The 57,671-nt window shown below is 48.8% G+C and carries 55 protein-coding genes (2 of these 55 running past the window's edge); 28 read left to right on the plus strand and 27 right to left on the minus strand.

From position 1 onward, the window contains the following. A protein-coding gene (locus tag ACFSUS_RS03065; RefSeq protein ID WP_381518887.1) for a DUF2267 domain-containing protein crosses the window boundary here: on the plus strand, positions 1–253 show its 3' portion. Its footprint begins 161 nt before the window's first position; 253 of the gene's 414 nt are visible here — the last part of the coding sequence; its start codon lies beyond the left edge, outside the window; the stop codon is at positions 251–253. 150 nt (positions 254–403) lie between these two features. Here the strand turns inward: ACFSUS_RS03065 and ACFSUS_RS03070 are convergent, their stop codons facing one another. The 10 genes from ACFSUS_RS03070 to ACFSUS_RS03115 form a co-directional block, all read right to left on the minus strand. Beyond that, entirely contained in the window at positions 404–880 is a 477-nt protein-coding gene (locus ACFSUS_RS03070; RefSeq protein WP_381518890.1) for a hypothetical protein, read from the minus strand. A gap of 225 nt (positions 881–1,105) precedes the next feature. Further along, complete coding sequence (locus ACFSUS_RS03075) at positions 1,106–1,996, minus strand: sugar phosphate isomerase/epimerase family protein (protein ID WP_381518894.1); 891 nt, start codon at positions 1,994–1,996, stop codon at positions 1,106–1,108. 275 nt (positions 1,997–2,271) lie between these two features. Further along, on the minus strand, positions 2,272–3,984 hold the full coding sequence (locus ACFSUS_RS03080; RefSeq protein WP_381518896.1) for a GMC oxidoreductase: 1,713 nt from the start codon (positions 3,982–3,984) through the stop codon (positions 2,272–2,274). 73 nt (positions 3,985–4,057) lie between these two features. Next, positions 4,058–4,573, minus strand: a complete 516-nt coding sequence (locus ACFSUS_RS03085; RefSeq protein ID WP_381519158.1) for a gluconate 2-dehydrogenase subunit 3 family protein — start codon at positions 4,571–4,573, stop codon at positions 4,058–4,060. A gap of 228 nt (positions 4,574–4,801) precedes the next feature. Further along, positions 4,802–5,104, minus strand: a complete 303-nt coding sequence (locus ACFSUS_RS03090) for a hypothetical protein (RefSeq protein ID WP_381518899.1) — start codon at positions 5,102–5,104, stop codon at positions 4,802–4,804. 557 nt (positions 5,105–5,661) lie between these two features. Then, positions 5,662–6,525: a manganese catalase family protein gene (locus ACFSUS_RS03095; RefSeq protein WP_381518902.1), complete on the minus strand. Its 864-nt coding sequence runs from the start codon at positions 6,523–6,525 to the stop codon at positions 5,662–5,664. Positions 6,526–6,699: 174 nt separating this feature from the next. Further along, positions 6,700–8,289, minus strand: a complete 1,590-nt coding sequence (locus ACFSUS_RS03100; protein ID WP_381518905.1) for a sensor histidine kinase — start codon at positions 8,287–8,289, stop codon at positions 6,700–6,702. 227 nt (positions 8,290–8,516) lie between these two features. Next, entirely contained in the window at positions 8,517–9,308 is a 792-nt protein-coding gene (locus ACFSUS_RS03105) for a LytR/AlgR family response regulator transcription factor (RefSeq protein ID WP_381518907.1), read from the minus strand. 268 nt (positions 9,309–9,576) lie between these two features. Continuing rightward, complete coding sequence (locus tag ACFSUS_RS03110; RefSeq protein WP_381518910.1) at positions 9,577–10,650, minus strand: sensor histidine kinase; 1,074 nt, start codon at positions 10,648–10,650, stop codon at positions 9,577–9,579. A gap of 42 nt (positions 10,651–10,692) precedes the next feature. After that, positions 10,693–11,778, minus strand: a complete 1,086-nt coding sequence (locus ACFSUS_RS03115) for a sensor histidine kinase (protein ID WP_381518913.1) — start codon at positions 11,776–11,778, stop codon at positions 10,693–10,695. Positions 11,779–12,170: 392 nt separating this feature from the next. Between ACFSUS_RS03115 and ACFSUS_RS03120 the strand changes: the two genes are divergently transcribed. From ACFSUS_RS03120 to ACFSUS_RS03130, 3 genes are all read left to right on the plus strand, one after another. Then, positions 12,171–12,572: a T9SS type A sorting domain-containing protein gene (locus ACFSUS_RS03120; protein WP_381518916.1), complete on the plus strand. Its 402-nt coding sequence runs from the start codon at positions 12,171–12,173 to the stop codon at positions 12,570–12,572. Positions 12,573–13,077: 505 nt separating this feature from the next. Next, positions 13,078–13,875 (plus strand): phytanoyl-CoA dioxygenase family protein, encoded by a 798-nt coding sequence (locus tag ACFSUS_RS03125; protein ID WP_381518919.1) that lies wholly within the window; start codon positions 13,078–13,080, stop codon positions 13,873–13,875. A gap of 313 nt (positions 13,876–14,188) precedes the next feature. Continuing rightward, positions 14,189–14,518: a cupin domain-containing protein gene (locus ACFSUS_RS03130; protein WP_381518922.1), complete on the plus strand. Its 330-nt coding sequence runs from the start codon at positions 14,189–14,191 to the stop codon at positions 14,516–14,518. A gap of 115 nt (positions 14,519–14,633) precedes the next feature. Here ACFSUS_RS03130 and ACFSUS_RS03135 read toward each other — a convergent pair whose 3' ends face one another. Then, positions 14,634–16,013, minus strand: a complete 1,380-nt coding sequence (locus ACFSUS_RS03135) for a Gfo/Idh/MocA family protein (RefSeq protein WP_381518925.1) — start codon at positions 16,011–16,013, stop codon at positions 14,634–14,636. Between the two features lie 321 nt (positions 16,014–16,334). Here ACFSUS_RS03135 and ACFSUS_RS03140 point away from each other — a divergent pair, with 321 nt between their 5' ends. The 3 genes from ACFSUS_RS03140 to ACFSUS_RS03150 all read left to right on the plus strand — a co-directional run bounded on the left by ACFSUS_RS03140 (position 16,335) and on the right by ACFSUS_RS03150 (position 19,929). Then, positions 16,335–17,198 (plus strand): sugar phosphate isomerase/epimerase family protein, encoded by an 864-nt coding sequence (locus ACFSUS_RS03140; protein ID WP_381518927.1) that lies wholly within the window; start codon positions 16,335–16,337, stop codon positions 17,196–17,198. Positions 17,199–17,252: 54 nt separating this feature from the next. Further along, positions 17,253–18,596 (plus strand): Gfo/Idh/MocA family protein, encoded by a 1,344-nt coding sequence (locus ACFSUS_RS03145; protein ID WP_381518930.1) that lies wholly within the window; start codon positions 17,253–17,255, stop codon positions 18,594–18,596. Positions 18,597–18,789: 193 nt separating this feature from the next. Beyond that, a complete protein-coding gene (locus tag ACFSUS_RS03150) occupies positions 18,790–19,929 on the plus strand; it encodes an aldose epimerase family protein (RefSeq protein ID WP_381518933.1) in 1,140 nt (379 codons plus the stop codon). Between the two features lie 130 nt (positions 19,930–20,059). On the opposite strand, the gene bshB1 is transcribed toward ACFSUS_RS03150, so the two are convergent. Further along, a complete protein-coding gene (gene bshB1 / locus ACFSUS_RS03155; protein WP_381518935.1) occupies positions 20,060–20,779 on the minus strand; it encodes a bacillithiol biosynthesis deacetylase BshB1 in 720 nt (239 codons plus the stop codon). 339 nt (positions 20,780–21,118) lie between these two features. Here bshB1 and ACFSUS_RS03160 point away from each other — a divergent pair, with 339 nt between their 5' ends. Beyond that, positions 21,119–22,126: a nitrilase-related carbon-nitrogen hydrolase gene (locus tag ACFSUS_RS03160; protein ID WP_381518938.1), complete on the plus strand. Its 1,008-nt coding sequence runs from the start codon at positions 21,119–21,121 to the stop codon at positions 22,124–22,126. A 28-nt stretch (positions 22,127–22,154) separates the two neighbouring features. Here the strand turns inward: ACFSUS_RS03160 and ACFSUS_RS03165 are convergent, their stop codons facing one another. Beyond that, entirely contained in the window at positions 22,155–22,376 is a 222-nt protein-coding gene (locus ACFSUS_RS03165; protein ID WP_381518941.1) for a carboxypeptidase-like regulatory domain-containing protein, read from the minus strand. 945 nt (positions 22,377–23,321) lie between these two features. Between ACFSUS_RS03165 and ACFSUS_RS03170 the strand changes: the two genes are divergently transcribed. Beyond that, a complete protein-coding gene (locus ACFSUS_RS03170; protein WP_381519160.1) occupies positions 23,322–24,002 on the plus strand; it encodes a response regulator in 681 nt (226 codons plus the stop codon). Between the two features lie 85 nt (positions 24,003–24,087). Next, positions 24,088–25,494 carry a sensor histidine kinase gene (locus ACFSUS_RS03175; RefSeq protein WP_381518944.1) on the plus strand — a complete coding sequence of 469 codons (1,407 nt, stop codon included), beginning with the start codon at positions 24,088–24,090 and terminating at the stop codon, positions 25,492–25,494. Between the two features lie 40 nt (positions 25,495–25,534). Here the strand turns inward: ACFSUS_RS03175 and ACFSUS_RS03180 are convergent, their stop codons facing one another. From ACFSUS_RS03180 to ACFSUS_RS03230, 11 genes are all read right to left on the minus strand, one after another. After that, on the minus strand, positions 25,535–26,224 hold the full coding sequence (locus tag ACFSUS_RS03180; protein ID WP_381518947.1) for a hypothetical protein: 690 nt from the start codon (positions 26,222–26,224) through the stop codon (positions 25,535–25,537). A 7-nt stretch (positions 26,225–26,231) separates the two neighbouring features. Further along, positions 26,232–26,612: a GntR family transcriptional regulator gene (locus ACFSUS_RS03185; RefSeq protein WP_381518950.1), complete on the minus strand. Its 381-nt coding sequence runs from the start codon at positions 26,610–26,612 to the stop codon at positions 26,232–26,234. Between the two features lie 2 nt (positions 26,613–26,614). Next, the gene (locus ACFSUS_RS03190) at positions 26,615–27,439 is read right to left on the minus strand and encodes a hypothetical protein (RefSeq protein WP_381518953.1); all 825 of its coding nucleotides are present in this window, start codon (positions 27,437–27,439) and stop codon (positions 26,615–26,617) included. Next, positions 27,436–28,308: an ABC transporter ATP-binding protein gene (locus ACFSUS_RS03195; protein ID WP_381518955.1), complete on the minus strand. Its 873-nt coding sequence runs from the start codon at positions 28,306–28,308 to the stop codon at positions 27,436–27,438. Before ACFSUS_RS03195 ends, ACFSUS_RS03190 begins: the two co-directional genes overlap by 4 nt. A 163-nt stretch (positions 28,309–28,471) precedes the next feature. Then, positions 28,472–28,705, minus strand: a complete 234-nt coding sequence (locus ACFSUS_RS03200; protein WP_381518958.1) for a hypothetical protein — start codon at positions 28,703–28,705, stop codon at positions 28,472–28,474. A 115-nt stretch (positions 28,706–28,820) separates the two neighbouring features. Beyond that, positions 28,821–29,057 carry a hypothetical protein gene (locus ACFSUS_RS03205; RefSeq protein WP_381518960.1) on the minus strand — a complete coding sequence of 79 codons (237 nt, stop codon included), beginning with the start codon at positions 29,055–29,057 and terminating at the stop codon, positions 28,821–28,823. Between the two features lie 126 nt (positions 29,058–29,183). After that, positions 29,184–29,483 carry a hypothetical protein gene (locus ACFSUS_RS03210; protein WP_381518963.1) on the minus strand — a complete coding sequence of 100 codons (300 nt, stop codon included), beginning with the start codon at positions 29,481–29,483 and terminating at the stop codon, positions 29,184–29,186. A gap of 51 nt (positions 29,484–29,534) precedes the next feature. After that, positions 29,535–29,921, minus strand: coding sequence for a hypothetical protein (locus ACFSUS_RS03215; protein WP_381518964.1), 387 nt, complete (start codon positions 29,919–29,921; stop codon positions 29,535–29,537). Positions 29,922–30,021: 100 nt separating this feature from the next. Continuing rightward, positions 30,022–31,617 carry a peptide chain release factor 3 gene (locus ACFSUS_RS03220; protein WP_381518967.1) on the minus strand — a complete coding sequence of 532 codons (1,596 nt, stop codon included), beginning with the start codon at positions 31,615–31,617 and terminating at the stop codon, positions 30,022–30,024. Between the two features lie 126 nt (positions 31,618–31,743). Then, positions 31,744–32,121: a DUF423 domain-containing protein gene (locus ACFSUS_RS03225; protein WP_381518969.1), complete on the minus strand. Its 378-nt coding sequence runs from the start codon at positions 32,119–32,121 to the stop codon at positions 31,744–31,746. Positions 32,122–32,236: 115 nt separating this feature from the next. Further along, complete coding sequence (locus ACFSUS_RS03230) at positions 32,237–32,896, minus strand: YggS family pyridoxal phosphate-dependent enzyme (protein ID WP_381518972.1); 660 nt, start codon at positions 32,894–32,896, stop codon at positions 32,237–32,239. Between the two features lie 183 nt (positions 32,897–33,079). Here ACFSUS_RS03230 and ACFSUS_RS03235 point away from each other — a divergent pair, with 183 nt between their 5' ends. The 4 genes from ACFSUS_RS03235 (at position 33,080) to rplI (ending at position 35,327) form a co-directional block, all read left to right on the plus strand. Further along, a complete protein-coding gene (locus tag ACFSUS_RS03235) occupies positions 33,080–34,021 on the plus strand; it encodes a hypothetical protein (protein WP_381518974.1) in 942 nt (313 codons plus the stop codon). A 124-nt stretch (positions 34,022–34,145) separates the two neighbouring features. Beyond that, positions 34,146–34,520 carry a 30S ribosomal protein S6 gene (rpsF, locus tag ACFSUS_RS03240; RefSeq protein ID WP_381518976.1) on the plus strand — a complete coding sequence of 125 codons (375 nt, stop codon included), beginning with the start codon at positions 34,146–34,148 and terminating at the stop codon, positions 34,518–34,520. 2 nt (positions 34,521–34,522) lie between these two features. Further along, on the plus strand, positions 34,523–34,774 hold the full coding sequence (gene rpsR, locus ACFSUS_RS03245) for a 30S ribosomal protein S18 (RefSeq protein WP_012925715.1): 252 nt from the start codon (positions 34,523–34,525) through the stop codon (positions 34,772–34,774). A gap of 109 nt (positions 34,775–34,883) precedes the next feature. After that, positions 34,884–35,327 (plus strand): 50S ribosomal protein L9, encoded by a 444-nt coding sequence (rplI, locus tag ACFSUS_RS03250; RefSeq protein WP_381518981.1) that lies wholly within the window; start codon positions 34,884–34,886, stop codon positions 35,325–35,327. A 54-nt stretch (positions 35,328–35,381) separates the two neighbouring features. On the opposite strand, the gene ACFSUS_RS03255 is transcribed toward rplI, so the two are convergent. Further along, the gene (locus ACFSUS_RS03255; RefSeq protein WP_381518984.1) at positions 35,382–35,753 is read right to left on the minus strand and encodes a hypothetical protein; all 372 of its coding nucleotides are present in this window, start codon (positions 35,751–35,753) and stop codon (positions 35,382–35,384) included. 275 nt (positions 35,754–36,028) lie between these two features. On the opposite strand from ACFSUS_RS03255, the gene ACFSUS_RS03260 reads away from it, so the two are divergent. The 5 genes from ACFSUS_RS03260 to ACFSUS_RS03280 all read left to right on the plus strand — a co-directional run bounded on the left by ACFSUS_RS03260 (position 36,029) and on the right by ACFSUS_RS03280 (position 40,775). After that, positions 36,029–37,042 (plus strand): GSCFA domain-containing protein, encoded by a 1,014-nt coding sequence (locus ACFSUS_RS03260; protein WP_381518986.1) that lies wholly within the window; start codon positions 36,029–36,031, stop codon positions 37,040–37,042. Between the two features lie 45 nt (positions 37,043–37,087). Continuing rightward, positions 37,088–38,191: an Mrp/NBP35 family ATP-binding protein gene (locus ACFSUS_RS03265; RefSeq protein WP_381518989.1), complete on the plus strand. Its 1,104-nt coding sequence runs from the start codon at positions 37,088–37,090 to the stop codon at positions 38,189–38,191. 47 nt (positions 38,192–38,238) lie between these two features. Further along, the gene (locus tag ACFSUS_RS03270) at positions 38,239–38,505 is read left to right on the plus strand and encodes a NifU family protein (protein ID WP_381518992.1); all 267 of its coding nucleotides are present in this window, start codon (positions 38,239–38,241) and stop codon (positions 38,503–38,505) included. An 11-nt stretch (positions 38,506–38,516) separates the two neighbouring features. Further along, complete coding sequence (locus tag ACFSUS_RS03275; RefSeq protein ID WP_381518995.1) at positions 38,517–38,735, plus strand: DUF433 domain-containing protein; 219 nt, start codon at positions 38,517–38,519, stop codon at positions 38,733–38,735. Between the two features lie 390 nt (positions 38,736–39,125). Continuing rightward, positions 39,126–40,775, plus strand: a complete 1,650-nt coding sequence (locus tag ACFSUS_RS03280) for a D-alanine--D-alanine ligase family protein (protein WP_381518998.1) — start codon at positions 39,126–39,128, stop codon at positions 40,773–40,775. 86 nt (positions 40,776–40,861) lie between these two features. Here the strand turns inward: ACFSUS_RS03280 and ACFSUS_RS03285 are convergent, their stop codons facing one another. Continuing rightward, positions 40,862–41,104 (minus strand): helix-turn-helix domain-containing protein, encoded by a 243-nt coding sequence (locus ACFSUS_RS03285; RefSeq protein ID WP_381519000.1) that lies wholly within the window; start codon positions 41,102–41,104, stop codon positions 40,862–40,864. Between the two features lie 3 nt (positions 41,105–41,107). After that, positions 41,108–42,193, minus strand: a complete 1,086-nt coding sequence (locus ACFSUS_RS03290; protein ID WP_381519003.1) for a DUF2975 domain-containing protein — start codon at positions 42,191–42,193, stop codon at positions 41,108–41,110. Between the two features lie 187 nt (positions 42,194–42,380). Between ACFSUS_RS03290 and ACFSUS_RS03295 the strand changes: the two genes are divergently transcribed. The 9 genes from ACFSUS_RS03295 to ppk1 form a co-directional block, all read left to right on the plus strand. Continuing rightward, positions 42,381–44,138, plus strand: coding sequence for a phospho-sugar mutase (locus ACFSUS_RS03295; RefSeq protein ID WP_381519006.1), 1,758 nt, complete (start codon positions 42,381–42,383; stop codon positions 44,136–44,138). Between the two features lie 187 nt (positions 44,139–44,325). After that, on the plus strand, positions 44,326–47,481 hold the full coding sequence (locus tag ACFSUS_RS03300; protein WP_381519009.1) for a SusC/RagA family TonB-linked outer membrane protein: 3,156 nt from the start codon (positions 44,326–44,328) through the stop codon (positions 47,479–47,481). A gap of 84 nt (positions 47,482–47,565) precedes the next feature. Then, entirely contained in the window at positions 47,566–49,161 is a 1,596-nt protein-coding gene (locus ACFSUS_RS03305; RefSeq protein ID WP_381519012.1) for a RagB/SusD family nutrient uptake outer membrane protein, read from the plus strand. A gap of 98 nt (positions 49,162–49,259) precedes the next feature. Then, positions 49,260–50,555, plus strand: a complete 1,296-nt coding sequence (locus tag ACFSUS_RS03310) for a Gfo/Idh/MocA family protein (RefSeq protein WP_381519014.1) — start codon at positions 49,260–49,262, stop codon at positions 50,553–50,555. 37 nt (positions 50,556–50,592) lie between these two features. Then, positions 50,593–51,015: a tRNA (adenosine(37)-N6)-threonylcarbamoyltransferase complex ATPase subunit type 1 TsaE gene (gene tsaE, locus ACFSUS_RS03315; RefSeq protein ID WP_381519017.1), complete on the plus strand. Its 423-nt coding sequence runs from the start codon at positions 50,593–50,595 to the stop codon at positions 51,013–51,015. Positions 51,016–51,103: 88 nt separating this feature from the next. Next, positions 51,104–52,315, plus strand: coding sequence for an alanine dehydrogenase (locus tag ACFSUS_RS03320; protein ID WP_381519020.1), 1,212 nt, complete (start codon positions 51,104–51,106; stop codon positions 52,313–52,315). 92 nt (positions 52,316–52,407) lie between these two features. Further along, entirely contained in the window at positions 52,408–52,812 is a 405-nt protein-coding gene (locus ACFSUS_RS03325) for a hypothetical protein (protein ID WP_381519023.1), read from the plus strand. Between the two features lie 478 nt (positions 52,813–53,290). After that, positions 53,291–55,291: a DNA topoisomerase (ATP-hydrolyzing) subunit B gene (gyrB, locus tag ACFSUS_RS03330; RefSeq protein WP_381519025.1), complete on the plus strand. Its 2,001-nt coding sequence runs from the start codon at positions 53,291–53,293 to the stop codon at positions 55,289–55,291. Positions 55,292–55,459: 168 nt separating this feature from the next. Further along, positions 55,460–57,671 carry the 5' portion of a polyphosphate kinase 1 gene (gene ppk1, locus ACFSUS_RS03335; RefSeq protein WP_381519028.1) on the plus strand. It continues 41 nt past the right edge of the window, so 2,212 of the gene's 2,253 nt are visible here — the first part of the coding sequence; its start codon is at positions 55,460–55,462; the stop codon falls past the right edge of the window.

Genomic DNA, 57,671 nt, shown 5'->3' on the forward strand with positions numbered 1-57,671 from the left:
CGACATCATTCGCGAACTCAGCCCTGAGGAGCGCGACCAGGGCGAACGCTTTAAACTAACGGAGTTCTACGAGCGCGTGGCCGACAAGCTGGGTGTCGACGAAGAAACCGGACAACGCTATACGCACCAGTTTATGCAGGTGTTTGGCCCGATGGTTACGGCAGGCGAATTACACAAACTGAAAGTGACGCTCTCGGAAGACTACGCACCGCTGTTCGAGAATGTCCCAACGGCACAAAACGCCCCACGATGATACACGAAGGCTCAGCAAGCTTGGTTGAATGGGTTTGCTGAGCTTCTTATCTAGCTTTCCTTAACCCTGACACGGTCATTACTACTGTAGAGCATAGTCTCCAGACTATGGCAAACGAGGGGTCATTCTAGCAAATTGTATCAATCTGTTTCACTTTACAGGAGCGATACGTTGCACTATTGACAGCATGACTACAATAACCAATCCTCCTGCAACAAGCTTATAAATAGCTTCTACCCAATTGTACCGTTCCTGATAAGAAAGCTGAATACGAGGCTGTTTAGCTATTATATTCCTCCACCAATTAACTTCTTTCTGCGAAGAACCTTCCACCGTTAAGTGGGGACCGTCCGTGTTTGAAAACACATCCGCTCTATATCGTTTGTATCGTTTCAGACCAGTTGAGTTGAGGGTAATCTCAGCCGTGTACTCTTCTGATAAAGCCAGCCTGTCCCTAACAACTACAATTTTAGCTACTTCATCGCGATTGACTGCTCCATTTAGAGCCTCAGAGGACACGAACGTATGAGTCATGTAGTAAGATGGAAGGGCAATCATACCTACCATCAAGAGGGCGACTAACCACCCTCGATACGCCCGGATAAAAGTTAACAAAGCAATAGCCATGAATAGTCCTATGTTATACAATCATGTGTTGCTGAGCAAAGCGTTTTCGCCATAAGCACAGTTCGCCTTTTTAGCCAAAAAGTTCACTACACTAACCGCCTGATTTACTATTTGTTTACCTACCTGCTTCCCACTTTTTGTTGAGCATAGTCTCCAGACTATGGCAAACGCAAACAAGGGCTCTGGTGGAGCCCTTGTTTAAAAAATTAGGAAAGACGGTTAATACTACACTTTCAGTTTCTCAATGTTCTTGTAGCTGATGGCGATAGCTTCCAAAGGGGGGCGCTTGCAAACGTCCTGCTCCACGAAGTAATGCGTCATGCCGGCCGTTTTTTTGGCGTCGAAGATCCGCTGGAAGTCAATGGAGCCGGTACCGACCTCGGCAAACTCGCGTTCGGGGGTTTTGGCAATGTCTTTCACGTGCCAGAGCGGGAATCGACCTGGGTGTTTTTTGAATAACTCTACCGGGTCCTGGCCAGCAATAGTTGCCCAATACAAATCCAGTTCTAATTGAACCAGCTTTGGGTCGGTGCCCTTGGTCAGTATGTCATACGGAATCTGCCCTTCCAGTTCCTTAAACTCAAAATCGTGGTTGTGGTAAGCGAATTGAATGCCAGCCGCTTTGCACACCTCCGCCGACTTATTGAAGAGGTCAGCAAACTGCTTATAATCGTCTAGTTTAGTCCGCTCGGGCGGGAACAGGTACGCGCAGACCATGTATTTCTGGCCAATAGATGCGGCATCGTCAACGGCACGCTTCCAATCGTTTTTCAGGGTGCCTTTGCCCGTGACCACTACGTTACCGGTGGTATAGTGCCCACTGGGAGTTGTGAGACCCAGATTTTTCAGAAGTGCAGCGTAGTCTTTAGGTGTTTTACCGAAAAACTTACCATCAGAGTATCCGAATGATTCAACTTCTTTGTATCCGATGTCAGCTACTTTTTTCAGCGTACCATCCGGATCTTTCGCCATCGCTTCCCGTAAGGTGTACAATTGCAGGCCTACTTTTTTGGGCGTTTGAGCAAACGTATCAAACGATGGTAAAAAAGCCGCCGACGTAGCGAGTGCACCGAGTTTGAGAAACTGCTGGCGGGTCATTTTTTCTGCGTGATTCATGAGCGTATATAGCGGGTTTATGGGCCTATAAGGTGTTGCCCATGCCTATAACGTATAAAGGTAACTATACCCGCTTTTCCTACTGATAAACGGAATTAAAAAACCTTTTCGAGACCAAGCTATTCTTTAAAAAGTAGCCCGACTTGTAGCCTGGACGGCCACGTCCGGGTAGCGAGCGTCAGCAATAACACCCGGATGTGGCCGTCCAGGCTATTCTCAAAAAATAAGGCCATCCGCTCTGTGGATGGCCTTGTCTTTTAGTCAAAAATTATAGTTTACACTAGTCCTTTCTTCATTGCTTTTACAGCGTAGTCAACCGAGCGGGCGCTCATCGCCATGTACGTCAGCGATGGGTTCTGCGTAGAGGTCGATGTCATGCAGGCACCGTCGGTCACAAAAACATTCTTGACTGCGTGCATCTGATTCCACTTGTTAAGTATCGACGTCTTAGGATCCTTACCCATGCGCGCACCGCCCATTTCGTGAATGTCCAGACCGGGATTACGTTTATCATCACGAACGCGAATGTTCTTAAATCCAGCTGCGGTAAACATTTCCGTCATCTGCTCCTGATAGTCCTTGATCATCTTCTCGTCGTTATCGTCGTAAGCGATCGAGATTTTCAGTTGCGGAATACCGAACGGATCTTTCTGCGATTTATCCAGCGCTACGTAGTTGGTTTCTTTTGGTATGGTTTCGCCCATCATATGCGAACCAACGTACCAGCCACCTAACTCCGGATTTAATAGGTTGTTTTTCAGGTCAGCGCCAATGGCGTCCTGATTCGAACGCGAGATCCGGCCCGCCGAGAAACCGGCGGCATAACCACGCAGGAAGTCGGTTTCCTGTTTGTAGACGTTGCGGAAACGTGGAATGTACGGGCTGTTTGGCCGACGGCCATCCGTAGTCGAATCCAGATTACCATCGTATTGCGCTGAAATACCGGCCCGGTAGTTATGGAAAGCGACGTACTTTCCCAACACGCCACTGTCATTACCTAATCCGTTAGGGAAACGATTTGACGTTGAGTTCAGCAGCACCAGATTCGAGTTCAGCGCGGCTGCATTCAGGAAGATGATGCGCGCGTAATACTCTTTCATCTGCTTGGTTTCGGTATCGACAATGCGAACGCCTGTTGCCCGACCCTTTGTTTCGTCGTAAATGATTGAATGTACGACCGAGTTTGGGCGTAGGGTCATTTTGCCCGTTTTAGCGGCCCAGGGCAGTGTCGACGCATTACTGCTGAAATAGCCACCGAATGGACAGCCCCGCTCGCAGATGGTACGGTGCTGACACTGCGCCCGGCCTTGCGCCGTATGAATAGGCTGAGGCTTGGTGATATGAGCGGCCCGGCCCATAATCACGTGCCGGTCTTTATAACGGCTCGCTACTTCTTTCTGGAAATGCTTCTCTACGCAGTTCCACTCGTGCGGAGGTAAAAATTCGCCATCGGGTAAGGTCGCCAAACCGTCTTTGTTTCCTGTAATCCCGGCAAACTTCTCTACGTGGCTATACCAGGGAGCCAGATCGGCGTAGCGAATGGGCCAGTCAACGGCGAAACCGTCGCGGGCGGGACCTTCAAAGTCGAAATCGCTCCACCGCTGGGTTTGGCGGGCCCACATCAGCGATTTCCCGCCCACCTGATACCCACGAATCCAGTCGAACGGCTTTTCCTGCACGTAAGGGTGCTCGGCGTCCTTCACAAAAAACTGCTGCGACCCTTCGTAGAAAGCGTAGCATTTACTGATAATAGGATTAGCTTCACGAACCTCGCGGGTTAGCTGACCGCGGTGTTCGAACTCCCAGGGATTCATGTTGGTCGTTGGGTAATCCGTAACATGCCGAACATCGCGGCCACGTTCAAGAACCAGGGTCCGTAACCCTTTACCGGTCAGTTCTTTGGCGGCCCAGCCTCCACTAATGCCCGAACCAATGACAATGGCGTCGTAGGTATTGGCAGCCTGAGCGTCTATATTAAAATTTGCCATGAGTTAATGAGTCATTGATGGTCATTGGTTGTCGTTAATAGTAAAAAACAACGTAATGACTATTGAATGACAATTATTTGGTTTGGGAAACGGCTTTTGCTGGAACAGGAACGCAGCCATAATAATGGCCAGGAATCATCTGGTAATGCGTCAGGTTAGTCATGACGTACTCCGAGTTCAAATAGCCCCGGATGGTCAGTCCTTTCACGAGTCCGTAGAAGTCTTTCTGAGTTGGATCAGCTGACTGCGAAAGCTGGGTGAGTAAAGCTGTGCGCTGAGCAACATCACCTTCGCCGAAGGGTTTACCGAACGTTTTTTTAGCCAGTTCATCGGTGGCGTCAAGGCCTTTGCGGAAGGTTTCCTGAGCAGGTTTGTCGAGGCAGTCCGTAACGATTTTTTGAATAAACTGATGCACATTCAACGCTTTTGCACCGGGCGTATCGGTGGCCGGAATGATTGTTTCAGCGATGATAGCCAGCAGGTCGTCCTGGCTCGACGACAGAAATTGTTGGGTTGAACGGACAGTTTCACTCGTCCAACCGTTGGCCCAGGCGGGTAGGCTAATAAGCCCGCCAACGACTCCGGCCATCGTTTTTAACGCACTACGTCTTTCCACAGGGGTGCTTTCTTGGGTTCGGTTTGTTCTATCAAAGGTACAAACAGAACACGATTCTTTATTAGAATCGTTTCAGCCCGGGCGTTAAGTTTACCGATGCACAAACTCATCCTTCAACTTTTAAACAACAAAACCTAGCCGTCTCTTAGCGGATAAGAGACGACTCGGTTCAAGCGTTCTTCAGTTAAATTAGTCCCGTATTTAGTTGCGGGTTGTGTCTTTCTTTGCCTCTCCTACCGGAATGCCTACGCCAAACGCCCTGGGATCGCTCGGGGGTGTGGTTCTGCCTTTCCGCTTTCGCTGGTTAGACCCAGGAGTTACTACCTCATTGGGACGTGTTGACGATTGCATCAGTGTTCCTGGCGATGAAATGGGCGAATCGACACCAGGAATCAGGATCTGCTCCTGTACGGGGGGCTTTTGCTGCCGCAGTGTTGAATCACTCTGACCGAAACAAATTGATGTATAAAAGCAGCCAAATACGATAATTGAGAACAGGCGCATAAGTTGAGTTCGTTTATTTGACCTAAACTGACAGATTCACCAACGATTTTTGCAGTCGGTACATACCTCAACTCTTTGTAACCAGCAAAGTTTACCAGACCTTTTTTGTAGAGGCCAGAAACATTTCAGGCGCTGACAACGCTTGTTTTACGACTCTACATTCTAAGCAAATTCTAAGGCTATATTCAGGTTAGCCTAAGCATTGGTCAATAGTTTTGACACATGCCATACTTCATTAGTAAACTTAAACACCGCGAACCAGGCTCCCAGCGTCACTCGTCTCGACGTGCTGACTATTTACTGCTGCTCATGGTCGGGCTGTTTCTGCTGGCCCTCGCAATCAGCCTGTTGACGAATTTTCCAGCCCTTATATGGTGAAAGCAGTCAGCAAATAATGTGCGTAGTACTTATCCTTTAGAGTACAGGGGCAAGCATTTCTCGACCTACCAGCGCCTTGTGCATATTCCAGGACCTGTGTTTAGATCAAGCTACGAAACGAAGAAGCTCTGCACCGTTTCTTAATGGTGCAGAGCCTCCTGTTACTGCAATTTGTTGCCTCACGCCTTCGAGTTGGCTTCGACAATCTGTTCGGTTTGTGCGTAAGCCGACGGCATTGGCGGTCCTAGTTGTGGCTCGGGACCCATAGGTTGAGCCTTCATCTCCCGGAATTGCGACTTACCATCTATTGACTTACCATGGGTCCAACGGCGGTTTTGCCCTACTGATGGTGAGCTAGGATCAATGTTCGTGTTGACGAACACATAGTTAACATCCTGATTTTCCTTTTCCTGCGGAAAGCTGTTCGGGATGGGGTGCACATTGCGCAAGTCGCCATGCCCCAGTTCTTCTAACACGGCTAACCACTGATTTTGGTGCATGGTATCCCGCGCAATCAGGAACGATAGCATGTCTTTCATGCCTGGGTCATCGGTAAGCTCATACAAACGGGTAGCCAATACCCGTCCAGACGATTCTGCATTCACGTTTGAATACATATCGGCGGCTGTATTTCCCGTGCTAACCACCCACGAACCATTGAAAGGCACACCATTGGCATCGGCTGCTAAAGCTCCCATACCACCTGACAAATAATGACGAGGGTCCATCCCACCCATAATAGCCGCTACGATGGGGTCTTTACCGACAATCGTGTCCACTAAATCTCCCGACGCTCCTTCCAGATTGAGCGCAACAGCGGTAGCCAGCATTTCAATATGCGCCATCTCTTCGGTACCCGTATCTAACAGCATGTCTCGGTAGCGTACTGGTCCGCGGGAATTCCAGGCCTGGAAGAGGTATTGTAGACAAACACGAATCTCTCCTTCGATCCCGCCAATGGCCTGCTGAAGTAATCGGGCAAATTGCGGATTTGGCTTTTCAACGCGCACTTTGTACTGGAGTTTTTTGTCGTGATAAAACATGATCGCTAAGCGTTTATGAGTGATAACTGCCTGAGCAACCCGCAAAATTTTTGTTTGTTAGCCGAAGAAGTACATTTCTCCACAAAATCTATATACTAATTATCCAACGTTCCCATCACTGACTTTATCGGCAAAATGTCTGATAAATTGTCTATGATAACGGCTACACCTGAACTAGGCAGGCAGGTAGATGGTAAAGGTAGCCCCGTGCCCCGGCTGGCTGGTGGCCGTAATGGCTCCCCCATGATTGGCCACCACCTTCTCACAGATAGCCAGACCAATTCCCGTGCCGGCATACTCATTTTTGCCATGCAAGCGCTGAAACACCTGGAAGATGCGGTCGGCGTACTTGTCATCGAAACCAATGCCATTGTCAATTACCTTAATCTGGTGATAAGCAACAGACACTCGGCCGGGCTTGACCCCAGAGGGCAACTGGTCAGAAGCTAGCAAGCGGGCTTCAACCACAATGACGGGCGCTATGCCAACACGGTGGAACTTCAGGGCGTTGCTCAGTAAGTTCTGAAAGAGTTGACTGAGTTGCGACACATCGCCCGAAACAGTGGGTAGCAGGCCGACCTGGATCTGGGCTCCTAGTTCCTCAACCCGTAGCTCCAGGGTGCTCAGTACACTCTCTACAACGGTTTGTAGCGAGACCGGGCCACAGGCATCGCGCTGGGTAGAAATCCGCGAGAAGTCTAACAGGTCTTTAATTAAGGTTGACATTCGTTTGGCCGCCGACTGCATCCGTTCAATGTAAATCAGTTCTTCGCCTGGTGCGCCAGCATTGCGGATCTTCAACAGATCGCCGAACTGCTGGATCTTGCGCAGGGGTTCCTGCAAATCATGGCTAGCTACGTAGGCAAACTGCTGAAGATTTTCGTTGGAGCGGCTCAACTCATCAATCTTGTTTTCGAGCTGGCGTTGCAACTGCCTCAACTGGGTGAAGTCAGTGAAGTGGATCACCACCTCACCATCAAATTTGAACGTGCTCATTCGATTATACAGATCTAGACCGTCTTTGTCGTAGTGGATGTCAAAGGTGAGCGGCTGGCCTGTTTTGAAAGTTTCTACTGAATTGGTAAAGCTTACCGTTTCAAAATAGCCCGGAAAAACCTTGCTCACCCGCTTACCCTGCAATTGTTGCGGAGTTGCGTGGGCGTAGTCGGCATACGCTTGGTTGGTAAGACTGTAGCAAAAATCAATGATCTCACCGTTGATAATAACCGGTTTGAGCACCTGCATGGGTTCCTTAAACCAGTTAATGATGGTTTGCAGATACCGGTTAGCTTCGGCAACCTCTACCAGTTGAACCTCGGCGGTGATGTCCTCCACGGTGTGAATGATATAAGCGAGTTCACCATTGGGGTTTATAACTGGCTTATTAGCCAGTCGGCAAATACGCCCCTCCATCACTCCCCTTCGGGTGCTGGGCCACTCGAAGGGCTGGTCACCCAGTAAGTGGGCTTGTTTGGTTCGTAATACCTGATTCAGCGATTGCTCAAGCTGGGTAGACATTACCTGATTGCGGCCTTTCTCAAAAAATACCTCGAACACTCCATACCCCACCAAGGCCTCCCGTTGCAGGTTAAGGGCTGCCAGGTACTCGTCTGAGACGGCCGCAATGGTAAACGTTGGAGCATCGAGCAACAGCACTAGGTGATTGCCGGGGATTGCATTAATGAGTAGGGAGCTGAAGGGTAAACCATCCATACCGGATGCCGGTGAACGCTCCATCCGAGACTTTCCTGTCATGGGGTTCATGGATCATTAATCTATTTGGTACAGCCACAAACAGAATGACAGCCACACTACTATCGGCTGTAAGAAGTTGCCAAATTAGTGATTTAGCCGAAATTTGGGGTAGATTCTTAGGGTAATAAGTCGCTTAATTTGGTTTAAACGACAGAACAATCAACCGAAGGACAGGGCTCAATAGGTGATTAACTTTGTGAAAATAATATAGGCCAGAGCAACTAACCGCTCAACCATTACTTACCCATCCACTTTTTGAATTCAGTAGCCCGCTCACGGCTCACTAATACGTCATCATCGGGAGCGGGTTTGAGGGTTAATTTGAGCTTGTTATTGAAATACGGATGAATTTGCTGTACTGAGTTTATATCCACGATAAACTGGCGATTAGCCCGGAAGAATTGCGTGGGGGCCAGCATGGTTTCAAGCTCATCGAGCGTGTAATCGATTGAAAACTTTTGATTCGTATTCGTACGAAACAAACTCACCCCGTCTTCTGAATAAAAATAAGCAATATCGCTTACCTCAATAGGCATCCATTGCGAGAGGTGCTTGACCAGAAACCGTTTGCGATACTCAGTGGGTTGAATATGCTGACGAAGTTGCTGCACCAGGGCATCAATGGCTACGTTGCTGGGCGCTCCCGCATTGGGCTGGCTCTGTAACCGTTTGTATTTGGTTAGGCTAGCCTCCAGTTCGTGGCGTTTGATGGGCTTAAGCAGGTAGTCAATGCTATTCACCTTGAATGCCTTCAGGGCGTACTCATCGTAAGAGGTCGTAAAAATAACGGGCACCGAAACGGGTATTTGCTCAAAGATTTCAAAGCTTTGTCCATCGGCCAGCTCAATGTCCATCAGAATCAGATCGGGGTGAGCTGGGTGGCCGGGGCCGTTGTTTTCAAGGTAACTTACCGAAGCCCGAACGCTGGCGGCTGTGCCCACCACCTGAAGCGTGGGATCGACCTCACCTAACAACTTGGTAAGTTTACGGACAGCCAACTCCTCATCTTCAATGATCAGTACATTCATGACACAAGCTTGTTAAGGTCTCTTTGGTTAAGTTATGGCGCTAAGCTACGTTGTTCAATGCTCCCCTGTCAACCAGTAAAATAACCGAATCGACAAACAAGGTTATGAAATGACTGGAACCGGGGATGAAACGGATGCGGTTGTTCCTGCTCTCGGCCAGTTATCGTTAAAAGTGACGAACCGGCATTTGTGGGAGCTGAACCAACGAATAGTCCCGTATCAGCCGAATACCAACGAGTCTTTATAAGCTTATTTTTAACACGTCTACTCAGCTGTTAACCGGCCAGCTGCAGGCTCCTAACGTGGGTTGGCTCATCAGCAACGGTAACGTAACGGTGAATCGGCCGGCGGCATCTTCAATGTCAATTGTCCCCTGCCCCAGCAACTCATATTTGGTAGCAATGTTGGACAGCCCTACCCCATTTGACAACACGCGCGTTTGTCGACGTTGCACGTTATTGCTCACCCGCAACTGGTTTTGGCTGTCGGTCTGGATAATGATACACAAGGGCTGATCGGCTGCTACAATGTTGTGTTTGATAGCGTTTTCGACCAGCAACTGCAAGGTGAGCGGGGGAATCAGCGCATTGAGATGCTTATCGGCTACGTCAATTTTCAGGGTCAATGCGCTGCCGTAGCGAGTGCGTTGCAAGTGGTAATACGACTCAATGAAGCGTAGTTCAGCCTGGATGGATGTGAGCTCGTGGGTGTTCGTTTGCAACAGATACCGATACACACTCGATAGCTCCTCAATAAACCGCTCCGCCCGCTCCGGGTCGTCGTCGATCAACGATGAGAGGGAGTTTAGGCTATTGAACAGGAAATGAGGGTTTACCTGCTGCTTTAAGCCTTCTAACTGGCTTTGCAGGTTGGCCCGGCGGAATCGTTCTGTTTCGCTTAACGTCTGCGACCAGCGCTCAAATGTATAAACACTCTCGTGCACTACGTTAACGATGGCATTACCTGCTATGCCAATCAACAGAGCCGTGTAGAGTCGTGATGCGTTAAAGGTGTACCCTGGAAAGCCTACCCACTTGTACCCGTAAAAAAACGTAATAATGGCTACAGACGACATGCAGATGTGCACTAACAAAGCGAGCGACATCCGCATCCAGGTTTGCCGAACAGCCGGAAAACGACGACGAAAGTATAGGGCAGGAATACTGTGCAAAAAGTAAATGGGAGTCCACAATACCATGGCGCTCAAGGTAGCCAACACAAACGTATCGAGCCGCTTGAAATACTGGGCCCCAAAGAGCATGTAGTTAAAAAACAGATAATAAAGCGGCAGAATGCCCAAGGCAATGGCATTGTCTCGCCGGGTGTATTGCGTCCCGCTCAATATATATATGTTTGACAAACAGCCCATTAAACTCGCAACCCATTAGGGTAAAGCTACCAAATTTTCGGTGTTTCGTAGCAACTTAAGCTTCACTTCGAACAAGTGCCCATCGTCGGTAATCTGGGGCAAGGATAACCCTAGAGAATCGTACAAAGCCGTCAGGTGATTGAGGCCACCTGACAAGCTCTGAATATGACGCGTTTTCCGCTGGATTGAATTCGTTACTGTTAGATGGTTACTATCGGCCCGGATGGTGATGCAGAGCGGCACCCCTACGCTGATCACGTTATGACGAATGGCATTTTCAACCAGCGTTTGTAAGGTAAGCGGTGGTAACCACCGCTCAGCACCTTCTTCATCTGTTATCAACTCCCAGTTGAGGGCTGCGCCATACCGCGTTTTCAAGAGAAAGAAAAAAGACTTAATGAAGTTTATTTCGGTGCTTAGCGGCACCAGCCGATTTTGGTTCGTTTGCAGCAGATATCTGTAAACCGTAGCGAGCTCATCCAGAAATTCGCCCGCTTTTTCTTTGTCCTCCCAAATCAAAGCCGATAATGAATTGAGGCTATTAAACAGGAAATGAGGGTTTACCTGGTTCTTAAGGCTATCGAACTGGCTTTGTAGGTTAGCTTTCTGCACCGCTTCAGCTTCAGCCACGGCTACCCGATACAGTTGCAGATAGTACGTTATCTCGTAATACCCCCCAACGATGATAACAAACGTGAGCGCCATGCACACATGAATTACGTAAACCCTGGGAAATTCGGGTGGTGTCATCAGGTCCATGAAGTCGAGCTGGCTTAGGCCCCAGGTTTCACCAATCTGTGTAATTACAGTAAGCAGCGAATAGCCGCCGAATGTCATCAGAATGCGATTTTTAGTCTGCGATTTCAGAGTATAGCGCATTCGCACGTGCATCACCCACCAGAACAGCAGATACCAGGCCGCCGTGGTAGTAATGAGCCCCCACCCGAAGGTCATGGCAAAAAGCCGCCAATCGTAACCATACTCTTCCAGATAGAACAGCACAAACGGCAGCACCGCCAGCGGTATGCCGACAATGCGTATCCATTTATCGTTGGGGTGAGCCAACGTTTGTACTGGTGTATCGAGTCCGTTTGCGGCCACAGCTGGTCGTAATAGGTTTTTAAATTGGCTCTACAAGGTTACAAAGGTTCGGCTACATGAACAATGGCAGAAGAAATGACCCGGCGTATCCAACGGTTAAAATGCGCTAAAAAACGGTTGAACCGCAAAAATTCAGTGCGCGTCGTTCTGTATTAAGAGGGTTCTGTAAAAAGCCCAACGGCTAAGCCTGATAATTGTCTTCCGACCGCAATTCGACAATATCGCTTCACCAACGGCTAGCTTCCGGGCCTGCTAAACAAGGCTTCCGCTGATCAGCTCCTATCTGTTCTCAAAAGTGCTAGTATCTGACTCATTTGAGACAGCCTTTGCTGGCTAACCACCCGACCTTTGATCTATCCAAAACGGACAAACTTTCCAAAACACGATAGATCATGAAAACCCTCATCAAACCCCTGCTCGTTGCTTTCGCTTTCGTATTAATCAACTTTAATGCTGCTCAAGCTGAAACTGATAACCCTGGTAACCAGCCCAAGTCAGCAGTTGCTTACCAAAGCAGCATCTACACCACCGTTGAAGGAAAAGTCAGGATCTCCCTGGACAAGCAAACCGGCGGTATGGTCGAGATTCGGCTGACCAACGCAGCTGGTAAAGTATTGTACACCCAACAGGTAGACAAACACCAGACAGCGGCTCGCGTTCGGCTGGACGTGAGCAATTTACCTGACGGAGCCTACCAATTGGCTATCACCAATGGGGTAGACACCACTCGTCATTCCCTCACGCTGGCCACCCAGCAACCTAGTGAGCAAAGTCGTTTGGTAGCCCTCAATTAGTAGTCAGTAGCTACGTGAAAAGCACGCATACGCTCAACCGAGTCACTAATCAGCTAAAAGATGGGTGGCTCGGTTGAGCTTTGTTTGTTACGCCCCAGTGTAGAAATGCCGGTAAAGCGCCGTTTCTCTTGTAAGCGCGTTACTTAGTCCAGACGTGCCTCGCGCTCGCGGCAGGCCGGTAGCCTTTGGAAAAGACTAAAGACGAAGATAGGGGTATACAATGCTTTCGTAAGCAACTTGTACTGTATACCCCATTAATTTATCTTTGTCCTATGAGGATGGCACCCATGTTATAATCTTCCTGACTGATGTCGCTCTGACATTGCGCCTTTTTTATAAAGGCCTATTTCGCTGTTGCCTTATAGTACGGTACTTGCCGAACTGGATTCCCAGCCGGTATATCAACCCAATTCGTTTGTCTATTAAAGCTTCGCGCCCCAGCCCCAGCCAGTATCTCATTGTAATCGGCCCCGGCAACAGACCTGCATAAGGCAATAATCTTATCATGTCAAAACCTTATACAATCATGCAGGGAGCATTAAGTAAAGAACAAATTAAACAGTTTATCTCCGACGGATTTGTGCGCATTGATAACGCGTTTTCCGCCGAACTTGCCCAGCAGGTCAGGGATATTCTTTGGCAGGACATACCGTTTGACCCTAATGCCCCCGCCACCTGGTCTGCACCCGTTATTCGGCTTGGGATGTATTCACAGGAACCGTTCGTTCGGGCCGCCAACACGCCAGTTCTTCACCGGGCGTTCGACCAGCTGGTAGGTCCAGGCCGCTGGATACCCTGTCGAAGTATGGGAACATTCCCCGTCCGTTTCCCATCCAACGAAGATCCGGGTGATACGGGCTGGCATGTCGATGCGAGTTTTCCGGGAGCTGATCCGGCGAATTATTTGGAGTGGCGCATTAACGGGTACTCGAAAGGACGGGCCTTATTGATGTTATTTCTCTTTTCGGCTATTGGCGAAGACGATGCACCCACCCGCATCCGAATCGGCTCTCATGTAGACGTAGCTCGCTTATTACAAAAGGTAGGTGATGCGGGGCTCTCCTTCATGGAGCTAGCCGAAAAGCTATCAAAACTACCGCAAAGGAAAGAAATTAAAGCAATTGGCAGGGCCGGTACTGTCTATTTATGTCATCCGTTTTTGGTGCATTCAGCACAGGCGCATCGGGGTAGCGAACCAAGATTTTTAGCCCAGCCCCCCTTACTACTTCGCGATGCATTGGTTCTTACGGGTAGGGATGTCGGCTATGCGCCCGTAGAAGAAGCGATTCGGCTTGCTTTATAAAGCGGTTCTAAACAGCTTAAGTTGTGCTGTATCTCCGGCCGCTCCAAATGAGTCGTCGAAGGTACAGCACGACTTAAACCATGAACTAAAAATCCGCTCGGTCAAACGGTCACATTTAAAGAGGATACTAAGCTCGCCAAGCTGACTACAAGCTTCTGTTTGCTATAGTTGTTCAAAACGGCTGAGAGCCTGTTGAAAAGATGTTCGATTAAGATTAGCACTTTACTCAGCAACAGAATAAACAATACCAGGCCGGGCAAGGTAAGCTCAATTATACCGCTGAAGATTTGTGTTTGATTAAACCATAGTAACCATGAACGTTGGCAACTTATTTACGGCAATCCCTGCGAGCCTACCCGATGAGCTGTTTGAAGACCTCTTAGTCCATTCAAATTTTCGCCTGGAACGTATTGTTTCCAAGGGGCACTCTTCCCCCGAAAACTTCTGGTATGATCAGGCCGAACATGAATGGGTTTTGGTCCTGCAAGGGGAAGCTCGTTTAGAACTAGAAGACCAGGAAGAGCCGATCCATCTATCGGCAGGCAGACATCTGCTGCTGCCTGCTCATTGCCGACACCGGGTGGCCTGGACTCACCCCGAGCAGGAAACTATCTGGCTCGCTCTTTTCTATACCGATGACTAAGGTTTGGATCTTCAACGCCTGAACTACTGGTTGTACGGTATATTGACAAGGCTCTTCCTCAAACAAAAAGCCAGCTACACATCTGGCTTTTTGTTTGAGGAAGAGCCTCATTTATCTAGACTTGATTTGGCATAGGGTGTTTCCAGGGCTGGCGGTACGGTCGTTGTAACAGATTATTAGCTTCTTTATCGCCAATAATTTCCCGCTTTTTCGGATCGTAGACAACCGGTCGGCCAATCTGCATCGATACGTTCGCCAGAATGCAGCTTGCCGTTGATATGTGTCCTTCTTCAATATCGGCTACGGGACGACCGTTATTTTCGATAGCCTCCAGAAAATTGATCATGTGCAGCCGGGTAGCCGGGGCCGCGTTCAACTCAATCTTTGGGTTAGTTGGCTCGGTGAGGTCTTCCGGGTACTTCTCTTTCTCATACACAACATCCTTATGAATCTTCTGAGCTTCTTTGTCGAGCGGCACAAAGTCATATTGCATGGTGCTGGCCCATAACGTACCCTTATCACCGTACAGCGTCAGCGACCATGGGTAATCGGGATTGTTGGGAGTACCCCAGGACCGGTGCTGCCAAACACAGTTCAGTCCATCGTATTCGAAAATGGCCGACTGCGTATCAGCGATGTTCGACTTTCCTTCCTTTTGTACGTAAATACCGCCGGTCGACGTAATGCGCTTGGGCCAGCCAAGTTTCAGCATCCACCGAACCGTATCAAACATGTGTACGCACATATCCCCCATAATGCCATTACCATATTCCTTGAATGTTCGCCACCACCGAACGTGAGGAATGCCATCGTAGGGGCGCAGAGGAGCAGGTCCCGTCCACATCTCATAATCCAGAAAGCTCGGTACTGGCTGCACGGCCGGGTTACCATTGGCCCGCATCGGGAAGTAGCAACACATCTCGACGTGAGACACTTTGCCCAGCAAACCCGCTTCGACAATGTTCTTCTTTGCATCAATCAGGTGGGGAGTGCTTTTCCGCTGGGTACCCACCTGCACCACTTTATTGTATTTGCGGGCAGCAGCCACCATGGCTTCGCCTTCCATCACATCAACACTGATGGGCTTTTGTACGTAAACATGCGCCCCGGCTTTAACAGCATCGATCGTTTGTAGCGCATGCCAGTGGTCAGGCGTACCAATGACGACAATATCCAACTTATTCTCGGCCAGCATTTTTCGGTAGTCGCCGTAGAGCTTGGGCACTTTACCCGATTTCTGGCGCTGACTAACCAGCTTTGCTGCGTCGTCCAGCATATTCTTGTCTACGTCGCACAAGGCGACGACGTCAACGGGCGATACTTGAATTAATCGAAGCAAATCGCTTTTCCCGTACCAACCGGTGCCAATAAGAGCAACCCGGTACGTCTTGTCGGGTTTGCTAAGGTTCATGCCATTAGCCCCGAGAGCAGTTAAAGCAAGTGACGCCGAAGCCCCCTGAAGGAACTGGCGTCGGTCGATGGTGAAATAAGGCATTGACGTTCAGGGTTCAAAAGGTTCACTCCCCCGTATCGTTCATGAGTAAGCAGTACTGGGAGTATGATTCATTCTGAAAAGACCATCCTGTTATGCAAATACTCTTTTTCATGGTGGCGAATTTTACGTTACCCAATCCTACCCGCTTTTGGCATCCTTTTAGGTAGACCTACTCGCGGCTGGTCTAGATGTAGGCCTGATCCGGCTGATTTAATGTTCTCGTTAGAAGTGGAAAGACAAAGCAACTTGCAAACAGGTCAGTAGAAAACCGAGGCTAATCGTTTTCAGTAAAGACAGTCCAACCTTTACTGATTTGTATAAATGACTACCCGAAGATCCTTTCTGAAAAGAGCTGGTGGCTCTGTAGCCCTGGCCTCTGTCGGTCCAGCGGTTGCTTTGGCTGATAGCTCGCGAACCGGCCATCAAGCGAGCGACGACTTGTTTAAGTTAGGCATAGCTGGCTATAGCTTCGTTCACTTTAAACTGGATCAAGCACTTGAGATGATGAAAAAAGTGGATGTTCATTACCTGTGCATCAAGGATTTTCATCTGCCCTACAATAGCACAGCCGAGCAGATCAGCACCTTCCACGAGACCCTGAAAAAGGCGGGGGTAACCGGATACGCGGTTGGTCCAATCTACATGAAAACTACCCAGGAAGTTGATAACGCATTTGACTATGCCCAACGTGTGGGGGTCAAACTGATTGTCGGCGTCCCCAACGCTGAGCTTTTGCCTTATGTTGATAAAAAGGTAAAAGAGTTTGACATGCGGTATGCGATTCATATCCACGGACCGGACATTAAACTTTGGCCCAATGCGTCATCCGTCATTGATGCCGTTAAAAATCTGGACCCACGCATGGGCCTTTGTTTTGACATGGGCCACGATACCCGCTTCGGCGATAACGCTATTGCCGACCTGGAAAAGTACGCCAAACGTATTTTCGACATTCACCTCAAGAACGTAACGGCCGCTACCAAAGAAGGCTCAACCTGCGAGCTGGGCCGGGGCGTTATTGACATACCGGCTTTCGTTGCTATGCTGCGCAAAGTGAAGTATGATGGCTGCTGTAGCCTCGAATACGAGAAAGACATGAAAGACCCGCTGGCCGGTATCGCGGAATCAGTTGGTTATTTTAAAGGCGTTTGTGATACGTCGAAATCAGGCAGGCGGAAGGCGTAATAACCTCCCTTAGCGCTTCACTAGTAACTATTAACCTCTTATTCATTAAATCGGGTGGATACCTCAAGACGAGAATTCATTAAAAAGGCCGCTTTAGGCACCGCTGGCATCACAGTCGGCGGCTTAGCCAATGGCATGTCAGCCAAAAGTTATGCTAAAATCATCGGGGCCAACGAACGGATCAACGTAGCCATTATCGGGCTGGGTCGACGGCTGGGCGCTTATTACGACCCCATCTCTCGCAAAGACAGTAATGTTGAGCTGGTGTACTTGTGCGACGTGATGAAGAAGCAACGAGAATCGGCCGTCCAGAAGTTTTCGAAGCACATAACGTATACACCCAAGCAAGAAAACGATATTCGGAAAGTGATTGCCGATAAACAGGTAGATGCTTTATTCATTGCCACCCCCGACCACTGGCATGCACCGGGCACCTGGATGGCCGTGCAGGGGGGCAAGCACGTGTACGTCGAAAAGCCATGCAGTCACAACCCGCGCGAGGGCGAAATTCTGGCCGAATGTCAGAAGAAATACGGCAAGATAATCCAGATGGGTAACCAGCAACGTTCAGCGCTCGAATCCATTGATATTGTCAATCAGATTCACAACGGAGCCATCGGAACACCTTTCAAAGCGGTAGCTTTCTACGCAGCTTCGCGCGGTGAAGTTCCTATTCCAAAGAAAGCACCTGTCCCCGACGGCTTGGATTGGGAGCTGTTTCAGGGTCCAGCTCCCCGAATGGACTACACGCATGATACGTGGGACTACAACTGGCACTGGTATGGCTGGAACTATGGCACTGCCGAGAGTGGCAATAACGCTACTCACGAACTGGATGTAGCCCGGTGGGCGCTCCAGGTTGAATATCCAGAATACGTAACGGTTGAGGCTGCCAAACGCGCTTTTCCAGAAGATGGCTGGGCGGTTTATGACACCATGGATGCTACGTTCCGTTTTCCGGGTAACAAGATCATCAAGTGGGATGGCAAGAGCCGAAACGGCCACAAAACGTATGGCAGCGACCGGGGCACCATTATCTACGGCAGCAACGGTAGTGTGTATGTAGACCGGGATGGGTACACGCTGTTCAACCGCGAAGGCAAGGCGATTAAAGACAGTAAGTCGGCCGGTTCGGAAGCAGGTACAGCCTTGGGCGGTGGTGGAGACATGACCACCCGACACGTGGTTAACTTTTTCGAATCCATTCGCGGTAAAGCTAAGCAAGCCTCCCCAATCGATGAAGGCGCTAAGAGTACATTACTTTGTCACCTGGCCAATATTTCCTACCGCACAAACAAGTCGTTAGATGTTGATCCTAAAAATGGCCATATCCGCGATAAAGAAGCCATGAAACTATGGGGCCGCGACTATGAAAAAGGTTGGGAGCCGAAGATTTAAGAAGTTAGTTGTGTTGGTTTTGCGTTGAGCATAGTCTATAAGCTATGCTCGGGTATTATCCGGTCTCTAACCGGAATAATTTATCAACTTAACTGCTCCGGTCGGAGACCGGTTAACGCCTGAGCATAGTCTGGAGACTATGCTCAACGGAGCTCACTCCTACGTACTTATCCTCTAACCTTACTTGACCCTTATGAAAGCGGCTTTTTTACCACTATTTCTTTGCTTTATACTCTCCTACGTAGCTTTCGCACATCATCAACCAGTGGACCCTAAACCCGGCATCGAACAGGAGGTGTTTGGCAAACTTCCCGACGGACGTGAAGCGCAACTGTTTACGCTACGAAACGCGGCTGGCATGGAGGTGAAAATCACAAATTATGGAGCCTACATTGTATCGTGGACGGCTCCCGACAAAGCAGGTAAGCAGGAAGCTATAACGTTGGGCGTTCCTACGTTTGCCGATTACCTAAAAGGCACACCCAGTTTCGGGCCCGTCATTGGGCGCTTCGGCAACCGGATCGCAGGAAGTAAATTTACGATCGACGGTAAAGAATACGCTTTGGCCAGTAACAACGGTAAAAATCACATTCATGGCGGTCGTGTCGGCTTCGACAAAAAGCTATGGACGGCTACGCCCGTGGACGGCAATGAACCCGCAGTCAAACTCCATTACACCTCACCCGATGGCGAAGAAGGCTACCCCGGTACGCTGGACGTTGATGTAACGTACACCCTGCAGAAAGACAACGCGTTACGAATCGACTATAAAGCGGCTACTGATAAACCCACGGTCGTGAATCTGACGAATCACGCTTATTTTAACCTCAGCGGCATGAAGCACGATGTGCTAAATCATGTGCTGATGATTAAGGCCGACAAAATTTTACCAACAGACCAGACGCAGATTCCTACCGGTGATGTACTTCCTGTTGCAGGCACCCCTTTCGACTTCTTAAAACCAACAGCCATAGGCACCCGCATCAACGATACGACTAATACGCAGATTCGCTACGGTTCGGGTTATGACCATTGCTGGGTATTTACCGATAAAAGCAACAAGCTAAAGCTGGGCGCTACGGTTTACGAACCCGAGAGCGGCCGGTTCATGGAAATGTATACGACTGAGCCGGGCGTACAGGTGTATACGGCCAATCACTTAAAAGGAAACTTGCGCAGCAAAGAAGGTGTCGCTTTCGAGCGCCGATTTGGCTTATGCCTGGAAACGCAGCACTTTCCTAATTCACCGAACCAGCCTAGCTTTCCCACTACCGTTCTTAGACCGGGCCAGACCTACCAGAGTACAACGGTTTACAAGTTTTCGGTAAAGTGAGTAGTCAAGCGTAGTCAGGTATTGTCAAGAGTGGTTAGGGCTAGTTAAGTAATTGGTGATGGACAACATGCCAACAGCTTGACAAGCCTTGACCACCCCTGACAATTCTCAGTAAGTGCCCCAAAACCACTCAAACCAGCGCGAACAGATCTTTTACGCCCAGCATTCGCTTACTGATGAATCCTTCGCCAAACTCGGTTCCAATCATATGCCCGTGTTCGCGGGTGCGGGCTTCCAAGAACTTCATGAATGCCTCCCCCGAGATGTAACTCTGTGGCTCAGGGCTGTCTGGGTTAAAGAATTGGCTTTTGTACGCTTTGATAGCCGCAATTTTGCCCTCCCAGTACGGCGTTACGTCCACCACAAAATCGGGTTTTAGAGAGCGATCCTGAATGAAATAGTAAACAAACTGGGGGCGATGCGCTTCCTGCGGCTGGCCGTCTTTACCGACCGTCTTAATCTGCCGCAATCCGGAGTAGAAACAGGCTTCGGTAATGAGCTGAGCCGCGCGTCCGTGGTCGGGGTGGCGATCGTCCGGGGCGTTGGTCAGTATTATTTTCGGCCGAAACTGCCGAATAACCGGAATCAGTGCCATCTGATGTTCTTCGTCGTTTCGGAAAAATCCGTCACGAAAGCCCATGTTTTCACGGGCCACTAAGTTCAGCAGCCGGGCTCCTTCGGCCGACTCCTGCAAGCGTATTTCGGGGGTTCCGCGCGTGCCTAGTTCACCGCGGGTCAGGTCGACACCCGCAACGGTCTTTCCCTGCGCTACCAGAGATAGCACCGTTCCGGCGCAGGTCATTTCAATATCATCAGGATGAGCCGCAATGGCTAAGACGTCAACAGTCATGTACTACTGGTTATAAATTTTAAAAGCGTTGGTTAGTTGATTTGTTTTTAACAGGATTTACAGGGTGATAAGATCCGCTTTATCAGGAGACTCCCATTCATCCTGTAAATCCTGTCAAAAACACTTCCTATCGTTTCACTACAGGCGAATGGCACACAACATCAATCAAACCCGCGAACTTTTTGTTCAGTGCCCCGCTCCAAAGTCTACGTTATTTTCCAATGAAACTCCTTATTTTGGCGCACCATATAGTCAGTAGTTAGCCTTTTTTGCTTTATTTCTGTGTAGTACCGTTCCCACACACCCATCGTCACTTAATTCACTACGTCACCCAAACCCATGTCTTACAAAGCCCTAGCCCTTCAGTTAAGCTGCCAAACCGTAAACCCTTACCAAACCCGCGATGATGCCGAAGCGATGATGCTAGAGACCATCGAACGCATCGAAAAGCAACTTGCTGCCTCCATTGGCTATATTGGCCGAGATACCCTCCTGGTTGTTGTACCCGAGTACTTTCTGACAGGTTTTCCGATTACTGAAACGGTTGATGAATGGCGCGAAAAAGCCGCCCTTGAGATCGACGGCCGCATTTACGAAGCCTTAGGAGCCATGGTGCAGCGTCAACAGATATACTTCTCCGGAAACGCCTTCGAACAGGACCCTTTCTTTCCCGAGTTATATTTTCAAACTAGCTTTATCATTGGCCCGAACGGTGACGTACTTCTACGCTACCGCCGACTAAACGCGATGTTTACCCCCACTCCGCATGATGTATGGGAGCTGTACTTAGACGCTTATGGGTATGATTCACTGTTTCCGGTCATAAAAACAAACATTGGCAATCTGGCCTGCATTGCGTCGGAGGAGATTTTGTATCCGGAAGTAGCCCGCTGTTTGTCCATGCGCGGAGCCGAAGTGTTGCTGCACTCCACGTCAGAAATTGGTAGCCCTCTTCAAACGCAAAAAAACGTAGCGAAACTGGCGCGGGCTATTGAGAGTATGGCATATGTGGTATCAGCCAATTCAGCGGGCGTAGTAAATAGTTCAATTCCGCTTGGCACCCACGATGCAGGGTCTAAGATTATTGATCCCAAAGGGGTGGTGCTGGCCGAAGCGGGTTATGGCGAAAGCTTGGTCGCCAACGCCGACATTGATCTGGCAGCGCTACGTGAGTTTCGGCAACGTCCGGCTGTGGGCAACCTCCTGGCCCGGCAGCGCTTCGAACTGTACGCGGACAGCTACGCCAAGAATAGCGTTTATCCTCCCGGCACCCTTCTGAGCCAGCCCGCCGAGCGGTCTCATTTTCTGCGCACCCAGCAGGAAGTTATCAAGAAGCTGTACAGCTAGCCTTTACCCATTTTCTCACGGCCAGTGCTTACTCACCGGACGGGTAGTTGTTCGTTAGCCGATATACGCCGTTTTCGTCAGCATTCGTCCCGCGCGAGCTGTTGTTGATATAGACCGTGGCGAAAGGCAGCGCTTGCCCTGTTTTAGCGTCAATGACTCGCCCTGTCAGGGTGGCAACTGGCGTCTGAGCCAGAACAAGTGAATACGAAAGCGCGACAAAAAAGGTCAGGATAGCAGAAAGCTTTTTCATATCATGGTAAGGGCTTCCCAACGTAGTACCATCCAAAGACAATGTAACATTTACTTATCAATAGCAAAGCCGTCACGTGCTTTTTTCTACCGACTAACTACCCTAGTGTAATCGCCAGACCATCCCCAAAGATTATTCTACAACAGGCTCCATGTTTAGCTTCTCAACTGACTTTGATACAGCCTCAATGCTGTGCCTACGGGTAGCTTTTGCTCTTTTGCCATACTCAGTACTTCTCCGGTAATGGTATACGAGTCCCCCAAATGTTGGCATTGCTTCCAGACCCAATAAGCCTGTTTATACTCATGTCCAGTCTGGTTAGCAATCTGAATCAGTAGCTCAGTGTTTGTCGTGATTCGTACGGGTTTAAACATCGACGACAAAAACTGTCCTATAAACCGTAAGGTTCTCATAGATTTCACAAAACAAGATGGTGTGAATACGAGAGTAATAGTACTCAGAGATTGCTTCTTAAGAATGAAAGTTTCATTAAAATGAGCCTATCTCATGATTTGCAATAAAAATCATGTCCAGGCTGCCTTACTACCAGGCTACGGATCGAGGCAGCGCAATACGTTAACTCTTTTAACGTCAACTACTTATCTCAATAAAACATAAGTTTAACATTCATTTAACCTTTTTTTTAGGCTCATTTAATCCGGTACTATGAGCTTTATCCCGTCAGGAACTAATGGATAGAGAAATCATGACTATGCCCGTAGGTTGGTGAATTGGTGCTTACATACCTCTGAACTGGTATGGTCATGATTCTTTTTACTTGTGATTCCGATTCCACCATTATCAAAAAGCGTGTGAGTTTATCTGTAATTGTAAAGGTTTAGTTACACGCTTTCTATGCTGATTATCAGCCTTTTTTGAGTTATCGTAAACTAATAATTTAATCCGTCGTTTTTAAATAAGCAAAGAGCTATGTATGTTGCCGACATGAAGATTCTGGTAGTAGAAGACGAGCCGAAACTGGCGTCGTTTGTCAAGAAAGGTCTGGAGGAGCAATCCTGCGAAGTAGACGTTGCCTTCGATGGGCAAGTCGGTCGGACCATGGCCCTCAATAATCTCTATGACGTCATTGTCATGGATATAAACCTACCCAAGATGAATGGTTTCGACGTCGTTCAGTCCATCCGTAATGAGAGAATCCTGACGCCGGTACTGATGCTAACGGCGATGGGTTCGGTTGACGATAAATTGACGGGTTTTGAAGCGGGTGCCGACGATTACTTAGTAAAGCCCTTTGAATTCCGCGAGCTCATGGCCCGCCTTCGTGCACTCACCAAGCGAAGTAGCGAAGCAGGTATGCAGGCCAACGTACTCAAAGTAGCCGACCTTGAATTAGATTTAAACGAGAAGATTGCCCGCCGGGGTGACAAACGTATCGAATTAACGGCCAAGGAATTCGGACTGCTCGAATACCTGATGCGGAACCGGGGGCGGGTTGTGTCGCGGGTAGACATTGCCGAGAAAGTGTGGGATATTCATTTCGACACCGGCACGAATGTGATTGATGTCTACGTAAACTTCCTTCGGAAGAAGATTGATAAAGATTTCCCCCAGAAGCTTATTCATACAGTGATTGGAATGGGGTATATGTTGAAAGAAGAGCAGTAGGCGAGCTAATCAGTAAGTGAGTTGATCCATGGCTGATATTCTTTCTGTTGATTGACTCATCAACTCGTTGATTACACGACTGATTATGAACATCCGTACTCGCCTGACATTACTGTTTGTGCTGCTGGTTGCTTCGATCATGCTGCTCTTTACGGTTTCGGTTTATTATTTATACGATCAGTTCAGGCAACAGGAGTTTGAACAACGACTCGAAGAGAAGGCTTTTACAACGGTACGTCTTCGCGAAGACGTAGGTGAGTTTCCACAGGGCGACCTACCTGTCATGACCAATGAGCAGGTAACGGTTTATAATGATCAGGGAGCCGTTTTGTACAATCAGGGAAAGCAACGACCGCGCTTTCCCGTACCGGCCAGCTTCCTGAAAAAAATTACACTTCGTCAATCGCAGTACATACGGGTAGGCGAGCTTGAAGCCGTTGGGGTTCGTTACTTAAGTTCAAAGGGTAAATCGTTAATCATCGTTGCGTCGGCTAATGACCGGTATGGGTTGAGTAAACTTGACCGACTTCGCGAAATTTTATTCTTCTGCTGGCTGCTAAGCCTGGTCATTGTTGGCATAGCTGGCTATTTGTTTGCCACTGATGCCCTCAGACCCGTTTCCGAATTAATTGCCCAGGTAAACGCTATCTCAGCTACTAACATTCATCAACGACTACGTGTTGGGCGGCAACGCGATGAATTGGCTGACCTGGCCCGAACATTCAACGATATGCTTACTCGACTCGAAGAAGCGTTTATCTCCCAAAAAAGCTTTGTCTCGCACGCGTCACATGAATTACGTACGCCCCTGACCGTCATGATGGGGCAGATTGAAGTAACGCGGTTACAGTCCCGTTCCATTGACGAGTACGAAACCACGCTCGATGGACTCCTTGACGAAGTAAAGAGTATGATCAGGCTGGTTAATGGTCTGCTCGAACTAGCCCGCGCCAATGCCGATGCCGTAACGGTCAATTATCAGCCCGTGCGGATTGATGAGTTGTTGTGGCAGGCACAAAGCCAGATTCTTCAGAAGCGACCTGACTATGTAGTTGACATCGACTTCGACAATCTACCGTCGCAGGAAGAAGAACTGGTTATCAATGCTGAGGAGTCATTGCTTCAGACGGCGTTCCAGAACCTGATGGAAAATGGTTGTAAATACTCGCCCGATGGTCGTGTATCGGTCCGTATTTCGTTTGAAACAGGCGAGGTGCATCTGACCATCAGTGACCACGGGTACGGCATAGCCCAGGACGATATACCCCATATTTTTGAGCCGTTCTTCCGCTCCGATGCCACAATGACCATCAAAGGCCACGGCATTGGCTTAGCCTTAACCAAACGCATCATTGAGCTTCACCGTGGGCAGATCGCAGTTGGGTCTACCGTTGGCGAAGGCACCACATTTTATATTACCCTACCCATCCCCTATCGCTCGCCGACACCGGCGTTACCAGCCTACTCGAGTGAGGAAAGCATCAAATCCTGATGGTTGGCGCCTTCTTCCCCGAGTAGCTGCTGCGTACGTTTCATTTTGACAACCATCGCAGTGCGCCCTCCCGCAATTGAACTTCGGCCTTAGACGATACCTCTGGCCGGAATGCCAGAGCCTGTGTGTTATTAAGTCGCAACCCGCTCGAATCCTGCACATTGACCTGAAGTAGCTTGTAGTGATCACGGCCCAGGACGGCAAAACTATTCTGGCTGGCGGTCAGTTTTAGCGAATTAGCAATCGTCAGTTTGTTGGTCCGGAGCCGACTGTTCTGTAACCATACGTTCAGGCTATCGGCCGTATAATCGCTCAGCGTTAACCGGCCATCGTTAACCCTTATAGTTCTGACATCCGGCAATTGCAATAGCAAGTGAGTGCCAAGCTCCTGATTCGCATCATCGCGGGGTCTATTTAGATACCCATCGTAATCCGGCGTTAACGTAACAAACGCCGTGTCGCCCTCTTGCCGAACGCGAAAAAACTTACCCTCGTCAGGAGCTACCAACGCTTTCGGCTGGCCAGTGCTTCGAACAACTTTGATTTCATAAATGGGAGCTGCATCAATCACCCAGTGCCGGGCTGCGGGAAGCGCCTTCTGTTCAAACTGCTGGTATGGATTACGCCAGTCAATCGTACGGTATTGGTCTTTAAGCAAAATATCCGTTGCAACCATCCCAGTTAGGGTCAAAACGGCAATAATCGCCAGAAGAATATGACTTGTTTTCATTGGTAGGTCAGGGTTGGTTGGTGAAATGAGTAGCCACAAATTGCTCGTAACGTGATTCAATTTCGGGTAGGTCAATACCAAGCAGGTAAAGGTTCTTGAAAAATACCGGCAAATCGTTTTCCAGAAACTGCTCTCGGCGATAGACCCGAATACGGTCGTTGGCATCATCGGCCGGGAAATACCCAATGCCTCGTTTGTTGGCGATCACCCCCTTCTGGTTCAAAAATTCATACGTCCGCATCACCGTGTTTGGGTTTACTTCCAGTTCGGCTGCCAGTTCACGTACCGACGGAATCTTCTCGCCAATGGGCCAGCGGTTGAGCAGCACCTGCTCGCTTACGTACTCAGCAATTTGCAGGTAAATGGCTTGTTTATCGCGAAAATCCATATTTATACCTCCCGCTCTTTAAGCCTGTAAAAGGCGGTGATGTACAATAGCAGAATTGCCAGTGCGCCAACAGAGTATCGTATTTGATTGGCAATGGGCTGGGGAAAATGAACAGTGCGATAAATAGACTTGTCTGTTGGCGAAGATGTTATAAAATTGCTGAAGGGAATAATCGACGTAACATCGTTGGCGCCCGTCAGGCTTCTTAGCAGTGCAGAGTTAAGGAATATGCCCAGAAACAACAGCAAGAACGCCAGCAAGGCTACGAGTGGAAATGTGTATTTCCGAATCCATAACGAGAACACTAAGGCAAAAGGATGAAGCAAAACTGATAGGCCCCAAACCGTCGCTGACACTCTAAAGAACTCAGCTGATTCGAACCAGGACCTAAGTTTATAAGAGCCAACAATTTTTTGCTGTTCCGGTGTCCATTGCCGCTGGTTGATGTAATACACACCTAGTCCATCAATCAACGTGAAGAGAAGCAAATAAGTAAGCAGAAAACCGACTCCCGATACTAGCCACATTAATGCAATCTTTTCTAACTGCGAAGCGGGCTGTAACAAATAGGTAATGGCGCGTTTAGGCTCATTTAACACGTCTGCCTGCTGCCAGGTGAACACGTACCAGGCGGCCAGGCCAATTATAAAGAACGGTACTTGTCTATTACGATCTACAGCCATTGGATACGCCCGGTAGAACATAAAAGTCATTAAGATCAGAACGCCTACCAACAAGCCAACATTAGCCAGCAGAGCTCCCCTATTGTCGATGAAGTATTTACGCGACAACCGCCCGAAGCGGGTGAGTGAAAAAGTCTGGTTCATAGGGCAGCTAAGGTTGAGCTCGATGAGAATAACTCTTTAATACGCCCTGGCTCGGCCTGAACGGCGTTGTACAGCCGCTCCAGATCTAACCGACTGGTTTCGCCAGACTGGTTTTCGGCAACAACAGCGTAGCCGCCAACGGCTCGCTCTGAGTATAAAATCGGCTGGTCGGCCTCCAACTCCGGTACCATGCCAAACCAAAGTCGATTCGTGATTTCTTCCGCGCCAGCGTTCAGAGCAACCGTCATTTTAGAACGCGACCGCTCGGCCAGAATAATAATAGGGTCGATCAGCGCTTCGAGGTCACGCGCCTGGTGCGTGGAAATGACTACCGTTCGATGCTCATCCACGGCCCCGGCCACCAGCCGCCGAAACTGGCTCTTCGACGTAATATCCAGACCATTCGTTGGTTCGTCCATCAGTAATATGGCCGTATTAGTAGCCAAGCCAAACCCAATGAGTACTTTCTTTTTCTGCCCGTGTGAAAGTTCGTGCAACTTATGGTTGTCCGTTAACCCAAACTCACGCAGATATCCAGCCATTTGTGCCTGGTCGAAACGTGGATAAAACGGCACATTGCTGGCTATGAACTGCCCAATCCGCACTGATGGCAGATCAAACTCTTCGGGCACTAAAAATAGATCTTCGAGAAACGCGGGCTTACGATCACCCGGCTTATAATGGTTTACTTCGATTTCGCCTGCCCTAGGATACAGCAACCCCGCTATCAGCCTGAGAAGCGTTGATTTACCAGCTCCGTTTGGCCCCAGGAGCCCATAAATAGCTCCCGCCTGTAGCCGCAGATTTAAGGTTTCATAAAGTGGCTTACCTCGGCGGTAGCCAAACGAGACATCACGTAGCTCTACCATGTATATATCAGTTATACTGTATTAGATAAATAGTACACTGTAAAAGTGAGCGTTGTTTTTAATAATGTCAAGCGTTTGACACAATTTTTATTGGGGAAGTGAAATAAAAAAGCTCACCTACGACCTAAGCCGTAGATGAGCCTCTTACCGTGATTCGGTTGACCTATGGAGTGTTTTTCTTCGCCTGCTTTTTCGCTTCCTTCGAGGCCTTTAATGACTGATCAGCCCCTTCTTCTTTGGCTTTGCTGCCAGTAGCCTTAGCATCCTCCTTCATTTCCTTGGCCTTCTCTTTCGCTATCTTGGTCGTTTTCACCGCTTCTTTGCGGGTTACGTCCTGCGCAAATACTCCATTTGCCACAAATAAAGTAAGCGCTACTGCACACATGAGTTTTTTCATAGCCGTTGTTATTTTAATTCATAAACCGCCCCGTCTGCAAAAAGTTATGTCAATACCAGACCATAAAAAAAGCTTCTCTGTTGGGAGAAGCTTTTCTATTAGAAACCAAACCATTCTACCGGCTCGTGGCCTTTTTCTCGGCCTTCTTCATGCTTTTATGCTCATGCTTCATATCTTTCGCGGCATCAGCTTTCGCATCGTCGCCCGCTTTCTTGGCATCTTTCTTCATTTGCTTAGCTTCCTGCTTCATTTCTTTATGAGCAGATTTTGCTTCCTTTTTCATATCGTCCTGAGCGAACGAGGCCCCAGCCATCAACATCGTGGCAGCTACCAGGCAAAGTACTTTTTTCATGAGACTACGTAGTTAAGTGAAAGAATAGAACACTCTCTTAGAACCTGCCTACGACCAAAAGGTTATTAAACATTGGTTAAATCACTCACAATGATATGCTATGAGTGATTGCACCGAAGGCAGTCGTTACCTGGTGTTGCCATTGTTCGTTTTGGCATTCTTAACCCGGCCTCCATTCTCAGTGGCACCCTGTACTGGTTTGCTTTTGCTGGCACTGTGCGGCTGAGGTTTCGTTTTTTGGGGGGCATCCGGCTTTTGTCCGTTAAACTTCTCGGCGGCCGCTTTTTCTTTCTCTTTGTCGCTGACCCGACCCGCGCTTCCGTTGTACGGAGAACTGCTTTTTACACTTTCCCGCGATTGTCCAAAAACAACGGCTGGAGCCACCAGTAAGGCAACGATAGCGGCTTTCACGAATGCATGTTTCATAACGTGTGAGTTAGATAATTTGTAATTAATTTAGAATGAATGCCTGTAGGCCTATTTCTGGTTATCTGATGCAGGTCTTTTCTTTTTGGCCTTCACGGGGCTGGCGCTTGTTGTGGTACTACTGCGCGCATCAGTAGTCGTGGTCATTGTTGACCCATTACCGGCCGGGCCAACAGCACTACCAGACCCGTAGTTCTGATCGACGGTGTTACCGGTGCCCCCACCTGGAGTGGTACCGTTATTAGGATAGTTTTGGGGAGTGGCTGGCGCAGGAACGCTCGGCTGGGCTGCGTTTGTAGTGCTACTGTTGGTAGATGCACCTACGCTTGTATTCGTTGCCGAGCGGTTGCTTGTCGAATTGCCAGATGTACGCTGCTGAGCTGCGGCCGAGACAGCCATGGTCAGCACGATAGCGAGTGTAATGATTGTAAATCTCATCTGCGTTGAGTGGTTATGTACTGAGTAAATACATAACTCTACTCAACAGCAGTAGTTTTCAAAAAGTAAGAACCTAAGCCAGCGGGACAAGGCTCTTCACTTAAGCCGTTACCTTAAATTCCGACGTTAAATGGAATTGAATATCAGGATTATTTTGCTGATTCATGCGTAGCATCCAGTCTGATTCGGCCAGAAACACCGGGTTCTGATCTTTATCGTAAGCGATCTGGTTGCCTTTTAAGCGAATGAATTCAGCCAGTTTAACCGGGTTTTCGGCCGTGATCCAGCACGCCTTTGTATAGTTCAGCGGCACCCAACGACACTTAGCGCCGTACTCGTTTTCCAAGCGGTATTGAATAACTTCAAATTGCAGTTCACCAACGGTACCAACGAATTTGCGGTTACCAAGCTCAAGGGTAAACAACTGCGCTACCCCCTCATCAGTCAGCTGTTGAATACCCTTGTCCAATTGCTTGGACTTCATCGGATCAAGGTTCACGAGTTCCTTAAAAATCTCAGGCGAAAAGCTTGGAATGCCTTGAAACTGCAACTCCTCACCTTCTGTCAGGGTATCACCAATCTTAAACGTACCGGTGTCATAAAGACCTACTACGTCGCCAGGAAACCCTTCTTCAACCACGCTCTTACTATCAGCCATAAAGCTAAATGGCGACGCAAAACGCACGTTTTTGTCCAGACGGGTGTGGTGATAAAACTTACCCCGTTCGAACACGCCCGAGCAGATACGCAGGAACGCAATCCGGTCGCGATGACGCGGATCGAGGTTGGCGTGAATCTTAAACACAAACCCACTGAAGTTTTTTTCCTCGGGCAGCACTTCGCGTTTGTCGGTTGGCCGGGCGATCGGTTCCGGCGAAATGTCACAGAAGCCTTCCAGCAGTTCTTTGACGCCGAAGTTGTTGACGGCCGAGCCAAAAAACACCGGGGCCAGCTTACCGTCCAGATAGGCCTGCCGATCGAATGTGTCGTAAACGCCCTCAATCAGTTCAACATCTTCGCGGAGTTGAGCCGCGTCGCGGTCGCCCACTTTCTGGTCCAGCAGCGAATCTTCAAGTTCAATCGGCAAGACGTCGTCTTCAACCTTTGTCTTGTTGACTTTAAAGAAATATAACTTTTTTTCGATCAGGCTATAGACCCCTTTAAATTCGGAGCCCATGTTAACGGGCCATGTCATTGGCCGAACCCGAATGTTCAGCTTCTCTTCTAGCTCGTCGAGCAGGTCAAACGGGTTCCGGCCTTCGCGGTCTAGCTTATTGATGAAAATAATAACCGGCGTATCACGCATCCGGCACACCTCCATGAGTCGCTCGGTCTGTTCCTCAACGCCTTTAACGCAGTCGATAACCAGAATGACACTATCAACAGCCGTCAGCGTCCGATAGGTATCTTCCGCAAAGTCCTTGTGACCAGGCGTATCGAGAATGTTAATTTTCAAATTATCATACTCGAACGTCATCACCGACGTAGCAACAGAGATACCCCGCTGCTTTTCAATTTCCATGAAGTCAGACGTAGCCGACTTCTTAATCTTGTTCGATTTAACAGCCCCGGCCGTTTGAATGGCACCACCAAAGAGCAGCAGCTTCTCGGTTAGCGTGGTTTTGCCAGCATCTGGGTGACTTATGATGGCGAAGGTCCGCCGACGGGCGGTTTCAGCCTGTATATTCGTTTGCATTATTCTCAGAATCAGATAACAAAGATACGAAAAAAAGTGTAGGGTTAAGGGCAAAGGGTTATTGCATAGCTGCTTATAGCTTTTGTTACACTGCGCCCTTAGCCCCTTGCTTGAAACCCTACGCCCTTATAGAAACGCCCACAGCAACAGCGCCCAGCCTGCAATCATGGCGACGCCACCGAGTGGAGTAATGGCGCCGAGCCACGTAACACCTGTAAAGCACAAGATGTACAGCGATCCGGAGAAGATAAGTACCCCGCCTAAGAACGAATAACCAGACCAGTTAAGCAGTTTAACGATGGTCGGATTACTGCCGAATAATTGCAGGAGAACGCCCACCAGCACTAAGGCCAGAGCATGGTAAAACTGATATTTAACGGCGGTTTCGAACGTAGCGGCTCGTCCCGAAGCATCGAGCATGTTACGTAATGCGTGGGCACCAAATGCGCCGAGGGCAACACCTAATAGGCCCAGAACGGCCCCGGATTGAATAAAAAATTTCATATTATATAGTCGTTTGAACCGGGATTGAACAGATTTTGCTACTCATTGCTAGAAAACAAAATCTGTCTAATCTTTAAATCTGTTCAACCCCGCGGGGTCGCCTGTGCGGTTCTGATTAGTTTCTGGCCCCAAAAATAGCGCTCCCTACTCTAACTAACGTACTGCCTTCTTCCACAGCAATCATGTAATCTCCGCTCATGCCCATCGACAGTTCGGAAAACTGAACGTTTGGCCGCTGGATGTTGGCCAGCGTATCATACAACAGTTTTAGCCCCCGAAACTCCCGACGAATCTGAGCTGTGTTGTCGGTATTAGTCGCTAATCCCATCAAGCCAATAATGCGTACGTTAGTCATCGTGTCTATCTCAGGAGCATTCAGTAAATCAGTGGCTTCGTCGGCCGAAAGGCCAAACTTGGTTTCTTCATCGGCAATATAAATCTGGAGTAAGCAGTCGATGACTCGATTCTGCTTAGCCGCCTGTTTGTTAATTTCCTGAAGCAGTTTCAGACTATCGACCGAATGAATCAGCCCCACAAAGGGCGCAATGTATTTAACCTTATTTGTCTGTAAATGACCGATCAGATGCCACTCGATATCGGCGGGCAGTTGCGGCTGTTTGTCAACCATTTCCTGCACTTTGTTTTCGCCAAAGCGCCGACATCCTGCCTCATACGCTTCTTGCAGGAGACTAACAGGTTTGGTTTTGGTTACTGCAATCAGTTGAGCACGACCTTGCAAATCGGCCTCAATTCTGTGGATATTTTCAGCAATCATAACTACGTGAAAGGCGATACAACATCGGCCGTTTATGAAGATTGTGCAAAGATAGGTTTGAGAACTACGCGGAAAGACGTAGTTTTTGGGCGTAAACGACCTGAATAGTACAATAAACAATTCAGCGTTTTAGTTTTGGTAAGGATTTTGAAACGCAACCCTTCTGCTTAACACATGACTCCAATGGAACCTAGACCTCAACTCCAGAATAACAGCCGTAGCTATCTTCTGGCGGCACTGCTGATTCTGGCGGCCTTGAACGTATTGCTTTTGTATTTTTATTATCAGGAAAGACAGGACAACAAAACTAAAGATGCAACGATTGCCGTTAAAACGGAGGAAGTACTAACAACTAAGACGAAGCTCGACTCTATCTCGGCACAATTAGACGCAAAAATAGCCGAAATCCAGCAACTTGGCGGCAGTGTCGACTCTCTGCTAAAAGTAAAGCAGCAATTAGAAACTGACAAACGAGAACTGCGTAACGTCAACTCATTCGATAGTCGCAAATACGATCAAAAGATTCGTAATTATCAGGCACTTCTTGCCCAGAAAGATCAGGAGATTGCTCGCCTGAAAGAAGAAAATGGGGTACTAACCCAGCAGAACGAAACCCTGGTGCAGGAGAACAGCGGACTTAAGGCGGAACGCCAAACGCTTAGCGATTCAGTGGTGGCCGTGTCGGCCAAAAATCAGGAGCTTGCCGAGAAAGTAACCATTGCAGCCGCCCTTCGAGCCGAAAACGTTATGGTCACCGCCCTTAACGCACGGGGCAAAGAAAACGACGGAGGAAGCTATAAGGCCAGAAAAATCGATAAAATAAAGGTATCCGTTCGGATGGCTCCCAACGGACTGGCCCAACAGAACGAAAAAGAGTTGTACATGCGCATTCTTGATCCTAGTGGAGCCGTTGTGTCTGATATGGCAACCGGCTCAGGCGAATTTACCTACAACGGACAAGGCATGATTTACACCGCTATGCAACGATTCACCTTCGATAATACCCGCCAGAAAGTAGATTTTATTTACGGTCGGGGTGGCCAGCGTTTCAACGAGGGTCGTCATACCATCGAAATCTATTGTGAAGGCTTTCGCATCGGCGAAGGCGAGTTTACGGTGCGATAGCCAAGAGTAAAGCACAGGGTTTGGGGCAAAGGGCGTAGGGGCGAGAGTATTTTCTCCCTACGCCTTTTGCCCCACTCTTTTTTTTGCTTACCTTTGCGCCCTCATTTCAAACCAATTACAAACAATGTTTCCCAATAACTACGAAACGGTGTTCATTTTAACTCCCGTTTTATCTGATGCTCAGATGAAGGACGCCGTTGACAAGTTCCGTAAAGTGCTGACCGACAACGGGGCGGAACTCGTTCACGAAGAAAGCATGGGCCTTCGCAAGCTGGCCTATCCAATTCAGCACAAGAACACCGGTTACTACCAACTCTTCGAGTTTAAGGCGCCCGGTACCATCATCGAGAAACTCAACACCGAGTATCTTCGCGATGAGCGCATCATCCGTCACCTGACGGTTTCGCTCGATAAGCACGCTGTAGCTTACAACGATCGGAAGCGTAATGGCTTAGTGGGTAAGAAAAAACAAACCGAAAACGCCGGGGAGGCCAAGTAATCATGAGTCTGCAAAACGAATCTGTCTCGAAAACCGAGAACCGCAAAAAATACGACCGCTTTAAGAAAGCCGGTATTAAATACATTGACTATAAGGACGGCAACTTCCTGCTGAAGCTGCTCAACGAGCAAGGTAAAATCCTGCCCCGGCGGTTAACCGGCACGAGCCTGAAAAATCAGCGCAAAGTAGCCCAGGCCGTAAAACGGGCTCGTCACTTAGCCATCCTACCATACGTCGGCGATTCATTAAAATAAAGTTGTAAAGTTATAAAGTTGTGGAGTGGCAAAGTGGCTGTAGCGGATTGCTTCGGGTGCTGATAACTCTACAACTGTAGAACTCTACAACCCTACAACTTTTTTAAAGATGGAAATTATTCTAAAAACCGATATTGCTGGCCTGGGCTATAAGAACGACACCGTAACGGTGAAGCCTGGTTATGGCCGCAACTACCTGATTCCGCAAGGTTATGCGGTGATGGCAACCGATTCGAACAAGAAGATCGTTGCTGAGAACATCCGTCAGGCGGCTCACAAAGCCGAAAAAATCAAAAACGACGCTCAGGCCATTGCTGACGGCATCGGCGACATGACGTTGACCATTCCGGCTAAAGCCGGTGACAGCGGCAAAATCTTCGGACGTGTGACAAACACGCAGGTAGCTGACGCGCTGCGCGAAAAAGGCTTCGATATCGACCGCAAGAAAATTGCCGTTGACGACGTCAAGACGCTTGGTACCTACGAAGCAACACTCGACCTTCACAAAGATGTGAAGCACAAAGTGAAATTCGAGGTTGTGTCTGCCGAATAAGCACTACCCAACAATAAAAACGGCCGCCCAGTATGATCTGGGCGGCCGTTTTTGTTATATCTCAACTTCAATTTCGCCGTAATACCGTTCGAGAGGTGCCTTACTCGACTGAAACGCTGACCGTATTTCGTCGTAAGCTTTGGCATTCTTGTACCTAATCTGGATCCAATCTTTCAGTACAAGTATCTTGAGGGTCTCGCAGAGGGTCAGTTTGCCGGCATCCTGCCAGTAATTGAGTTTTTTCTTTTCGGCAATCGTCCGGTAGAGAAGGTCTCGGGCTCGTACCGAAAGTGCTATCTCTTGCAATCGTAGGGACGGGATGAGCTCGATAAACTGTTGTCGGCGATTGATTTCCTGGTGAGCTTGATCGATTAGTTGGTGTAATGACTCGAAACTTAATGTTTTAATACGCTTTTGCTGGAGCATAGCTACGGATAAGACTGTGGAACGCTGAATATTTTTTGTTAATGTAAACTTAATTCAGCACATAAACATCAATGAACGGAAAATACTTATAAAAAATAAATTAATCGGTATTTTTTTATCTTCTTACACTCTAATAGATAAACTGGCATTTAAAGCTTTAAACAAAGCAAAAAATTCTAAAAAAATAGTCGCAATACTCTGTTAATTAAGGCGTTGCCAGCAAATATCTTTTAGGTAAAAAGGACCTAATCACCCTGCATTTTTGTTAATCAGGTATGCAGTTTCATACCGAATTTACACCCGAATCACTACCCTATCGCATTGGTCTCAACAGCCAGATTGTGACGATTGGCTCGTGCTTTGCTGAGGTTATTGGCCGTCGGCTGGCTGATCATAAGTTAACTGTACTGAACAACCCATTCGGCACAATCTTCAACCCGGTTTCTATAGCCAGGTTACTCACCATGTCGCTGTATGGGACTGCCCCTGATGAAAGCCGATACGTTGAACGAGATGGCGTTTGGTTTCATTATGATTTCCATTCGTCGCTCTGGGCCAACAGCCGCGATGAACTCCGTGTTCTTTTAACCAATGGGCTAGAACGCGTTGGAGAGGCTATTCGCAAAGCGGACTTCCTTCTGGTCACCTTAGGCTCGGCGGTGGTGTACCGGCACATCGAGACCGATAAGGTGGTAGCGAATTGCCATAAGATGCCGGGCTCATTGTTTGAGAAATACGTGTATCATATTGACCATCTCCAGGAAGATATGATGCGGTTACTAAAAACGCTACGTAGAGCGAATCCCAATCTTAAGGTATTACTAACGGTAAGCCCTGTACGCCATACGCGAGACACCTTATCTATTAACCAGGTAAGTAAGTCAATACTACGGGTTATTGCTCATGAGTGTAGTGTATGGAATGCCTGGGTGCATTACTTTCCGGCGTATGAGCTGATGATCGACGATCTGCGTGATTATCGCTTTTACGAAGCCGATCTTATTCATCCTAATGCGCAGGCGCAGGCTTATATCTTTGAGAAGTTTGTCGAAAGCGCATTTGATGACGAACTTCGTGGCTTCGTTGCGGAGTGGGAACAAATCAGCAGATCGCTGGTTCATCGCCCGCTGTACGGCGCTGATAGCCCGGCTCACCGTAAGTTTCTGACGAAGTTAATGAAGCAGTTAGAGACTTTGTCGCAACGTATAGACGTATCGGCGGAACTGGCTGATGTTCGAAGTCGTTTAAAATGGGAACGAAACCAGGAACAAGAAGAAGAACTTGCATAGCCTCCTCGCTTAAATTCCTTATATCGTTCGTTTTCTCCCTCTTTTATGTCTGATTATCGATTAAACAAAGAAGCCGTTTTGCGGGCGCTGAGCACCGTTGAAGAACCAGATTTGAAGCGTGACATTGTGTCGCTCAACATGGTAAAAGACGTAACGCTCGGTATTGGGTCAGTTCGCTTTACGGTCGTATTGACCACACCTGCCTGCCCACTGAAAGAAGTAATCCGGAAGCGGTGTGAAGATGCAATCCATACGCACATTGGGACCGATATTACGGTTACGATTGACATGACTTCTGACGTAACGTCAACCCGGGCCAATGCACCAACGCTGCCCGGTGTTAAAAACATCATTGCCGTTTCGTCGGGCAAAGGTGGTGTTGGCAAGTCTACCGTTACCGCGAATCTGGCCATTGCCTTGCACAAGTCGGGCGCCAAAGTAGGTATTATCGACGCCGATATTTATGGGCCGTCAATACCAACTATGTTTGGGGCCGAGGATATCCAGCCACGGATTTTTCAGGTGGATGGACAAACTCGGATGGAACCCATTCAGCAGTTTGGGATTAAGTTACTGTCTATGGGTTTTCTGGTGGCACCGGGGCAGGCTATAATCTGGCGGGGAACTATGGCTGGGAGGGCCTTGCAGCAGTTTTTCTCCGATGCCGACTGGGGCGAGTTAGATTATTTGCTCATTGACTTACCACCCGGCACGGGCGACATTCACCTGACGCTGGTGCAAACTGTGCCCGTTACGGGAGCTATTATCGTTACGACACCCCAGAAAGTGGCCCTGGCTGATGCAACAAAAGGGTTAGCCATGTTTCGGCAACCGCAAATCAACGTACCAGTGCTGGGCGTGATTGAGAACATGTCTTATTTTACACCGGCTGAACTACCCGACCACCAATATTATATTTTCGGAAAAGGGGGCGGCAAGCAGTTAGCCGATCAGTTCGATGTTCCCTTGTTAGGTCAGATTCCCTTGGTGCAGAGTATTCGCGAAGCGGGTGACGAAGGTCGGCCAGCCATTAGCGTCGGCGAACCCGTCGCGAGTGAAGCTTTTCGCTCGACAGCCGAAGCCTTAGCGCAGCAGGTTGCGATCCGTAATGCAACTATTGATCGTACGCAGCGCGTAGAAGTTGCATAAAACCCGGTTAGCTTGTAAATTTACCGTAAATCATAAGATTCGATTCAATGGAGACGGCAGTAAATAACGACCACCTACTTACTCAGATTGAACGCGCCCTCGACAGTATGCGTCCATATCTGGCCGCTGATGGTGGCAACGTAAAAGTGCTGGAAGTGACCGATGATAAGGTTGTCCGGTTAGAATTAATGGGCTCATGTGGCTCCTGCCCAATGTCGGCGATGACCTTTAAGGGCGGCCTGGAAGAAGCCATCCTGAAAGCTGTACCCGAAATTACCAAGGTGGAGGCAATCAATATTACGCCTGCGTTTTAATCAATAAGTTCATGACGGCAAGGGAGTTAATCAATATTGATCCAGAGATTATGGGTGGAACGCCCGTATTTCGGGGTACGAGAGTGCCAGTCAAAACGCTTTTTGATCACTTGGAAGAAGGCGATTCAATTGAGGTTTTTTTGGACGACTTTCCGGGGGTGACGCGTGAGCAGGCCGTGACCTTATTAGAAATGGCAATGAGTTCGGTAATAGACAAAGCCGGAGCATGAGAGTGCTACTGGATGAAAACTTACCCAAGCGACTTAAGTTTAGGTTACTCGAAAAGGCCATGCAGCAAGTACTGTCCGTGAGATGGGCTGGAACGGGCATAAGAACGGCGAATTATTAGGTTTACTGACGTTTAACGGGTTCGATGTACTCATCACCTCTGATAAGAACTTGATTCATCAGCAGAACTTGGATAAGTTCAACATCACTGTATTATTGTTGAATATCAAAGCAAACCGTTACGTTTATATACAGCCATTATTACCAGGACTATTACAACTATTAGACGATCCGATCCTGGCTAAGTTTATCGAGGTTGCGTAAGGCTAGCCGCTTGTTAAAAACAAGTGGCTTTTTTGTTTCTTTGTGCTCAGTATTTACTCCTCTATTCTGTGAAAATAGGCATTTTCTTTGGTGGACCGGCCCGTGAGCGTGAGGTATCGTATGCGGGTGGACGCACGGCCCTGGCAAATTTAGACAAGGGCTTATTTGAGCCGGTGCTGGTATTCGTAGACGGGCGCGGGCGCTTCAGACTCGTTACACCCGATTTTTTGAAAGCAGCATCATTACGTGACGTACTGCCGCAAGACGACTCGGGCTTTTCTGTTTACGATGAATCGCTCGACGCCAACGCACTTGACCAGGCACTACCAGAACTTCGCCCTGAACATTTCCGCGACCACTTCGATATGGCGTTTCTGGCTATGCACGGCCCCGACTGTGAAGATGGCGCTATTCAAGGGCTTCTGGAATGGCACAAGATGCCTTACACAGGACCAGGACTGGTTGGGTCGGCGGTAGGTATCAACAAAATCCTGCAAAACGAACTGATTGCGCTGGCCAACGGGCAACAAAAAAAGACGGCAACCATTAGCCGGGATGCATACGAACGAGCAGACAAAGCCCAGTTTTTCCAGTCGCTCACTACTCATCTGGGCTTACCGATTGTTGTGAAAGCCCCACACCAGGGCTCATCGATTGGAGTAGCCATTGTACGTGAAGCCGATCTGAATCAGTTTTGCCGAGCCGTTGAACAGTGCTTTTTTACGATGAATATCAGCCCGGATGGCTGGAGCAAGCTAAGCGAATGGACGGATCTATCGGCTGAAGAGAAGCGCGATCTTGTGCAGAAGATGGTCAGCCTGGATTCAGGCATCAGTTTTCCGGTTGTGATTGAGCAAACTGGCGAGATCATCAGACACCCAAGTGATTTTATTGAGGCACTTGACACACGTTCGGCTAATCAGCCTATCACGCTGGCGTCTCTTAATGCTGAAGATGAGGTTCTGTTTGAAGAGTTTATTACTGGGCAGGAGTTTTCGTGCGGGGTGATTCAGGACGACGACCAAACCGCTATTGCTCTTCCTCCAACCGAGATATACAACACTGTAGCCTTTGACTTTGAGACCAAGTACAAAAGCAACGTGGCCCGTAAGCGTATCCCAGTTGAAACCAGTTTGGAGAATAATCGAAAGATCCAGCTGGCCGTAGAGGAAGTGTTCTCTCGATTAGGCATTAACGTGTACTCGCGGATTGATGGCTTTTTAACACCAGCCGGACAGGTGCTGCTACATGATCCAAACACGATTCCGGGCATGTCGCCTTCTTCCTTAATCTTCAAACAAATGGCGGAGATTGGCTTGAATCTGGCAAACGCGCTAACGTATTTGATTCGCCAGTCGCTACGCGAACGGATTCGTACGGGCAAAGACACGTTTCACCTTAAGCGTATGTTAGCCGACCTTGATGCAAGACTGGCCAGCCGTAAAGCAAATCCCTTGCCCGAGCGAGTGATCTCGTTTGGTCCGGATGACGAAAGCTGGATAGGGGCCAAACAGCAGTACAATGAGCTGGCCGCTTCGGGTACGGTACGCCCTTCGCTGATGTATGTAAAAGGTAAACAGGAATCGCACGAGATTCCGGTTCACCTGCTATTTAAAGATACCATCGAAGAACTGGAGGCCGCCCTCAGCCAGCCGCGTCATCCATTGATTCTTGAAACCTGCGAGCGGACGGCTCATATTACCGAACGTTACGTATAAAACCGTTTGGGGCCGGTCATTCATAACCGGCCCCAAACGGTTTTATATAGCCCCATGTACTTTTTATCTGGTATCTGTTACCCGGATTAGTCGATGTGGGGTATTGATTTGGCTTCATCTTCTTTACTGGGCACGTATTCCAGTAAGTCGCCAGGTTGGCAATCAAGAGCCCGACATATCGCTTCGAGGGTGTCAAACCGAACCGCCTTGGCTTTGCCCGTCTTCAGAATAGACAAATTAGCCAACGTAATACCAACGCGCTCCGATAATTCCGTCAGCGACATTTTACGCCGGGCCATCATTACATCCACATTTACAATGATTGGCATGGCTCAAATGGTTAATTCGTTTTCTTCTTTCAACTGACGCCCATAGTCAAACACATGCGCCAGCACAAGTAGTGTTAATCCGGAAAGTAGCAGTGACCAGTTATCCGGAAATACTGGAATAAAGCCATCATGAACATGAAAATTCTGCTTCGCAAAGTAAGATCGGACATACAGGTTTTGTGCATTGATTAAGAGGATATTCCCCGTAAAATAGCAGATTAATACCCACCCTACCCGATTAATACGTCTGGATTGCTGTGGACCGAAATACCGATTCTCGCTTAAATCCTCAAACAACCGTTTGAGTTGATAAAAACCAATTAATAAGGCCATCCATGCCAATAAAAACTGCAATCTGTTTAATAGAATTGCACTAATGGGTATGGTCTTGAATTGCCGCCAGGTTCGGTACTCGAATGTAAGGTAATAATCGTGGCTTAATTGGAGAGGTTGCTGCCTGACTTTGACAGTAGGTGAGTCTATGAAGCGGAATTCCCAATCGTTCGCATTATTATTTTGCCAGTTTTTGATCAAAACAGATTTAGGCATGGGCCCATACCCACCAGCCATCCGAAACGGAAAATACGACATAAATGACGGTTCCTTCACATAATAACCGTTTCGCTTTTTAATGATATACACCTCAGGATTTGCTCGTAACGTTGAATCTATTTTGGCTTTCTGTTGGCGCTCGGACAACTGTTCGGCTGACCTTATTACTTGCCATAGGCTATCAGGCCCCTGTTTGAGTTGAGCTGCCGTTTTTATCCATAAATGCCTGCCTACTGAATCATTTACAGTGTACCTTACTTCGTTTTCTATCTCTGACTTCCGAATCGTGAAAGGAAAGTCAACCGATTTACCGCGAATTATCACTCCACTTTCGTAATTTGTTTGGTTAGCGGCCGTATCGTAGACAATGTGTGGGCCATCAACGGGCCACCCGTTTTTATGAACGCTCCAACGCCAGTAAGCTTCCTGCCATAAAGGACTTGAGATTAGTAAAAACAGTAGCCCAAGCCAAATACAACCTCGGTATAAGATCAGAAAACTTATACTCAAAAACGGAATCAGATGAATACGTTTCATGCAGGTTTAGAGAATAATGTATTTTTACCTGCAAGGTAAACTCATAAGCAACAAAAATTTATTGATTAACAATAAATTTTTGTTGTCTTCATAAAGTACAAGACTAATCTACCAAGCGGATTTGCCTACCAACCTTGTAATCGTAATTTTGGCGGATAAATATTTGACGATACGTTAACTATTCAAAATGACAACGACCTTCGACTCCCCTACCCAGCAGCGCATTGATCAGTGGCTTGGCGGCAACTATGATGCGGATACCAAAGAAGCCATTCAGCATCTGATCGACTCTGGCAACGTCGCCGAATTAACCGACGCCTTTTATCGTGACCTCGAATTTGGTACGGGAGGCTTGCGGGGCGTAGTGGGCGTTGGCTCGAACCGCATGAATCGATACACCGTTGGAGCAGCCACCCAGGGGCTTTCTAACTACATCAATGCGGCCTTTCCGGGCGAAGACATCAGCGTAGCGATCGCCCACGACAGCCGCCGGATGAGTCCGGAGTTTGCGCGGTTAGTGGCCGATATTTTTTCAGCCAATGGCATCAAAGTCTACCTCTTTAGTGCCCTGCGTCCAACGCCTGAGTTGTCGTTTGCCATTCGCCAGCTGGGTTGCCAGAGTGGTATTGTGGTGACGGCATCGCACAACCCACCTGAGTACAATGGCTACAAAGTGTATTGGAACGACGGTGCTCAGGTAGTTGCCCCGCACGATAAGGCAATTATTGCTGAGGTAAACAAAATTACTTCTGTCGATGACATTAAGTTTGAGGGTGTTCCTGAGAAGATTCATCTCATCGACGAAGAGATCGACGCACCTTACATTGAGCAAATCAAGGCCAACGCCGTTAATCCGGATGTTATCAAGCGGCAGGCTGACCTGAATATTGTCTATACGCCAATTCACGGTACGGGTATTACCTTGGTGCCACGCGCGTTGGATGGCCTTGGCTTCACCAACGTCCACATTGTTGAACAGCAAGCCACGCCCGATGGCAATTTCCCAACGGTGAAATCGCCTAACCCCGAAGAGCGGCCTGCCATGCAACTGGCCCTCGATTTGGCCCTATCGCTCAACGCAGATCTGGTGATGGCCACCGACCCCGATGCTGACCGGGTGGGCGCGGGTGCACGCAATCACCACGGCGAATTTGAGTTGCTGAATGGCAACCAGATGGCCAGCCTGATCATTTATTACCTGCTCAACGCCTGGAAAGATGCCGGAAAGTTGACGGGGAAAGAGTTCGTGGCGAAAACCATCGTAACCACTGACCTCATCGACCGCATGTGCGAGCGCTACGGCGTTACGTGCTACAACACGCTAACCGGCTTCAAATACATTGCCGAAGTCATCCGCGAGCTTGAAGGCAAAGAGAAGTTTATTGGCGGTGGCGAAGAAAGCTACGGCTACCTCATTGGCGACTTCGTCCGCGACAAAGATGCCATTGCGTCCTGCGCTATGATTGCTGAATTGACAGCCTACGCAAAGGACAAAGGCCAAAGCTTATTCGACTTGTTGATGACCATGTATCAGGAGAACGGCTTTTATTACGAAGCCCTGGTATCACTCACGAAGAAAGGAAAAGAAGGAGCGGAGGCCATTCAGCAGATGATGGCCGATTTCCGTGCGAATCCGCCTAAAGAGATTGCCGGTTCGCCAGTCGTGCGTATTGACGACTACAAAGCGCTTACCCGTACCGACCTTGGCAACAATGTAACCGTATCGATTGAAGCCGGCAAGATGGGTATTGAGTCTTCGAACGTGTTGCAATTCTTTACGGCCGACGGTACCAAAGTTTCGGCCCGACCATCGGGCACGGAACCAAAGATAAAGTTCTACGTCAGCGTTCGTGAACCGCTGGAAAGTAAAGAAGCCTTTGATAATACGTATGCTCAACTCAAAGCAAAAGTGCAACGTGTGATTGATGAGCTACAATTAAAATAAAGTCGCTCATAAACAGCTCAGCCCACCAAAAAGGGGCCTCCTCTCAAGAGAGGAGGCCCCTTTTTTAATTATTTTAAAATCTATCTTAAAAATTAATTAGATTTTAATAAGCTCACACTTTAAGTATAAATACACCTAGGGAAAACCCTAATTTATAGCAGTATATACCTTTCTTAACTTAATTCCTATGAAAAACAATTTACACCGAAGGTGCTGTGTTTTATTGCTCGCCTTTAGCTGGTTACTGTGTTTGAGCGCTGTAGCTCAGGACCGCCGGGTCACGGGTCGCGTTAAAGATGAAACAGGCAGCGGTTTGCCAGGGGTAAGCGTGGTCGTTAAAGGTACTCAGCAAGGAACAACGAGTGATTCCGAAGGCAATTATAGCATCTCTGTTCCATCCGGAAATGCTACACTAGTTTTCTCATTCGTAGGCTTTGTAGGCCAGGAAGTAGCCGTAGGCAACCAATCTTCCATTAATTTAACGCTTCAGGCTGACAACAAAGCCTTAGACGAAGTTGTCGTGATTGGATACGGTACCACCCGCAAATCGGACTTGACAGGTGCCGTGAGTACCCTTAAGCAATCCCAATTACAGGAACGGCCGACTGCTTCGCTGAACCAGGCACTGTCTGGTAGAATGCCAGGTGTGCAGGTAAATACCAACTCTGGGCGACCTGGTGGGCGCACCACTGTACGGATTCGCGGTTTCAGTTCGATCAACTCATCCAACAACCCACTTTACGTAGTAGATGGAGTACTGCTGCCGCAGGGTAACCAGAACCAGTTTAGTTCGGCTATTGATTATATTAACCCTAACGACATTGTATCGATTGAGGTACTTAAAGACGCATCGTCTACAGCTATTTACGGCGCTCGGGGAGCCAACGGCGTTATTCTGGTAACAACCAAGAAAGGCAAAGCTGGCGAAGGAACGGTAACGTACAACGCCGATTTCAGCGTCAACACGATTGGTCCAAACCGCCCGCGGGTACTGAACGCTCGCGAGTATTTGGCGACTGAGGAACTGGCCTATGCCAACATCGCCAAGTACGACCCAAAGGGCTGGGCCGCCGGTCAGTACACGTATTTAGACCCAATTGCCCGCCGGAAAGCCTACAGCGCAGCCTTTCCGGGTGTGTTCGACGCCAACCTGAACCCACTTTATGACACCGACTGGTTTAAAGAAAGCACGCAGAACAAGCTATCGCAGAACCACCAGCTAGGCTTTAGTGGCGGTAACGAGCGAACCCAATATTCGCTTTCGCTGGGCTATCGGGATGATCAGGGACTTATCAAAACCTCTTATCTGAAGCGCTATTCAGGCCGGTTTACCATTGATGATCAGGTTAAGAAATGGCTAAAAGTTGGCGGCACATTAAGCTACAATAGCCAGAGCGAGAACCTGGTGGACGTCAATGATGCCGTAGCACGGCAGATTGTCGAAGATTTTCCGTTTCTGCCCGTCCAGTATGCGAATGGTCAGTACGCCAACAACCGCGACTATCCGAGCGCTGAGGGTACGTTCAGCTCTGTACACCGCCTGATGGGTCGCAAGTATATCTTAAATACGCAAACTACACTGGGTAGTTTATACTCCAATATCAGCATAGCGAAAGGCCTGGAGATGAAAACGATATTGGGCGTCAACATCGTAACGCAGGAAAATAATCAATCGCAGACCCGGACATTGAACATCGGTGGTAACGGCAACGCGTCGACCTATAACCAGAAGGAGAGCTTCTGGTCATTGGAGAATTTGCTAACCTACAACCGGCAGTTTGGCCAGGATCATTCATTTACAGGTCTATTAGGTATCTCGTGGCAGGAAAATAACTTTTTTTCCATGAGTGCCGCCGTCAACAATTTTGCCACGGATTACTTCGGCTTTAACAACTTAGGGGCAGGTGCTACGAACCCCAGTGTCGGGAGCAACGCATCCCGGTTCGCGTTTAACTCCTACTTCGGACGGGTCAACTACGGTTATAAAGAGAAGTACTTACTAACCCTAACGGGCCGGGCCGATGGCTCATCCCGATTCGGAGAGAACCACAAGTTTGCCTTCTTCCCATCTGCAGCTTTAGCCTGGCGGGTGTCGGAAGAAGACTTCCTGAAAACCAACCCGATTATTTCCAACCTGAAGCTGCGCACCAGCTACGGCCTGACGGGTAACTCCGAAATTCCAACCTACCAGTCGCTGGCTACGCTGAGTTCGACTTACGCAACCATCTATAACGACACACGGGTGAGTGGAACGGGCATTAACCGCCTGGCCAACCCAGACCTGCGCTGGGAAAAAACCGCTCAGACAGATGTGGGCCTTGAGATTGGCCTGTTCAAAGGACGGGTTAATTTAGAAGCTGATTACTATTATCGGTTGACAACTGACATGCTGCTCGACGCGCCCGTTCCGCGTACCAGTGGCTACGCCACCATCCGTCGGAACGTTGGGTCGATGGAGAATCAGGGCTTCGAGTTTGGTTTGAATACGGTCAACATTAGCCGGGGAGACTTTAGCTGGAACACCACATTCAACATTTCGCTGAACCGCAATAAAGTGCTTTCGCTGGCTACTCCATCGGATATTTTCAACGTAGGTGGCCCGAATTTTACGAACCCAACCAACATCATCCGGGTTGGTGAGCCAGTAGGTTCCTTCTGGGGATTAACCCGGCTGGGTACCTGGAGTGAAGCCGAGCGTGAAGAAGCCGCTAAGTTTACAAGCTACCGGAATAATCTGACCATGCTACCCGGCGATATTAAGTATCTGGATGTCAACGGCGACAAAGCCATTACGGATGCCGACCGGAGCATTATCGGCAACGGCAGTCCGAGAGGCTGGGGGGCGTTTACAAACAACTTCCGGTTCAAAAACTTCGATGCAACCCTCGAACTTCAGTTTATGTACGGCAACGACGTTATGCTGATGAACCTGCACGCCAGCGAAGACCGGCAGGCGCTGGCCAACAGCTACACCTCGGTATTGAACGCCTGGACGCCTACGAACCAGAACACACCCATCGCCGAAATTCGGGAAACCCGTGCAGGCTACGTCACCAATGTAGATAGCCACTGGATCAAAGACGGTTCGTTCCTGCGTGGTCGGAACCTTTTACTGGGTTACACCCTTCCGTCGCAGGTTACCAATCGCCTTAAACTGAGTCGGCTTCGCTTCTACGCTACGGTGCAGAACTTCTTCCTGCTGGTTGAAGACCCGATTGTGGGCGACCCAGAGGTGACTCCGACTAACCAGGGTAATGATAACAGCGCCTTCTCGCAAGGGATGATCTGGCACAATTACCCCAAACCGACCACCTACCTCGTTGGTCTGCAACTTAGTCTATAAACCTCTGGTCATTTCAATCATTGATGGATGTTCATCTGCAACGAGCATCCATCAATGACAAACCATCAAAAATCTGAATTCGTCATGCGATATACTCTGGTCAAGACAATAAGTAAGGTAGTGCTGTGCGGAGCCGTTTTGCTCGGTCCCGTCGGCTGTTCTGATTTCCTGGATGAGCAACCGCCCTCAAACCTTACCACCGACAATTTTTATACACTTCCTGATCACGCCGAAGCGGGGTTAGCGTCCGTATATGCCTCACTGCGCTTTTTCGGCGACGGAGCCGGTATTTTCTCGTCCAACTGGCAGTTGTTAGAAGCTATGACCGGGACGTCGACGACGGAAACCGCCCAGAACTCCGACCTTAACAACCTGTACAGCATGTCGCACGACGGCAACACGGCCCATGTCGTTAACTGGTGGAATGGGTTATACAGGGTAATTGCCAATGCCAATTTAGTAATCGACCGGGTTCCGGGCATTCCGTCTTTACCCGAAGCGGATAAAGCTAAAATTGACGCACAGAAAACTAAAATTTTGGGTGAAGCTCGCTTCCTACGGGCCTGGGCTTACTTTAACGCAGTGCGGCTTTATGGCGATATTCCGCTTGTTACAACCCCAATTCTTAACCCGCAGGCAGTCGCTCCAGAAGTGTATTCCCCGGCACGCGTTCCGCAAGAACAGATTTACAATTTGATCATAGAAGATTTAAAAGCTGCCGAAACCGCTGGTTTAGCCTGGACGGATGTGAGCGGCCGGGTAAATTTAGCCGCGGTGAAAACGCAGCTGGCCAAAGTTTACCTGACGATGGCTGGTTTCCCGCTGAGCAAGGGCGCGTCGCACTATAAGTTAGCCGCCGACAAAGCGCTGGAGGTCATTACGTATGCGAATGCTAACCCAACAGCGATCAACCTGTTTCCAACCTACGAAGATGTACATCGGGAGAGCCTGAAAAACCGAGTTGAGCACCTTTTTCAGCTGCAGTATAACTCCGTAGTAGCCGCTAACCCAATGGACAATTTTTACGGTAACTTTAAACCAATTAACTTCAACGGTCCTACCGGAACGGGCAGCTCGATTCCGACGCTATCGTTCTATAACTCCTACGAAGCAGGCGATTTGCGAACAAAAGATCAGGAAGGATATTTTTACACAACCTACTTTACGAACGGAACCGGCGCTCGATTCGAATTGGGTAGGCCCTATGTCTTTAAGCACTTCAACCGCACTTCCAATGGCACATCAGGTGTGACCGGGACCCGCAATAATAACCTTAACGTACCTCAAATTCGTTTTGCTGAGACGCTACTGATTTTTGCCGAAGCGCAGAACGAAGTTGGCGGCCCCACGCCGGCCACCTACGAAGCCCTGAAACGCATCCGGGACCGCGCTAAATTAACGACACCCGAGCTTGGCACCTTCACGCCGGCCACCTTCCGGGAGGCTGTCTGGCGGGAGCGTTGGTATGAATTCTGTTACGAACAGATTACCTGGTTCGACATGGTGCGCCTGCAGAAAGTGTTTAACGAGACCACCAAGAGGTTCGATCCATTTGTGGGGCACGTTAACTTAAGCACAAACAAAGCGCTGGAAGCTAAGCATTTACTACTGCCGCTTCCTCGGCAGGAAATGCTGAACAACCCGAACCTGAAGCCGCAAAATCCAGGCTACCCTAATTAATTGTCAGCATTTATTCTGAATTAGAAAATAGGGGTGGACAGTAGACAGTATAGCTGGTCTACTGTCCACTTTTGTTTTTGATAAAACCGATTTCACGCATGAAAGACTCACCTGCACAACCCAATCGCCGGACGTTTCTTAAACAAGCAGCCGGCCTGTCCGCCTTTTACATTGTACCACGCCATGTACTCGGGCGCGGCTTTCTGGCTCCTAGTGACCAAATTACGGTTGGTTTCATTGGCCTTGGTCGGCAAGCGGGTGGCCTGCGTGGCCAGTTTCTCAAGAACGAAGCCCGTGTCATAGCGGCCTGTGATGTTGATTCATCTAAAGTGACGGCCTTTGCCGATGCTGTGAACGCGCATTATGCCGAAAAAGCAGACAAAAGTTCGTACAAAGGCTGTCAACGCTATGACGATTACCGGACGCTTCTCAATAATAAAGACATAGATGCCATAGTCATTGCTACCCCCGACCACTGGCACAGCGTCATAGCCATTCGGGCTGCTAAAGCAGGCAAAGACATCTATTGCGAAAAACCGCTTTCACTGACCGTTCAGGAAGGTCGTGCGATGGTACAGGCCACCCGCAAGCACAAGCGCATATTTCAAACGGGCAACATGCAGCGCTCCTGGAAAGAGTTTCGGCAGGCCGTTGAACTAGTTCGAAACGGCTACATTGGTGAGGTTAAAACGATAAACATTAATGTGGGAGGTCCGCCCCGCCCCTGGGATCTGCAAGCACAGCCATTGCCAGCAGGCGTAAATTGGGACGCCTGGCTCGGTCCTAATACGGTCATTCGCCCGTACAACAATGTTTTATTACCTACGCCTAAAGATACGTTTTGGGGACAATGGCGCGACATCGACGAGTTTGGCGGAGGGGGTATGACCGACTGGGGCGCTCACATGTTCGACATTGCGCAATGGGGCCTTGATATGGATAAGTCTGGTCCAGTTGAGCTTACACCACCCACCGATGGCAGCGGAAAAGGCTTAATTTACCGATACGCGAATGGCGTCATCATGAACCATCAGCCGGTTGAAGGCAAACAGTATTGCCACTTCATTGGTACCGAAGGCGAGGTTAAAGTAGCCCGTGGCGAATTAACAACCACCCCTGCTGCGCTAAAAGATAAGGTGATTGGCGAGAATGAAAAGCGAGTTTATTACAGCGACAATCACTATAAAGATTTTCTGGATGCCATTCGTAGCCGCAAAAATCCGATCTGCGACGTAGAGGTTGGGCACCGCACAGCTTCAGTCTGTAACATTGGCAATATTGCGTACAAACTCAAACAATCGCTCCGCTGGAATCCAGAGAAAGAGACATTTGAGAATAATTCAGAAGCCAATCGCCTACTAGGTCGCCCTTTACGAAAAGAGTGGTCAGCGTAAAAATCTGTATCTTTGTGGGCCTTTTGCTCATGAGCCCATGAAACTCTACTTCCAACGACTCGAAGAACTCGATGCTGTAGCTCGCCAGCTGCTGGCAGAAGGACGCACGCAAGCCGTATGGTTGTTCACGGGTGAAATGGGTGCCGGTAAAACCACACTCATTAAGGCCCTCTGCCGGACTCTGGGCGTCATCAGCATGGTGCAGAGCCCAACGTTTTCAATTGTCAACGAATACACCACGCACGAAGGCAAATCGGTGTATCATTTCGATTGCTACCGGCTTCGTAATGAGGCCGAAGCATTAGATATTGGCATTGAAGAATACTTCGACTCGGGCAATTACTGTTTCATTGAATGGCCGGAGCGGGTTGAATCGCTCTGGCCCGCTACGTATTATCAGGTTCACCTTCTGGCCGATCCCACTGGTCGCCGGACGGTAGAAACTAACTTAGTTGACTAGTTTATGAAGTACGGTTTGCATTAGGTGAGTTTTATACGAACGCTCGTCTATTGCCAACCGTACTTTATAAACCATAAATGTTATCGCATTGACTGGATTTGAGGAGTTGGCCAAGCAAACGGCCCTGTACCCAAAAGAAGCCCCGCTGGCCGTCAAGACCAGCCGCAACAGCCTACTCATTGGTTTGCCCAAAGAGGTATCGCTTCAGGAAAACCGCATCGCGCTTACTCCCGAAGCGGTGGCAATTCTGGTACGTAATGGGCACAACGTAATCGTAGAACAGGGTGCAGGCGAAAAAGCTAAATTTGCAGATAACGAATACAGCGAAGCGGGCGCACAAATTGGCTATTCGCCCAAAGAAGTATATGAAGCCAATCTTATCCTGAAAGTTGAGCCGCTCATCGATGGAGAATTCGACCACGTTAAATCGGGAAGCACCATCATTTCGGCGTTAAACTTACCGGCTCACGATCGCAGCTACTTTGAGAAGATTAACGAAAAAAGCCTGACAACCTTCGGCTACGAATACATCGAAGATCAGGCAGGAAACATGCCGGTTATCCGATCGATGAGCGAGATTGCGGGTAGCACGGTCATGCTGATTGCGGGCGAATACCTCAGCAATGCCGACAACGGCCGGGGTATTATTCTAGGTGGTATTACAGGCGTCCCTCCCACCAAAGTAGTCATGCTCGGCGCTGGTACCGTTACGGAATACGCTGTCCGTACGGCCCTGGGTATGGGCGCCGACGTAAAAGTATTCGACAAACATTTGTACAAACTGCAACGCCTAAAGTACTCCGTTGGGCAACACGTTTACACATCCATTATAGCCTCCGATACGCTGGCCGAAGCCATTCAACGGGCCGACGTCGTAATTGGAGCCATGCGCGCCGAAGATGGACTTAGCCCAGTAGTCGTTACCGAGGAAATGATCGGGCGCATGAAGCCGGATTCCGTCATTATTGACGTATCAATTGACCAGGGGGGTAACTTTGAAACCTCCCGCATGACCACCCATAAACAGCCTACGTTTAAGCACATGGGTGTTATTCACTACTGCGTTCCGAACATTGCTGCGCGGGTAGCCTACACCGCCAGTATGGCCCTGAGCAATATCTTTCTTCCCTTTCTGCTGGAAACCGGCACAACAGGCGGCATTGAGCAGATGATGTACGCGAACCGTTGGTTTATGAAAGGTGTTTATGCTCATAAAGGGACGCTCACAAACGCTTACATCGCCCGGAAGTTTAACATGCGCTTCAAGGACCTTGACTTGCTACTGGCCGCCCGATTTTAACAGGTTTCAGTTAACACCAGCAGCTAACATAGCTGCACAGATTGCGATGTTAACTAACTGTCGGCTGTTAGCTGATAAAACTGCTCACTGATATGATTAATCACAGTAACGAAAATACTTTACTCGACGACGCGAACTCCTATGACGTTAACAAAGAACTGATGGGGGCCATTTCATCGGACTTTGTCAAGGTGGCTGATCAGTTGAAAGAAGCCTCGTACCAGATACGCAAGCGCGGCTTTTCGGACTATCCCGTTTTCGTAGCTTCTCGCCGGGACGTACCGGTTGGTCAGCTGCTGATTGGAGCGACGGAGCTAGAGAATCAGTGGAATTACAAAGCTTCGTTCCTGGATGAATTTACCCAACGCGCGCTCATCGGCCCGGAGTCAGTAGATTTATGGAAAGAGAATTACAAAAAGCCTGACGAGTACTGTTGCCTGTTCGTTGTTCACGGCGACTTTGCCGGGTTTGTTTATATCCCCTACCCCGAAGATTAACGCTTTTTGTAGAGAAGCTCTCTAAGGCCTGGTCACAATGATCAGGCCTTATTTTGTAACATGAGTCAACGACCAGGAAGTTTTTGATTGCCTCGGAACAGCGAGCATGATTTCTAAAAAAATTTAAAGATACATCTCTCAGCTTTATCCTATTTGACACTTCAGGAGCTCCGTTAATAATACTTTTTGGAGAATTCAATTTAGCTAAAGCGGTGGATAAAAAATTACCGGATTGAGTGTGTCGGTTTAGGTTTTTGCCAACAAAAAAGGGGCTTTAAACGCACAGAAGAGCCATATCAGGCTATAATTTATGGAGGAGTTTGAGCCTTAATTCAATTTTACGTATATTAAGGCTATCTTACCAAAGAGGGTAGGAAATCATGATTTTTTTTTGTATTTTTACAATCTGTAAGGTGCGTTTAGTTAGCACCCTTCCTCTACCCGAACGACGTAACTTTTTGACATTTTTTATTCTGATATGACCAACGAACTGATTGAAGCAGACGCCCCCGTTGAAACCGCGTTAGGCAATTACGGTGCCGATAACATCCAGGTATTAGAAGGTCTGGAGGCCGTTCGTAAACGCCCCGCCATGTACATCGGCGACGTTGGCATTCGCGGTTTGCACCACCTCATCTGGGAGGTCGTAGACAACTCCATTGATGAAGCCCTGGCGGGTTACTGCGATAAGATTACCGTTACTATTAATCCTGATAATTCCATTACGGTACAAGATAACGGTCGGGGCATCCCGACGGGTATCAATACTAAGATGGGCAAGTCAGCCCTCGAGGTAGTTATGACGGTGCTGCACGCCGGTGGTAAGTTTGATAAAGATACTTACAAAGTCTCCGGGGGTTTGCACGGTGTCGGTGTATCGTGCGTTAACGCCCTCTCGACCGACCTGCGTGTAGAGGTTCACCGCGATGGCAAAATATTTGAACAAGAATACAAAACGGGCTTCCCACAGTACGATGTGCGGGTCATTGGCGACGCTGAAGACCACGGCACAACCGTTCATTTCAAGCCCGACGACACCATCTTTACTGAAACCGTTTACAAGTACGACACCGTCGCTGGTCGTCTGCGCGAGTTAGCGTACCTGAATAAAGGCATTCACATCTTCCTGAAGGACATGCGCGAACTTGACGACAATGGAGAGCCGTTACGTCAGGACGATTTCTTTTCGGAAGGTGGTTTGGTCGAATTCGTTCAGTACCTCGACGAAACGCGCCCTGCGCTCGATGGCATGAAGCCAATCTACATGGAGAGCGACAAAGGGTCGACCCCTGTGCAGGTAGCGCTGGTGTACAACTACGAGGCCGGCGAGAACGTGCTTTCGTACGTGAACAATATCAACACCCACGAAGGCGGTACGCACGTACAAGGCTTCCGTTCGGCCCTCACCCGGGTGCTTAAGAACTACGCTGATAAGAATCCAGGGGTGCTACCTAAAAACGCAGGGAAAGTCACCTTTAGCGGTGAAGACTTCCGGAAGGGGCTAACCGCTGTTATTTCGGTGAAAGTCCAGGAACCACAGTTTGAAGGCCAAACCAAAACGAAACTAGGTAACCAGGACGTAGTGAGCGCCGTTAGCCAGGCCATGGCCGACATGCTCGAAACGTGGCTGGAAGAAAATCCGAAGACGGCAGCGGGTATTGTTAAGAAAGTGCTTGTCTCGGCTCAGGCGCGTATTGCTGCCGACCTGGCCTACAAGCGCATCATGACCGAGCGCAAAGACTTTATGGGTGGTATGGGACTGCCTGGCAAACTCGCCGACTGTTCTGATACGGACCCCGAAAAGTGTGAACTCTACCTGGTAGAGGGTGACTCGGCCGGTGGTACGGCCAAACAAGGACGTAACCGGGCGTTTCAGGCGATTTTGCCCTTACGGGGTAAGATCCTGAACGTCGAGAAAGCGATGGAGCATAAGATCTACGAGAACGAAGAGATCAAAAACATCTGGACGGCTCTCGGTGTTCGGCTCGAAAAGAAAGATGATGAGACGGTAATGAATCTGGACAAGCTTCGTTATCATAAAATCATCATCATGACCGATGCCGACGTTGACGGTAGTCACATTCGGACGTTGATTCTGACGCTATTCTATCGCAACATGAAGGCATTGATTGACAACGGCTACATTTACATCGCTCAGCCCCCGCTTTACCTGATTAAAAAAGGTAAAGAAGAGCGTTACTGCTGGACAGAACAGCAACGCGAAGCTGCAGTGAAAGAGTTGGCTGCTGGAGGCAAAGAAGAAAACGTAGGGGTGCAGCGTTACAAAGGTTTGGGCGAGATGAATGCTGAACAACTCTGGAGCACGACCATGAACCCCGACACACGTAGCCTGAAAATTGTTACAGTCGAGTCAGCTGCTGACGCTGACCACGTCTTTTCAACCTTGATGGGCGATGAGGTAGCCCCCCGTAGGGATTTTATTGAGCGAAATGCAAAATATGCCCGAGTGGATGTTTAACCGAATGATAACATGAAGCGGGCCAATTAGCCCGCTTTTTTGTTGTAATTCAAAGTTTGAAATTAGTGTATGCGTTACTCCCTAAACCCAAATCGTACTATATTGGGCAACCTTGTTTCCCGATTTACGCACCGACAAGCAAATTCGCCTGCTGAGGCAACTGACAAAATGGCAAAGGTTAGTGAAAAGGTTAGCAGTGTTATCGATCAGAGCGATTACCTCAGCCGAGACTTAAGCTGGCTGAAATTTAATGAACGCGTACTAGATCAAGCGCGTGGTACTCAACATCCGTTGCGGAACCGGACGCTGATGGAGCGCTTAAAATTCCTGGCTATCTCAGCGTCAAACCTTGATGAATTTTTTATGATTCGGGTAGGTAGCCTCTATAACTACCTGGACTACCATAAACAACGGGTCGACTATTCGGGGCTGCGCGAAGTTCCGTTCCGAAAGGCGCTGTTTACGACGGCTCAGCAGTTTTGCCGAGACCAGCAAACCGTTCTCACGAATGAGCTACTCCCGTTATTCGCCGAGAATGGCCTTCAGCTAGCCGACTACGAATCGCTTACGGTTGAAGAACAATCAGAAGCCACGAACTATTTCGATCGGGCGATCTATCCGACACTGACGCCCATGCTGTACGACTACACGCACACCTTCCCGGTGTTGCTGGCCAAAGTACTCATCTTCGGCGTCGTTACGCAAAACCCGGATGGGGCCGATCTGCAAAGTCTGCGTTCGGAAGATGAAGACGATCGGCAACGGCTATCATTTGTGCAGATTCCGGCTAATCTTCCGCGCTTCGTGTCGTTTGAGCGTGAAGATGTAATAGTGTTTGTTCCCATTGAAGAGATCGTTCGCCAAAACATTAAGAAGTTATATCGTAATGTTGAGATCACGTCAGTCAACCTGTTTCGTATTACCCGTAATGGCGATTTTACCCTGGATGAGAACGACGACGATGAAGTTGACTTCATTGATGAAGTTCGGCAAAAGATTAAAAACCGGCGCTTAGGCCGCGTAACCCGGGTTGAAGTTGAAACTGACGGGAAAGGTGAAACAAGCTCTCCGTGGATGTTGAATCTGCTAAAAAAGCGTTGGGAGATCGATGATCTTAACATTTTTGAATCGCAGACATTACTCGATTTCTCGGCGTTCTGGCAGATTATTGGCCATCCGGAGTTCAAAGACGATATGCCCCGGCCTCACGCGCCGGTACCACCCATAGGTCTGGGTCGCGAAAAAACCGATGACATTTTTGAGATCATCAAGCAGCGCGACCTGATGCTGCATCACCCGTACAACAATTTTGAGCCGGTGTTGCAATTGCTCGAGCAAGCCGCCGAAGATCCGCACGTTTTAGCCATCAAAATCACAGTTTATCGATTGGCTAAGCGGTCCCGCATCACAGAAGCGCTCTTGAAAGCCGCCGAAAATGGTAAACACGTATCGGTACTGTTTGAGGTGAAAGCACGCTTCGACGAAGAAAACAACATCCGGGAAGCCCAACGATTGCAGAAGGCAGGCTGCTTCGTGATTTACGGAATTAGTCGCTATAAAACGCACACGAAACTGCTTCTGGTTGTCCGGAATGAAGGCACTCGTGTGGTTCGGTATGCCCATATGGCTACCGGTAACTACAACGAAGATACGTCACGTTTATATACCGACATTGGTTTATTGACGACCAATGAGGTGTATACCCACGACATCTCTGAGTTTTTCAATGTTATAACGGGCCATTCATTGCCCAACGAATATCAATACCTGATTACAGCCCCGCGTGACATGCGCGAACAACTTCTACGGCTCATTCGGGTGGAGGCTGATAACGCCAAACGTGGTCTGCCCAGTGGTATTTGCATAAAAGTTAATTCGCTGGAGGATAAGCAAGTCATTGATGAGCTTTACAAAGCCTCTCAGGCCGGTGTACCTATTCGATTGATCGTGCGCAGTATCTGCTGCCTACGGCCAAAACGACCTGGTTTGAGCGAGAATATTACCGTGCGATCGATTGTCGGCGATTTCCTCGAACATACACGCATTTATTATTTCCATAACAACGGCGACTCTAAAGTGTACGGAGGTAGTGCTGACGTTATGGTGCGAAGTTTCGACCGGCGGATTGAGTCGCTGTTCTATTTAGCAGACCAGCGGGTAAAGCAGCTGGCCGTTCTAATCCTGAACTACAACCTACGCGATAATGTCAATTCCTACGAGCTTAATGAAGATGGTAATTTTCAGAAGTGCGAAGTGCTAAATGGCACTCAGCCGCTTAACATGCACCAACAATTCTTTGAGGTCACTGAAAAGGAAGTGATGGAAGCCCGGTTGTTTGATCCCGAGGTAAAACCAGCTGAAGTAGCCCAGCTTGAAGAGG

It is taken from the genome of Spirosoma soli, assembly GCF_042684525.1.
GTDB classification, from domain to species: domain Bacteria; phylum Bacteroidota; class Bacteroidia; order Cytophagales; family Spirosomataceae; genus Spirosoma; species Spirosoma soli.

What these genes read in the sequence shown, in the direction of transcription:
- ACFSUS_RS03070 (WP_381518890.1), bottom strand. Translation starts at nt 880, where the DNA reads ATGGCTATTGCTTTGTTAACTTTTATCCGGGCGTATCGAGGGTGGTTA.
- ACFSUS_RS03075 (WP_381518894.1), bottom strand. Translation starts at nt 1,996, where the DNA reads ATGAATCACGCAGAAAAAATGACCCGCCAGCAGTTTCTCAAACTCGGT.
- ACFSUS_RS03080 (WP_381518896.1), bottom strand. Translation starts at nt 3,984, where the DNA reads ATGGCAAATTTTAATATAGACGCTCAGGCTGCCAATACCTACGACGCC.
- ACFSUS_RS03085 (WP_381519158.1), bottom strand. Translation starts at nt 4,573, where the DNA reads ATGGCCGGAGTCGTTGGCGGGCTTATTAGCCTACCCGCCTGGGCCAAC.
- ACFSUS_RS03090 (WP_381518899.1), bottom strand. Translation starts at nt 5,104, where the DNA reads ATGCGCCTGTTCTCAATTATCGTATTTGGCTGCTTTTATACATCAATT.
- ACFSUS_RS03095 (WP_381518902.1), bottom strand. Translation starts at nt 6,525, where the DNA reads ATGTTTTATCACGACAAAAAACTCCAGTACAAAGTGCGCGTTGAAAAG.
- ACFSUS_RS03100 (WP_381518905.1), bottom strand. Translation starts at nt 8,289, where the DNA reads ATGAACCCCATGACAGGAAAGTCTCGGATGGAGCGTTCACCGGCATCC.
- ACFSUS_RS03105 (WP_381518907.1), bottom strand. Translation starts at nt 9,308, where the DNA reads ATGAATGTACTGATCATTGAAGATGAGGAGTTGGCTGTCCGTAAACTT.
- ACFSUS_RS03120 (WP_381518916.1), top strand. Translation starts at nt 12,171, where the DNA reads ATGAAAACCCTCATCAAACCCCTGCTCGTTGCTTTCGCTTTCGTATTA.
- ACFSUS_RS03125 (WP_381518919.1), top strand. Translation starts at nt 13,078, where the DNA reads ATGTCAAAACCTTATACAATCATGCAGGGAGCATTAAGTAAAGAACAA.
- ACFSUS_RS03130 (WP_381518922.1), top strand. Translation starts at nt 14,189, where the DNA reads ATGAACGTTGGCAACTTATTTACGGCAATCCCTGCGAGCCTACCCGAT.
- ACFSUS_RS03135 (WP_381518925.1), bottom strand. Translation starts at nt 16,013, where the DNA reads ATGCCTTATTTCACCATCGACCGACGCCAGTTCCTTCAGGGGGCTTCG.
- ACFSUS_RS03140 (WP_381518927.1), top strand. Translation starts at nt 16,335, where the DNA reads ATGACTACCCGAAGATCCTTTCTGAAAAGAGCTGGTGGCTCTGTAGCC.
- ACFSUS_RS03150 (WP_381518933.1), top strand. Translation starts at nt 18,790, where the DNA reads ATGAAAGCGGCTTTTTTACCACTATTTCTTTGCTTTATACTCTCCTAC.
- bshB1 (WP_381518935.1), bottom strand. Translation starts at nt 20,779, where the DNA reads ATGACTGTTGACGTCTTAGCCATTGCGGCTCATCCTGATGATATTGAA.
- ACFSUS_RS03160 (WP_381518938.1), top strand. Translation starts at nt 21,119, where the DNA reads ATGTCTTACAAAGCCCTAGCCCTTCAGTTAAGCTGCCAAACCGTAAAC.
- ACFSUS_RS03165 (WP_381518941.1), bottom strand. Translation starts at nt 22,376, where the DNA reads ATGAAAAAGCTTTCTGCTATCCTGACCTTTTTTGTCGCGCTTTCGTAT.
- ACFSUS_RS03170 (WP_381519160.1), top strand. Translation starts at nt 23,322, where the DNA reads ATGAAGATTCTGGTAGTAGAAGACGAGCCGAAACTGGCGTCGTTTGTC.
- ACFSUS_RS03175 (WP_381518944.1), top strand. Translation starts at nt 24,088, where the DNA reads ATGAACATCCGTACTCGCCTGACATTACTGTTTGTGCTGCTGGTTGCT.
- ACFSUS_RS03180 (WP_381518947.1), bottom strand. Translation starts at nt 26,224, where the DNA reads ATGAAAACAAGTCATATTCTTCTGGCGATTATTGCCGTTTTGACCCTA.
- ACFSUS_RS03185 (WP_381518950.1), bottom strand. Translation starts at nt 26,612, where the DNA reads ATGGATTTTCGCGATAAACAAGCCATTTACCTGCAAATTGCTGAGTAC.
- ACFSUS_RS03190 (WP_381518953.1), bottom strand. Translation starts at nt 27,439, where the DNA reads ATGAACCAGACTTTTTCACTCACCCGCTTCGGGCGGTTGTCGCGTAAA.
- ACFSUS_RS03195 (WP_381518955.1), bottom strand. Translation starts at nt 28,308, where the DNA reads ATGGTAGAGCTACGTGATGTCTCGTTTGGCTACCGCCGAGGTAAGCCA.
- ACFSUS_RS03200 (WP_381518958.1), bottom strand. Translation starts at nt 28,705, where the DNA reads ATGAAAAAACTCATGTGTGCAGTAGCGCTTACTTTATTTGTGGCAAAT.
- ACFSUS_RS03205 (WP_381518960.1), bottom strand. Translation starts at nt 29,057, where the DNA reads ATGAAAAAAGTACTTTGCCTGGTAGCTGCCACGATGTTGATGGCTGGG.
- ACFSUS_RS03210 (WP_381518963.1), bottom strand. Translation starts at nt 29,483, where the DNA reads ATGAAACATGCATTCGTGAAAGCCGCTATCGTTGCCTTACTGGTGGCT.
- ACFSUS_RS03215 (WP_381518964.1), bottom strand. Translation starts at nt 29,921, where the DNA reads ATGAGATTTACAATCATTACACTCGCTATCGTGCTGACCATGGCTGTC.
- ACFSUS_RS03220 (WP_381518967.1), bottom strand. Translation starts at nt 31,617, where the DNA reads ATGCAAACGAATATACAGGCTGAAACCGCCCGTCGGCGGACCTTCGCC.
- ACFSUS_RS03225 (WP_381518969.1), bottom strand. Translation starts at nt 32,121, where the DNA reads ATGAAATTTTTTATTCAATCCGGGGCCGTTCTGGGCCTATTAGGTGTT.
- ACFSUS_RS03230 (WP_381518972.1), bottom strand. Translation starts at nt 32,896, where the DNA reads ATGATTGCTGAAAATATCCACAGAATTGAGGCCGATTTGCAAGGTCGT.
- ACFSUS_RS03235 (WP_381518974.1), top strand. Translation starts at nt 33,080, where the DNA reads ATGGAACCTAGACCTCAACTCCAGAATAACAGCCGTAGCTATCTTCTG.
- rpsF (WP_381518976.1), top strand. Translation starts at nt 34,146, where the DNA reads ATGTTTCCCAATAACTACGAAACGGTGTTCATTTTAACTCCCGTTTTA.
- rpsR (WP_012925715.1), top strand. Translation starts at nt 34,523, where the DNA reads ATGAGTCTGCAAAACGAATCTGTCTCGAAAACCGAGAACCGCAAAAAA.
- rplI (WP_381518981.1), top strand. Translation starts at nt 34,884, where the DNA reads ATGGAAATTATTCTAAAAACCGATATTGCTGGCCTGGGCTATAAGAAC.
- ACFSUS_RS03255 (WP_381518984.1), bottom strand. Translation starts at nt 35,753, where the DNA reads ATGCTCCAGCAAAAGCGTATTAAAACATTAAGTTTCGAGTCATTACAC.
- ACFSUS_RS03260 (WP_381518986.1), top strand. Translation starts at nt 36,029, where the DNA reads ATGCAGTTTCATACCGAATTTACACCCGAATCACTACCCTATCGCATT.
- ACFSUS_RS03265 (WP_381518989.1), top strand. Translation starts at nt 37,088, where the DNA reads ATGTCTGATTATCGATTAAACAAAGAAGCCGTTTTGCGGGCGCTGAGC.
- ACFSUS_RS03270 (WP_381518992.1), top strand. Translation starts at nt 38,239, where the DNA reads ATGGAGACGGCAGTAAATAACGACCACCTACTTACTCAGATTGAACGC.
- ACFSUS_RS03275 (WP_381518995.1), top strand. Translation starts at nt 38,517, where the DNA reads ATGACGGCAAGGGAGTTAATCAATATTGATCCAGAGATTATGGGTGGA.
- ACFSUS_RS03285 (WP_381519000.1), bottom strand. Translation starts at nt 41,104, where the DNA reads ATGCCAATCATTGTAAATGTGGATGTAATGATGGCCCGGCGTAAAATG.
- ACFSUS_RS03290 (WP_381519003.1), bottom strand. Translation starts at nt 42,193, where the DNA reads ATGAAACGTATTCATCTGATTCCGTTTTTGAGTATAAGTTTTCTGATC.
- ACFSUS_RS03295 (WP_381519006.1), top strand. Translation starts at nt 42,381, where the DNA reads ATGACAACGACCTTCGACTCCCCTACCCAGCAGCGCATTGATCAGTGG.
- ACFSUS_RS03300 (WP_381519009.1), top strand. Translation starts at nt 44,326, where the DNA reads ATGAAAAACAATTTACACCGAAGGTGCTGTGTTTTATTGCTCGCCTTT.
- ACFSUS_RS03305 (WP_381519012.1), top strand. Translation starts at nt 47,566, where the DNA reads ATGCGATATACTCTGGTCAAGACAATAAGTAAGGTAGTGCTGTGCGGA.
- ACFSUS_RS03310 (WP_381519014.1), top strand. Translation starts at nt 49,260, where the DNA reads ATGAAAGACTCACCTGCACAACCCAATCGCCGGACGTTTCTTAAACAA.
- tsaE (WP_381519017.1), top strand. Translation starts at nt 50,593, where the DNA reads ATGAAACTCTACTTCCAACGACTCGAAGAACTCGATGCTGTAGCTCGC.
- ACFSUS_RS03325 (WP_381519023.1), top strand. Translation starts at nt 52,408, where the DNA reads ATGATTAATCACAGTAACGAAAATACTTTACTCGACGACGCGAACTCC.
- gyrB (WP_381519025.1), top strand. Translation starts at nt 53,291, where the DNA reads ATGACCAACGAACTGATTGAAGCAGACGCCCCCGTTGAAACCGCGTTA.